The following is a 57,671-nucleotide window of genomic DNA, read 5'->3' as shown; positions in this document are numbered from 1 at the left end:
GGCGCTTGTAGAGAGGTCATTCAAGGCACTGGCTCCAAAAATCAAGGTGATAGCCAATCCTAAAGCCACATAAATCACTACAATAGAAGCTCCATACGTCCACGCATCACGAATTCCTTTCCGTTTGTCCTTGGTACGTTTCAAGAAGAAGCTGACAGTCATCGGAATAATCGGCCATACACAAGGAGTGAACAATGCCAACAATCCGCCAACAAATCCTGCAAAAAAGATATAAAGCCATGAGCGTGATTCATTATTCACATTTCCGCCAAATGCTTTCAGCTCTTCGATAACAGGTTTCCAGTAATCGGAGGTTTCCACATTATTCGAGTCCGTACCTATTTGAAGCGGAGTCAGTGCCAATGAATCGGAATCTGCCGTATCAGACGTTTCGGCTTCAGCAGTAGCCGATGCTGCAGCCTGTCCACCAGCTGCCTCTCCCTTAAATGAGAAATCTACATTGGTAGGAGGCAAACAATTTTCATCATTACAAGCACCGTACTGCAAATAACCGCTCACTTCATATTTTCCACCTTTCAGTTTGAGTTTCTGCACAAAGGTTGCTGTTCCTTCAAAAAAGCGGACCTGCATACCAAATATCGGATCCATTTTGTCGATTTCTTTCCCCGCAGGTTTCAGTTTTCCAACCAATTCCGCACCCTCTAATTTATCGACATTAAAAGTAGCTGAGATAGGTCCTCCATCAGGTAAATCTGTAGAGTATACATGCCACCCCTTCTCTATTTTTCCGGTGAACACAACTTCTACTTCGTTAGCGGATACAGATTTCCACTCGGTTTTAAACTTCACCGGTTCTTGTATTTGGGCGAATACCGGCAAACTTAAAATGGCCATCAAAAGCCAGCTAAGAAAAATCTTCTTATTCATAAATATGCACTTGGTGATGTAATAAAACTATTTTCTGTAAAAAGTAGCGCAAAGATAATCATTTTTCCAAAGGGAATGCAGGACTGACTATGATTCAATCTTGTTTTTTATTTCAAATACGACAATTTTTACATTCGGAACAACCTTTTCCCTTCTTCTACACCATCACCCTAAGAATTTTTCTCAGAAGATATTTGCTAAATAAAAAATATTACCTACCTTTGCACCGCCTTTGAAAAACAAGGCACTCCTAAAAAGAGTTTTGGAGAGGTGGCAGAGTGGTCGATTGCGGCGGTCTTGAAAACCGTTGTACTGCGAGGTACCCGGGGTTCGAATCCCTGTCTCTCCGCTGAAACCTAAGACATTAGGTAGTCAAATTAAGACAAGTCCCGTAAAATCAACGTTTTACGGGACTTTTTCTATTTATCCGGTGGACAACCGAAAGACATTAAAATGCCCACTTCTGACAAAGTTCCGTTACAAAATCATGACAGAATTGACATAAAAAAAGAGGCTGTTCTACCGAACGCCTCTTTTTCTTTTACTTTCATCAACAACGGATTACCATCCAGGATTCTGTTTCCATAATCCATCCATCAAATTCAACATTCTCTCCTGTATAGGCTGCAGATAATCTCTGTTAGACTTAAACTGCCATCCGTCCGGCATTGAAGAAGGAGGTACTGGCAAAATATAACGAAGAGCATCTCCCGGATTTCCTGTCAGGAACAGGTTATTGTCACTTGCCAAATCGTATTTCAATTCTGAACCATAATGCTGTGGTAAATTACTACCAATAAACAATGCTCCCATAGGAACCTTACCTATAATAAGTTCTTCAGCTGCAGCCCAGCGCAAGATATCTTTCAACCGTTTTCCTTCCAAGGCAGTTTCAACTCTTCTTTCACGACGGACAGCCTGCACATATTTGTTCAGATTCTTGAACGGATAACTTGCATCCGTATTATATTCCCTATCAAAATCCACAGCAGGCATACCGGCACGATCACGCAACGGTTGCAGTACATTCTTAATCGTAGTGGCATTAGCCTCACCGTTCTGCTCAGCCAAAGCCTCCGCATGATTCAACAGGATGTCTGCATAACGGAACTGGATAGCCGGAGTCGTTCCTTTGTATTCACTGATATAGTCTCCTGCACAGTCTATTTCTACATGTTTGAGCATCACATAACCTGTAAGGTTTGTTCCGAACGCCGTACCATCTCCGGCCAAAGAAGGCCATTGAAGTATGTATGGATTACCATCTCTTTCCGGCTTCATGCGTTGACCGGGAAATGCTACTGTTTGAGCCAAGCGTGGATCACGATTCGCAGGATCCAACTCATTCGGATAGTTTTTCTTTAACTCCAGCAACTCATTACCAAATAAGGGTCTGCCATCTCTCGACAAATAATCGTCTACCAGCGAAGCACATATACCAATATTTCCACCTCCTGTATTCAAATAACGGGTCACACTGTTTCCTACCTTATCGCCATCGTACATTTTAAACCACAAGATTTCCGGATTAGTCGTAAGATCCGGGGTATCAAAAAGCTTACGATAATCACTACTGATATCTCCCGTATTATAGATTCTCCAAACACCCCGTGCTTCCACTTCCTGACAAGCTTTGATTGCTGTTTCAAGATAGCTTTCAATCTTCGCATTCAAATCAGCTTCACTCAAGGTATAATCATAGAATTTTTCAGATTTATCCTTTTCTTTTGCATAATGATAGCGTTCCCACGTAGCCTCAAACAATGCTACTTCACTGATCAATGCACGAGCCACATCCCGATGGAGTCTCATGGAAGATGAATTATTCTGTTCACCCATCAAATCCCTGGCATTACCCAAATCCTCAAGAATTTTGTCGACAATGAACGTACGGCTTTCCCGGGGCAACATCATCACCTCCATGTCGGGATCCAAAGGTTTGTCTACCCATGCCAGTTCTCCATAATCAATAAACATTCTATAATAATACCATGCACGGAAGTACAACGCTTCTCCCTTGAGTTGGTTATATTCCACACTACCTTTCTCGGGGCAATTTTCGATATTATTAAGCAGATAGTTTATATTTCTAATATAGGTATAGTTTGACAATTCAACAGCATTACTCAATGCAGTCTGCCCCATCAGTCGTGTATTAGCTGCCATACTACTCATGTTGTCACTGTCATAATCCTGACCTGCGATACCACCACCGCCACCGGCCATAAATCCTTGCCCTATCAAGCCACTTTCATAATAACGGTCTATATAATTTCTCATTTCGCCCACACTCTGAAACGGGTCTGCCGTAGAAAGTACCCCTTCCGGCATCTTATCCAAATCATAACATCCGGCTAATCCAAAGGAAAAAGCCACTGCTAAAAGTATATTTATTTTTTTCATATTTCAATGCATTATAAGTTAACAATCAGCCCTACAGACAAGACCTTGTTCATAGGATAGTTCTTACCACCTTCTGCAGTATAGGTATTGGAAGTAAATATAGCTTCCGGGTCAAACATACCTTTCAGTTTGGTGAAAGTCAACAAATTTTCGCCAGAGAAGAATACCTGTACTTTCTGCAAAGCCAATTTCTTCACCCATACGTCAGGCAATGTATAACTCAATGTAAGATTCTTCAATCTGCAATATGCTGCATTCTGCAAATAACGGTCGGTAGGCTGTGTATTTTTATTCTGGAAAGGCGCTACTCCACCCGCACTATTAATATAAGGTTTCGGATAATAAGCACCCGGATTATCCGGACGCCAATAGTCCATGTGTTCCTTGAATACTGTAACCTGTGCAAAAGAGCTGGAACCCCAGAAATAAACACCGCTTGGATTCCAATCACGTTTGCCTACTCCCTGGAACATCAAACTCAAACTCAATCCTTTCCAGCTGATTGACCCATTCACGGTATATTGGTAACGAGGGGTAGTGTTACCGATGACGGTCATATCACCCATATTACCCAAGATGTTACTTCCACGGTCTATAATTTTTCTTCCATCTTCCCCCACTTTTCCATCAAGATCTACATATTTCACGTCTCCTGGCTCCCAAAGTTTTCCACTAAAGTAGGTCATGTCATACGCTTTATTATATGCATCGGCTTCTTCTTGCGTCTGTATCAATCCATCCGTACGATACCCCCATATTTCTCCGTAGGTTTTACCTGCATACCAAGTGTTTGCGGGATCATTTTCTTCTTTTGACGAATATTGCATAACTTTAGTCACTGCATCCGAAATAGATCCACCAATACTATAATCAATATCACTACCAATCTTACCTCTATAGTTTAACGATAGTTCCCATCCTCTGTCACGCAAATTGGCGTTGTTTTCCTGAGGAGCATCCGCACCAAACATATCGGGAAACTCATGTCCACGTCCCAACATATCTTTCGTATCTCGCTGGAAAATATCCAGAGTTCCCGTCAAGGCATTGCCAAAGAAGCCAAAGTCAAGACCAATGTTCTTACTTTCCACCTTCTCCCATGTAGTATTGGGATTTACTACGGCCGGAGGATTCGTGTACATGTGACGCCCGTCACTAAATATATAGTTGCCCAGACTGTTATTGATACTCATTGTAGAAGCAAATGTATACAATGCCGCATTGGCTTGATTACCCAACAATCCATAAGAAACTCTTAGTTTCAGATTTGACAAGAATCCTTCGGCCTTCTGCATGAATTTTTCACGATGAATATTCCATCCCAATGATACGGAAGGGAAAAATCCCCATCTGCTGTGACTGGCAAAACGTGAAGAACCGTCATAACGTCCGTTCACTTCCACAAGGTATTTTCCGTCGAAATCATAATTGATACGACCGAAGAATCCTCGTGTAGCCCATCCGTTACGCGTATCCACCACAATCTTATCACCCGTACCCATACTGACATTTGGATTAGCTGTAGAATACAGCCCGGTAATCGAATTCTTCATCCAGCTAAAATCATTGTTTTCTTCCTGGTAACCAGCCATAACTGTAAAGTTATGCTTTTCAGCCAATGAAAACATGTAGTTGGTATAAAGATTGATACTCTGATATCTTGTATTGGCATACGCACGCGTAAACTGACCGTCAGCTGATACCCCCAATTCAGAACGCGCCACCTTAGTCAACGTCACACCATCTTGTTCATAAATGTATGGAGCTACATTTAAAGCCTCATACTCCATATTCTCTTGTTTATAAGTATAATCAAAGAAAATAAACCAATTCTTGACTGGCTGGAACTCCAGTCCTGTAGTAAAGTTGAAACGGTCATTCTGTGTATCCGTATATGTTCCACTTTGCAAATAAGGCACCATTGACAATTCTGTGAAATGTCCATTTGGATCTATAGGAGATACTGTAGGACGGAAACGCGCCAAGCTATGATAAAAACCTTCCGACAGACCTCCATCAAGAGATACTCCATTTACTGTTCCCTGATTGAATGGCGTTTTATTGCCCGAATGCATGAATTTGGTATTGAATTTCACCTTCATCCATTTGGTCAGTTCAGAAGTGATATTTGCATTCACCGTATAGCGGGCATAATCCATATCCGCATACCTCAATATACCATCTTCGTTATAATAACCTGCAGAAACATAATACTGGGCCTTCTTATTGCCACCACTGAAACTTAAATTGTGACTTTGCTTGAAACTGAAGTTTTTGTAATGCAAATCAAAATAATCCGTGTTACCCAAACCAAGTTCTGAGTTCTCAAAAGCCGCATTCAATGATTGTCCGGGTTTCAAATCAGCCCAAGGATTCATACTTGAAGGATCTCTCATATACTGTTCAAGCTGGGCTATTTTCTCTGCTGAATAGGCACGACCACCCGCTCCCGCATTATTGACTCCATCATTCCAAAATTTCACAAAGTCAAGTGAGTTTACCATATCAGGTAATACAGTAGGTGTACTCCACCCTACGGTTCCCTGATAATTGGCGCGCATTTTTCCTTCCTTACCTTTTTTGGTAGTAACCAAAATCACACCGTAAGCAGCACGTGCTCCATAAATAGAACAAGCTGCAGCATCCTTCAATACTGAAATATTTTCTATATCGTTGGGATTAATGTCAGAAAGAGACATTTCCACTCCATCCACCAACACATAAGGTGAAGCATTTCCCGACAAATTTCCTTGACCGCGTATAGTCAATGTTCCCGTAGCTCCAGGTCTGCCTGAGCTATTGTTACTTACATTCAATCCCGGAACCATTCCCTGCAAACCTTGTGTGGCATCCACAACCGGACGAGTTTCAAAAGCATCTCCTTTTACAGAAGAAACAGCACCGGTAAGATTTACCTTCTTTTGTACACCATAACCTACCACTACAATTTCGTCAAGCTCTTCCGTATTACTTTTTAGTGTAATTCTAAGATCTGTACCATTCCATACAGTTTCCACATTCTTATAGCCGACAAAAGAAATAACAATCACATCTCCCTTTTTCACATTGGGAATAGAAAAATTACCATCCAGGTCAGTAATAGTTCCATTGGAAGTTCCCTTTACCAAAACCGAGGCTCCAATTACACTTTCACCAGTCTCATCTAAAACCACTCCTTTACATTGGCTTTCTTGTTGAGGTGCGTACATCCTCACTGCTTCCGAGTGAGTTTCGGCATGAACGTAGCCCACCGAAAATCCTGACAACAGCATCGTTATTGCCAAGAGTTTAAACTCTGTTCTTTTCATAATCTGATTTTAGGTTAATACAATATAAATTATTAGATAGCCCAAAGATATTTATTTTATATTAATATTACAACAAATAATTAAATATATTCCAAATTGATTGCTTATTTAATGTTTATTCTTTATTTATACAGTGCTTGTAATAAAGGAATATAACAATATTCTATATACTATTTGCACGATTCAGGAACAAACCGTATCTTTGAATAAAAATATTAATCAGACAAACACCTTGTCATTACCTAAAAACATCCATTGTTATGAAAATGAATCATTATGCAAAATGCATGGCTGCCGGATTATTGTGCACTTTCATGTACGGAACCTTATCAGCGCAAGAAACAGACTTTGATCTTTCGTCCCAGCGTTCTGAAAAACAGGACGTGCGGGCTGTACCGGGGAAAAAGATAGACCACCAGGGACTTATCATTAACCCTACGCCTCATCAATTAAAAGTAAACAAAGAGAATACCTGTCCCATTTTACAAGGTATTAACCTGAAAGACAAGCAGCATAAATTTTCAGCTTATCTGGATTTCCTGCCTACGAATAAAAAGGGTGTCAAGCTTGCCATTGATTTCGGTCCCAAAGCTGCCCGTAAGGCACAGGTAAAAGAAGTCTCCGGAGCTTACTCCTTAATTATCAACCCAAAAGAAATTATCCTCACTGGATACGATGCACGAGGAGCTTTCTATGGCATCCAGACCTTGAAACAACTGACCGAAAGTCCGGTCGCTTTCCAAGGTACGCTGCCCTGCATGGAAATCAACGATTATCCGGACTTGCCCAACCGCGGTGTGGTGGAAGGTTTCTACGGTACGCCCTGGTCACACGAAGTTCGCCTGTCGCTGATTGACTTCTACGGAAAGTTCAAAATGAATACCTATTTATATGGTCCTAAAGACGACCCTTACCACAGCTGTCCGAACTGGCGTCTGCCCTATCCGGAAAAAGAAGCACAGCACATCAAGGAACTGGTGGAAGCCAGCAACCGGAACTACGTGGATTTCGTGTGGGCCATCCATCCGGGACAGGACATCAAATGGAATGAAGAGGATTATCAGAACCTGATTAACAAGTTCAACTGGATGTATGACTTGGGAGTCCGTCATTTTGCCATCTTCTTCGACGATATTTCGGGCGAGGGTACCAACCCGCTGAAACAAACGGAATTGCTGAACCGTCTGACTGAAGAGTTCGTGAAGGTAAAAGGAGACGTGTCTCCGCTGACCGTCTGCCCGACCGACTACTCCAAACTTTGGGCCAATCCGACCGAAAAAGGCAGCCTGGCCATTTACGGAAAAACCCTGAATCCTGAAATCAAGGTGTTCTGGACAGGTGACGTGGTATGTAGTGACCTGACACCCGAAACCCTCGACTTCATCAACTCCCGTATCAAACGTCCGGCTTACTATTGGTGGAACTATCCGGTGACCGACTACATCCGTAACTTCCTGCTCCAGGGACCGGTCTATGGACTGGATACCAGCCTGACAGCCCAGGAGACTTGCGGCGTGATCAGCAATCCGATGGAACACGGTGAAGCCTCCAAGCTGGCCTTATATGGAGTGGCCGACTACGCTTGGAACATCGCCGACTACAACGCCATTGACAACTGGGAACGGGGACTGGCCGAACTGGTACCCGATGCCACTGATGCATATCGCACCTTCGCCATCCACTCCAGCGATACCGAAAACGGATACCGACGGGATGAATCGTGGGAAACTCAGACTTTCCGCATTGCCGACTGGAACGATGCGGCAGCCAATACCCTGGAAGAAGAATTCAAGAAAGTAGAGAGTGTTCCTGCACGCATGGAAAACGGTTGCCAGAACAAAGCGTTGCTCAATGAACTCCAGCCTTGGCTGACAGAGTTCGGCAAACTGGGTACACGCGGCAAGCAAGCCATCGAGTTGGCCCGTATATACCGCTCCGGTCAAGACGATGCGCTTTTCTGGACAAAATACATACAAAACATCATGACGCCGGAAGACCGGAAAAACTATGAAGCTCACAAATCGGGCACCCTGAAACTTCAGCCATTCTATGAGTATGCGATGGACGACATGGCACACGGATACCTGAAGAAACTGTCGGGCAAGGTGCCGAACGATTACAAAGGTATCGGCTCTTTCAGCAGTGCGCATACCGTACAGACCAAACTGATGTTCGACAATGATTCTACGACTTTCTATACTTCCGGAATCGCCCAGAAACCAAACGACTGGATTGGAGTGGACCTGCGCGACGTACGCGATGTGACGGAAATCTCCATCCTTCAGGGAAGAAATTCCAAAGACGATGTGGACTATTTTGACCATGCCGTAGTGGAATGTTCTGCCGATGGACAAAACTGGAAAGCGCTTACCAGCGAACTGAACCAGCAATACATTATCCACTGGCAGGGAGCTCCGGAAAAGGCACGCTACGTCCGTCTGAAACGACTGGATTCCAAACGCACCAATTATGCATCTGTCCGCTCGTTCGATGTAAACCCACTCCGTCCAGACAATCTTGGCTTTACACTCGAAGCGGATACCCTGAGCAAGGCGGTTTATGCTTTCGACAACAACTTGGGCACTTCTTACCAGAGCACAAAAGCGATTGCTTTCGGAGTCAACAAGGATGTCAAGGCCTACACCTTACTGACGAACCAGTTGCCTGCTCCAATCAAATGTGTACAGCTGGACAAAAAAGGCAAAGTGTTATCTGAAACCATGATTGAAACTCCTTACGCAAGAATCGAATTGGCCGACAAGAATGTCAATCAGATTCGTCTGGAAGGAAAAGCAGAAATCTTTGAAATTGTGCCGATTAACTGATAAAAAACGAGTCATAAAAAAACGTAAGGGCGTTTCTACCCAAACGCAAGGACGTTTCAAGTAAAACGTAAGGGCGTTTAAGGGAAAACGCAAAGGCGTTTTGAATCAAACGCAAGGACATTTTGACCAAAACGCCCTTGCGCTTTTTTATGCCTTATTTTATCACCCGGAAATAGTCCGGTTTACGCAGTTTTGCCGGAGCAGGTTCTCCTTCGGGATAACCCAAAGCAAGAGCACCGATTCCCATCAAGCCTTCGGGAAGCCCCCATTCTTCCATCAGCTGCTTGCCTTCTTCCGTGGCAAACATCTCGCGTTCCCGGTGAATCCAGCAGCTGCCCAATCCTAAGGCATGCGCGGCCAGCATCATGTTTTCCAACACACAACTGCCGTCTTGTACCGGATTGTTGGCCAGTGAAGGTGCAAAAACCAGCACGTAGGTAGGCGCATCATAATAAGGATTGGAAGTAACTCCCATGATTTCCGCATTCATCTTAGCCAGTTTAGCCAGCACTTCTTTTTTCTGTACAGCCACAATATAAGGCGACTGCATACCGCGTGAAGTCGGAGCATAAGTACCTGCTTCGAGCACAGCCTTCAACTCTTCATCCGTAATCTGTTCCGGTTTATACTTGCGGCAACTGCGCCGTGTTTCAATGACCTTCAAAAAATCTTTTTCCATATTGATACATTTATTGATGGTTACTTAATTCTTTTCTTTATACTGAATCAGCGTTTTTTCTTGGATAAGAGCGTGGTCACAACAGTCTGCATCAAGTGATTGCGTACGTCGGTGTTTTCCACACATTCCAAGGGGAAACCCAATACAAAGGTACGGTAATCTTCTCCACGATATACGGTTCCTACCCCATAATTTCCCTTGGTATATACAAAAGATGAATAGGCCCCAGCAGCAGGCAGTACACATTCCATGGAGGGAACGGCATAAACCGTTTCATTGGCACCTCCTTCAATCTGGAACTGTACCCCTGCTCCCTGCAAAGAAGAGGAAGTCTGGTTACTGAAACGACCGCCATACATGCACTTCAGCACATCCTTGCCAAAGTCTCCCTTTTGCAGATTTGCTCCCCACGCAGAACCGCTCACCAGCAAACGTCCACCCTGTCGGCAGTAACGGGTAAGAGCTTCCTGCATGGCCGAAGAGAAGGATTTGGCATCAGCTCCACAAATCAAATCTACCATGTCATACTGACTCAGGTCTGTACTTCCACTCTCCAAAGTTTCGTCACTACAGGAAACGAACGAATAGCGTCCGGCTCGTTGAATGGCCTTGCCATGCACAAACACATAATCATAGGTATTTCCCGCAATCAATTTTCCTTCTAAGGCATTGTCGCTGACACCCAGCCCGTCACCAGTCTCCAGTCCCGCTTTGTCGCGATTGAATCCTTGCTGGTAACCGCAATAAGCAGGAGTCTGTCCATAAGGTATGCCCGGGTCCGACTTCAGGTCAAAGCCTTGCAGCAAAGCCGAATTGACTTCCGCCGGACCAGAGGTGGCATCGAATCCGTTCACAATCAGCAACGTGCCTTTACTTCGTTTGGCTTTATAGGCCGACAAAATTTCCGAGGGGAAACTCTCTCCTCCCTTGTTGACGGCCGTTACCTTGAAGCTGTACACCAGTCCCGGCTCTACTTTCACCGTGTATTCCGGTTTGCGTACATATACTCCATTATCAAATCCACCATAACCGATACGGGTATAGACGATATAACCCTGCGGTTTGGCCGTAGGCTCCATCACATCCTCTACCGGATTCCAGTTCAGAGTAAAAGTATTTTTCTTCTTTCCTTCCCGGATGGCAAAATGATTCACCGGAAGCGGCTGCACCACATAGTCGGTGCCGTGCATGGTAGAAAGATATTTCAAAATGGATTTATAGACTGAACGTCCCACCGTAAACTTGAAATCGGGATTGTGTCCCCACTGCATATCGGCAAAGTTCTGATGGGAGAGCAATTCCAGAATCATGGAAGGCACTGCCGGCAGACGGGTCTCGCTGTAGTTCCGGTTCCACATGCTCCGCCGGGCCCACTGCACTCCAAAACGGGAAGCAATGTCCCGCTGCAATCCCGACAGCACCATGTCTGTCAGGTCGCGCGACGCATAGCGGGAGATACCACAATTCAGTTTTCCGTCGTTGAAGTCGGTCGTATAGATGCCCAAGGAACCCACCAGTTCATCATCCGTTTTGAAGCCTGCATCGCTGTGCAGTCCCAGTGTCATTTCAAACGGCACTTTCAGTCCCGCTTCCGAAGGGTTGTACACCGACCCGCCACTCAGGTAGTTCACCATCAGCGAACGAGCATTGATATCGTCATTGTAATCATTTTCTCCCTGGCTCTTGCTGTACACCGAATAAGGCATGCCGGCCCATTGTGCCCAATAGCGCGCCCCCTCCAGGTAACGAGGCACTCCACTCACCTGTCCGCCACGGACTATATTTCCCATGCCGCCACCAAAACGAACCGCATCGGCACAGACCACTCCTTTTTGGGAGCTCTCATTGCTCAGCACCACCATGCCGTAATCGTTCCGTCCCTTGTCGAACTCAAAGGTACCCAAATACACCCAGGTACCTCCTCCCATTTGCTGGTTCACCTTGAATTCGGTCACACCTCCGTTGTGGAAGACCAAGTATTTAGCATCCGACACGCTTTCCGGCAGTGTCTGATAACTGACATACACCGCATATTTTCCTTTTTCCGGGATATTGGGAATCCATTCGGCAAAAGCCTTTTCCGGCTGGTTTTGGGTCGCAATGTACCTCGCCGTACCATCCTTGAAAGGATTGTAGTTATCCGGATACTGCTGATACTTTTGAGCAAATCCCGGCTGACCCGTATCCTTCCACGTATACTTCTTATATTCCACTTCCAAATAATGACTGCCTGGCGTACAAGTGTTGTTGTCTACAATCACCTCGTGGCGCTGCCAGTCGCGTTCACGCGGAGTGAAAACCACAGCTCCGGCATTTTCCAGCATCGGAATCAGATACGGCACCACAAACGATTGGGTAAACAAATCTTCCGTAGTGCAGTACAAGCGCGGACGCTGCCAACGCCATTCATTCCGGTCGTTCCGATACACTTTTCCATGACTTTGCCACACGGCCACATGCCGTCCTTCCAGTCCCCGGCTGATTTCAAACGGATGCGACACATTGGTCACCCACGGGTTTCCCTTCGCTTCCAGTTTACCGTACAAGCGAGTCTTGTCTTGTTTCTTCCGGAACGCATTAGGCACCAGGTCCTCAATCAACTTTCCGTCTGCATACACTTGCAGGGTATAATAATTTACCGGCCCCGGAAGCGACTGCTTCAACAAACGATAGATGGCCGATACATTTTCTTCCGTAAACGGCTGGTAACCAAAAGTCGGATTGGCATACACGCGCAATACCTTCTTTTCATGTTCCAGCTCCATGCGTTCCAGCTTACACTTGCCGATATTCGCATACGAAGTCTCATAATTGGCAAAAAAATCCTTCAGACGCTGCTCCGTGGTCTGCTCCAGACTTTGTCCAAACACTGTCCCTGCCATACAAAGACAGCCCAGCAGAAAAATAGCAATTTTTTTCATCTCTATTCTATAGAACCGGCACAAAGGTAACAAAATCTCACAGATTCTTTTCATCCTTACCTTACGAAAAAAGCCGTCCGGCATCTTCCGACACCGAACGGCTTTCTTATAATTTTCACCTACCGTGATTAGTTGTTTTCCGGACGAAGTTTACGTACAGTCACAGCAGTCTGCCACATTTCGCTTTCACGCAATGCTTTCAATTCTGCATTCAGTTTTTCACGATAATCCGGCTGAGAGTTGCTGTCGATAGAAATCTGAGCTTCATGACCGCATTTTACACTCTGATACAGTTTCTGCATTACCGGTTTGATGGCATCGTGGAACGGACCCATCCAGTCGAGGGCACCACGCTGTGCAGTAGTAGAGCAGTTTGCATACATCCAGTCCATACCGTTCTTTGCAAACAACGGCATCAGTGACTGAGTCAACTCTTCTACAGTTTCGTTGAATGCTTCAGACGGAGTATGTCCGTTTTCACGGAGCACTTCATACTGTGCCAGCAGCAATCCCTGGATAGCTCCCATCAAAGAACCACGTTCACCAGTCAAGTCAGAAGTAGCTTCACGCTGGAAAGTAGTTTCGAACAGATAACCTGAACCGATACCGATACCCAATGCAATGGTACGGTCGTATGCCTTACCAGTAGCATCCTGGTAAATCGCATAAGAAGAGTTCAAGCCACGTCCTTCCAGGAACATGGTACGCAAAGAAGTACCAGAACCTTTCGGAGCCACCATGATGACATCGATGTCTTTAGGAGGAACTACGCCGGTACGGTCATTCCAAGTGATGGCGAAACCATGAGAGAAATACAAAGCCTTTCCTGCAGTCAGACAAGGTTTGATAGTCGGCCATACAGAGATCACTGCGGCATCTGACAACAGACACATGATGATAGTGGCTCTCTTGCAAGCTTCTTCAATGCTGAACAAAGTTTCTCCCGGAACCCATCCATCAGCGATTGCTTTTTCAAAAGTCTTGCCCTGACGCTGTCCGACAATGACGTTAAAACCGTTATCGCGCAAGTTCAATGACTGTCCCGGTCCCTGTACACCGTAACCGATTACAGCAATGGTTTCATCTTTCAATACTTCACGTGCTTTTTCCAATGGAAATTCTTCGCGAGTGATTACATTTTCAATCACACCGCCAAAATTCATTTTTGCCATAGTTTTTACAATCTTTTTACGCAGCCTTTCGGCTGCAAGTTGATATACTAATTTAATCTCTAAAAATCACTTTACTTCGAACAACCACTTCCGTGCCGTTCTTTTTCACTTCCACATCATATTCATTTTCTCCGGTCTGCTCCTGGAAGAAGCTCAACGTATCGCCGTAATAACTTTCGGCCACATAAGCCATCTCAAACCGGTGGACCTGTTTCTTTCGGAACATTTCCATAGGGAACAAATCCAGAATATGTTCAATGTATTTGATGCTGTTCACATGCCCGTTCAGGTCAATGTCACTGTATTTTACCCGATACTCTCCCATCGCCTGCGGATGTGTCACCTTGATACGTCCTGGCTTGTCAATCGGACAGTCTTTCTGACACACATAGTCCACAATCGAACCTCCGTGCAATGTCAGCAAATCAGCCGGCTTACGGGTCTCCATGCTGATCATTGCCCAAATGGAACGGGCGTATCCAATAGGCTTCCCATCCTTGTTCAGAATGGCAAAGTTACGGTCTGTAAACAAACGGTACACATTCTCCACCCATGTCTGTATGGTAAAGTGTTCGTAGGCATGCGGCATTTCTTCCATCTCAATTGCCAGACGTGAAAGCACCCACGTGTAATGATTCTCATTCAGCGTAGCGATACCAAATCCTCTGTCGGCCGCATGGAAGCCGGCGCAGTTCAGCAAATGATTGCCCAACACCCCCATCGTCAGCCGCTCCATAAAGTCCACATGAAACGGTTCGGCCACAAACGGATAACTACCTACTTTACTTTCTTCTGCCATACATTCACTTTTTTTGGTTGCGATATCTTTCTTCACGATGTGCCAGGTATTCGTTCACCCGTTCAAAACAGCTGGTAGAAACGGCAATACGACCGGAGCGCACAAACTGGAGCACACAATTCAACTGTTTCAGTTCCTGATAGAGCGAAGTGATATCTGCACTCATTCCCACCATTTCCACAATCGAGAAAGTCGGATTGACTTCCACGATATGGGCACTGTAACGGCGAATCACCTTGGATGCTTCCGGATTTGACTGGAATTCAGGAGTAGATACCTTATACATTGCCACTTCACGCTGGAAGATTTCCTTGTCCGTGAAATAATGTGCCTGAATCACATCCATTTTCTTTTCTATCTGTGTCACCACCTTGCCAATCACATCTGGAGTGGTCCAGCAGGTAATGGTGTATTTATGTACTCCCTTGATGGAAGAAGCCGACACATTCAGACTCTCGATGTTGATCTGGCGACGGGTAAACACTGCGGTAATCTGATTCAAAATACCGGCAATATTCTCTGAATGAACAATGATTGTATATAATGTTTTATTATCCATATTCTTCCTCCTTCTCCTCTCAACATTCCATTAACATATAGTTGACCGAACTTCCCGGAGGTGTCATCGGCAACACATTTCCTTCTTCTATTACACATACCTCCAGCAAGAAAGCGCCGTCGGTCGACAACATTTCCTGAATACCGTCGTTCAATTCCTCACGATTCATCACACGGCGTGAGGCGATTCCGTAAGCCGATGCAATCTGCATGTAGTCAGGATTCATCATCGGGGTGAAAGAATAACGACGGTTGAAGAACATGGCCTGCCACTGACGCACATTGCCCAGGTAATTATTGTTCAGCAGGATAATCTTGACCGGCGACTTCTGTTCCATAATCGTACCCAGCTCCTGCATGGTCATCTGCAAACCGCCATCCCCCATAAAGGCACATACTGTACGGTCGGGACGTCCAAATGTGGCTCCAATAGCGGCCGGCAAACAGAATCCCATGGTTCCCATACCGCCGGAAGTGACAATGCTACGAGGCTTGCTAAATTTAAAGTAACGGCACGCCATCATCTGATTCTGACCGACATCAGTTACCAGGATAGCTTCGTTGTGAGTGGCTTCACTAACCGCATTCACGACTTCACCCATATTGATAGGTCCCTCTTTCGGGAACACTTCCTTTTCGATGACCTGTGTGTATTCTTTCTCTTCATACGGCTTGAAGCTGGCAATCCACTCTTCGTGCTTATGCGGCTGAATCAGTTCGGTGAGCAGTGCAAGTGTCCGTTTGCAGTTACCCAAAATCGGCACATCTACCGGTACATTCTTCCCGATTTCCGACGGGTCTACATCCAGATGAATCACCTTAGCTTGTTTGGCATAGGTTTCCAACTTACCGGTTACACGGTCATCAAAACGCATACCCACTGCAATCAACACATCGCATTCGTTGGTCTTCACATTCGGTCCCAGGTTTCCGTGCATACCCAACATTCCTTTGTTCAAAGGATGATTGCTTGGCAATGCCGACAACCCCAGTAATGTACATCCGCAAGGGATATCTGCCTTTTCCACGAATTCTTTCAGTTCCTGCTGCGCATTGCCCAGTTCCACCCCCTGGCCTACCAATACCAGCGGACGCTTAGCTTCATTGATTAAAGCCACAGCCTCAGCCACAGCCGTTGAATCGGTTTCCGGGTCTGGATCATAACTACGGATGAGATCCAAATCCACCGGTTCATAGTCCGTCATTTCTACTTGTGCATTCTTGGCAAAGTCCAGCACTACCGGTCCCGGTCGTCCACTCCGTGCGATGTAAAACGCCCGAGCAACCGCCCAAGCCACATCCTCTGCACGGCGTATCTGATAACTCCATTTGGAAATAGGCTGTGTAATGCCCACCAAGTCGACTTCCTGAAACGCATCCGTACCCAGCAGAGAAGCTCCTACCTGACCGGCAATCACCACAATCGGCGTACTGTCAATCATGGCATCAGCCACACCTGTAATCGTATTGGTAGCGCCCGGTCCACTTGTTACCAGACAAACTCCGACTTCTCCCGATACACGGGCAAAACCCTGGGCCGCATGTGCAGCTCCCTGTTCATGACGAACCAAAATGTGGTTCAATTTGTCGCGATGGTCATACAACGCATCGAACACCGGCATGATAGCGCCTCCCGGATAGCCGAAGAGGGTCTTTACCCCTTCATGCTCCAAAGAACGCATCAACGCTTCTGAACCTGATATCTTTTCTTTACTCATAAGCTTCTCCTTATTCTACAATTCTCACTCCACCTTTATCTGCCGAACTTACCATGCTGGCGTATGCCTTCAATGCCTTTGAAACCTTGCGGTCACGGGTTACCGGCGCCATCGGACGCTGGGCCAGTTCCTCGTCGGAAAGTTTCACATTGATAGAACGGTTGGGAATGTCTATTTCAATGATGTCACCATCTACAATCTTACCTATGTTGCCTCCGGCTGCGGCTTCCGGAGAAATATGCCCGATGCTCAAACCGGAAGTTCCTCCACTGAAACGTCCGTCGGTAATCAAGGCACATTCTTTACCCAAATGCTTGGATTTAATATAAGAGGTAGGATACAGCATTTCCTGCATACCCGGACCTCCTTTCGGACCTTCGTGGGTAATGACTACCACGTCACCACTGACTACTTTTCCGCCCAGGATACCTTCACAAGCAGCTTCCTGCGAATCGAACACCTTGGCCGGGCCTGAGAATTTACAGATACTTTCATCCACTCCGGCAGTTTTCACTACGCAACCGTCTTGAGCGATATTTCCTTTCAATACGGCCAGTCCGCCATCCTTGCTGTACGCGTGCTGCAAGTCGCGGATACACCCGTTGGCACGGTCGGTATCCAACTCCTTGTAAGTAGCGTTCTGTGCCCCCAACTGGATACAGAATTTACCGCCCGGCGCACTTGAATAAATGCGCTGTGCTTCTGCATCTACATCCGGACGACAGATATTGTATTTGGTAATGGCTTCTGCCAATGTGGAACCGTCCACCCGATGTACGGTAGTATCCAACAGCCCCCCCTTGGCCAGTTCGCCCAAAATATTCAGAATACCTCCGGCACGGTTCACATCCTGAATGTGATATTTCTGTGTATTGGGAGCCACCTTGCAAAGACAAGGTACACGACGTGACAGCATGTCAATGTCGTCCATCTTGAAATCCACTTCTGCTTCGTAAGCCACCGCCAACAAGTGAAGCACCGTATTGGTAGAACCACCCATGGCAATGTCGAGGGTCATGGCATTCAGAAATGCCTCACGAGTTGCAATGCTGCGCGGCAACACGCTGTCGTCTCCTTCTTCATAATATTTATACGCGTTCTTCACAATCAGGGCCGCTGCATCCTTGAACAACTGCTTGCGATTGGCATGAGTAGCCAGAATCGTACCGTTGCCCGGCAAAGCCAGTCCGATAGCTTCATTCAAACAGTTCATTGAATTGGCGGTAAACATACCTGAGCAACTTCCGCAACCCGGACACGCATGGCGTTCAATTTCGGCTACATCCTCATCACTTACGGTCGTATCGGCCGACTTGATCATGGCATCAATCAAATCCAGATGCTGTCCGCCCCACTCTCCGGCTTCCATCGGTCCGCCTGACACGAACACCGTCGGAATATTCAATCGCATGGAAGCCATCAGCATTCCCGGTGTAATCTTGTCACAGTTGGAAATACACACCATGGCATCTGCCTTATGTGCATTCACCATATATTCTATGCTGTCGGCGATGATATCACGCGAAGGCAAAGAATACAGCATCCCGTCATGCCCCATCGCGATTCCGTCGTCGATGGCAATGGTATTGAACTCAGCCGCAAAGCATCCCAGCTTTTCAATCTCTGCCTTCACCTGCTGACCAATCTCATGCAAGTGTGTATGACCGGGTACAAACTGCGTAAAAGAGTTCACTATTGCGATGATTGGTTTCCCCATCATCTCCTTTTTCATTCCATTGGCCACCCACAGTGCTCTGGCACCTGCCATACGGCGGCCTTCGGTACTCATCGAACTACGTAACTGATGTTTCATTTTCATCTCTCTTTTCAATTAAAAAGCCTCTCTCAACACTTGGTGAGAAAGGCTTTCTACAATATCATTTTCATATCATTACATACACGAACCTTTCTCACCTCTTGGTGCCACGACCAGGACGCGAATAATATGCAGGACTGCCAGGTTCACGGATGTGTGTAATGTAATCATATTTGTTATCTCTTGTTTTATTACAGCTGCAAAGGTAAAGGCTTTTTTGTAACATGCAAATAAAATGACACTTTTTTTTCAAATAAATTATTATTCGTAAGAAACAATACGTTTTTCTTGTCAGTTTATCATCCAATATAAAATTTTCCCCTTCTAATCAGACCACCCTTAACTTTCAGATAAACACACAGTTCCACCTTGCTACATTATACTATAATGTATAATAGGATATATTATATTAATAAGGTATATTAAACCCGTTTTTGTTTATTAATTACTTTTCACATAATTCATTTTATTTCTTTTATAAGCATTAATCATTATTCTTTTTAATATGTACAGGTTTTATATAAAAAACTTTTGTGTAATAATGTTTTTTTATATCTTTGCCCCCAGTAAAATTCAACATCAAAACAACTAAAGCTATGAAACATTTTGGAAAATTGCTTTTAGGTGCTTGCACCGTATTAACTTTAACCTGTACACCGGCTCAAATGCTTGCACAGAGCCTTTCTCCTTCCACTCAATGGGAATGGAACAAAGGTACCATCGTCATCAAAACTCCTGAACGTCCGGCCGGACAAGAATGTGCACTCGGACTGACTGTTCCTAAAATGAATGTAGTCCGCGTAGGTTTCGTGGGACTGGGTATGCGTGGTCCGGGAGCCGTAGAACGCTTCACCTACATTGCCGGTACCAAAATCGTAGCTTTGTGTGATTACGAAAAAGACCGTGCTGAAAGATGCCAGAAACTCCTTCAGAAAGCTTGTCTGCCCGAAGCTGCCATCTATTCAGGTGCAGAAGGCTACAAAGCACTCTGCGAACGCGATGACATCGACTTGGTATACATTGCAGCCGACTGGGACCATCACTTCCCTATTGCCAAATATGCCATGGAACATGGTAAGAACGTAGCTATTGAAGTACCGTCTGCCATGAACCTAGAACAGTGCTGGGAGCTCATCAACTTGTCTGAAACTACGCGCAAACACTGTATGATTCTGGAAAACTGCTGCTATGACTGGTTTGAAATGAATACCCTGAACATGGCACAACACGGTGTGTTCGGTGAAGTAATTCGCGCACAAGGAGCTTACATCCACAACCTGGATGATTTCTGGCCTTATTACTGGAAAAATGGGAAAGAAGACAAATTGGGCTGGCGTCTGCGTTACAACAAGGAAAACCGCGGCGACGTATACGCTACTCACGGCCTTGGCCCTGTAGCTCAAGCACTCGACATTCACCGTGGCGACCGTATGACTACCTTGGTAGCTATGGATACGAAATCTGTACACGGTAAGGCATTGGTAGAAAAAGCAACCGGTGAACCTTGCGAAGAATTCCGCAACGGTGACCACACCACTACCCTGATCCGCACCGCCAACGGAAAAGTCATCGAAATCCAGCACGATGTCATGAACCCGCAACCTTATAACCGTTTGTATCAGTTGACTGGAACAAAAGGTTTCGCGAATAAGTATCCGATTGAAGGTTATGCAGTAGATGCCAACCAGATGAAGGCTTCTGGCGTACAGCCGAAGGTAGACAATCTGAGTTCTCACTCATTCCTTCCGGAAAAAGAGATGCAGGCATTGGTCGACAAATATCAGCACCCGATTCTGAAGAAATACGGTGAAATGGCCAAAGAAGTAGGTGGACACGGTGGTATGGACTTCATCATGGACAGCCGTCTGGTATACTGTCTGCAGAATGGACTGCCATTGGATATGGATGTATACGACTTGGCTGAATGGTGCTCACTGGCAGAACTGGGAGCCATTTCTATGGACAACGGTTGTGCAGCTGTTGCATTCCCGGACTTTACTCGCGGACACTGGAACGATGTAAAAGGATTCCACCATGCATTTGCCACTCCGGAAGAAGAAGCAGCTACTGAACTGACTGCCGAAACCGCTACTCTTGCTCTCAAAGCTCAGGGCATGAAAGAATGGTTGGCTAAGTCAAAGAAAGCCGATGTAAAGAAAGAAGAAGTAGAATCACACATCCAGCAGCTTTCAGAGCAACTGGACAAGACTCAGAAAAAAGCCAATGGTGCTGAAAGCAAGGAACTGAAAGAAGCCGTAAAACAAGCTGAAAAGATGTTGAAACAGGCTCAGAAATTGCTGAAATAACTAAAGGTATTAGTCTTCCATACAATTCACAAAGAAAGGCTGTCTTCCCCCCGAAGGCAGCCTTTTATCTTTTATGGCCATGGGTCATTTTCTCTTTCATCGCATGGTTTTTCAAATCACCTCCAAAGACTACTACTCTGTTCGCCAGTCTGCTATCGTACCTGTTTCAGATTAGGTGTTTCCATTCGAAAAATAGTTGGAAGCAACTATTGTAAGAAAGCTACGTTTCACTTCCTTATTCTTATGCGGGAACTGTCATTTTGCTCATTTTTTCTTCTTCAGAAAAGGAAATTCAGCCCTCAGGTCAATCCTCATGCACAAACTGTGCAGGAAAAGAAGTTCCGCAAATTCAAGGAGAAACAGAAAGCTCCCCAGAATAGAAGATAAAGAAAACAAGAAAGCTGTTTCAGCAACAAAAAGAACACCATGAAGTGAAATAAACTTTCATTCAGTCACGCCAGGAAATTCCAAATTCACGCTTGAAATAGAAAATAAAGTCCTCAAAAATCTTCATTTTAAGGCCTGCAAAAAAGACACAAGTGCGTTTGTCCGGAAGCTCCTAAGCGTTTGCCGGAAAACGCAAGGACGTTTGGAGTGAAACGCCTTTGCGTTTGCCTCCGAACGCCAAAGCGATTTTTCCGGATTTTCATTTTTCATTCTCCCGGGACGACCGTTCCACTCCCCTTCTACCCCCTCTACAGACCCCTGTGAGGCCGATGAGGTTTTCGGAGTCCCAAAGGCGGTTGCACAAAAGAGGCTTTTTACCGCCAAACACGGTTAGCAGCATCGGCCCATTCCGTCCTTTTTGACAGGGATTTCTCAAAACAGCAAACATTCTGACAAAAAAAAGAATGTCATTCCCGAAGCAAGAAAGACTCCTGAAAGTCTTTGCGGGAATGACATTCCTTATTTTAAATCATCCTGGCGGCGCACTCACACGCCCCGCATCTTAAATGCCCAAAGATTTCTTTACTGCATCTACTTTTTCTTTGGCATCGGCTACGGCACCTGCATAGCACTTCGGACAATGCATTTCGCCCTTGATTTCCATGTAGAACTTAATCTTAGGTTCTGTGCCGGAAGGACGTACAGAAACTTTTGTACCGTCGGCTGTAAAGAACTGAAGCACGTTGGAAGGTTCCGGCATATCCAGGTCTGTGGATTTTCCGGTGTTGTCGGTAGCCTTCAAGGTCTTGTAGTCTTTTACTAAAACCACTTCCGAACCACCCAGTTCTTTCGGCGGACATGCACGGAAGTTGTCCATCATGGCCTTGATTTCGTCGGCACCTGTCTTACCCGGTTTCACTACGTTGACAGTCACTTCCAGTGAGAAGCCGTATTCTACGTAGATTTCCATCAGTATGTCATACAAGGTCTTGCCCTGGTCTTTGGCCCATGCGCAGATTTCAGCCAGCAGTGAGCAGGCAGAAACGGCATCTTTATCACGTACGAAGTCTTCAGCCAGGAATCCGTAGCTTTCTTCACCGCCACCGATGTATTGTTCCTTGCCTTCACGCAGACGGATTTCACGGGCAATCCATTTGAAACCAGTGTAGCAGTCGAGCATCTTGATGTGATTCTTGTCGGCCACCTTCTTGATCAGCTCCGTGGTCACGATGGTCTTTACGATGAACTCGTTGCCTTTCATCTTGCCCATGGCGATACGGTTCTTGATGATGTAGTACAGGAAAATCAAGCAGGTCTGGTTACCGTTGATCAAGACCCATTCGCCCTTGCTGTCCTTGCAAGCCATACCCACACGGTCGGCATCCGGATCGGAAGCCATCACGATGTCGGCATCGATTTCCTTGGCCAGCTTGATGGCCAATGTCAGTGCTTCTGCATTTTCCGGGTTCGGTGATACCACTGTAGGGAAGTCGCCGCTCTTCACCATCTGTTCGGCCACGCAATGTACGTTCTCAAAGCCCCACAATTTGAGTGACTGCGGAATCAGTTTCATACCGGTACCGTGAATCGGCGTGTAGACAATCTTCAGGTCCTTCTGACGTTTGATCACTTCCGGGTCGATAGACAAGGTGTGTACCTGACGCAGGTATTCGTCGTCAATTTCCTTACCGATAATCTGAATCAGTTCCTTGTTGCCCTGGAACTTGATTTCGCTCACGCTGGAAATCTTGTTCACTTCGTCGATGATACCCTTGTCGTGCGGAGCCAGTACCTGTGCACCGTCGTCCCAGTAAGCCTTGTAACCGTTGTATTCTTTCGGGTTGTGAGAAGCTGTGATGTTGATACCGCTCTGGCAACCCAGGTGACGGATGGCAAATGACATTTCCGGTGTAGGGCGCATGTCATCGAACAGATATACCTTGATACCGTTGGCCGTGAAGATGTCGGCAGAAATTTCCGCAAACTTGCGGCTGTTGTTGCGGCAGTCGTGACCTACCACTACCGAGATGTCTTTCTTTCCGGCAAAGCATTTGTTCAGGTAGTTGGCCAAGCCCTGTGTAGCGGCACCTACCGTGTAGATATTCATTCTGTTGGAACCGGCTCCCATGATGCCGCGCAAACCACCTGTACCAAATTCAAGGTCTTTATAAAAAGCATCAATCAATTCCGACTTATCGGGATTTTCAAGCATGCGTTTCACTTCAGCCTGTGTTTCGGCATCGTAGGCAGGCGTCAGCCATGTCTGAGCTTTCTCAGTACACTGTTGAATCAATTCATTGTTTTCCATGATTATACTGTTTTATAAATAATAAATTGCATATCAATACACTGACAAAAATAGACCATTCGGATAAATTATCCTAATAAAAAACGACGTATTTTTTAGAGTCATTCCAAAAAGATTGCAGCTTCAGGATTTCTTAATATCTTTGTAACCGCTTAACAAATACGAAAAAATGAGACAAAAAATGATACTGGCACTGGCCTTGGCGGGGGTACTCTCCGGACAGGCCCAGAATGCCACCGACAACTACTTCCGTTCTCCGTTCGACTTCCCGATTCTGCTCAGTGCCAACTTTGGCGAACTGCGTCCCAATCATTTCCACAACGGGCTGGACATCAAGACACAAGGGGTAACCGGCAAACCCATTTACTGCATTGCCGACGGCTACGTATCGCGTGTGGCGGTATTGCACGGAGGATACGGACAGGCCCTCTACATCACTCACCCCAACGGACTGACTTCGGTGTACGGACACGTGGTTTCATTTGCCAAGAACATACAGGCTTACGTGCGCCAATACCAGTATGCGCACGAAACATTTACCTGCGACCTGAAATTCCAACCCGGACAGTTCCCGGTGAAGAAGGGGGATATCATTGCCCTGAGCGGCAACGAGGGGGCTTCGGCTGGACCTCACCTGCACCTGGAGCTGCGGCAGACGGAAACGGGGGAATACATTGACCCCATGCCTTATTTCAAGCGTTTCCTGAAAGACAGCAAGGCGCCCGTGGCCAGCCTCATCGGCATTTATCCCATCCAGGGAGAGGGCGTGGTGAACGGCAGCACGAAAAAGAAGCTGCTCAACGTAAATGCCCTGAGACAGCCCATCCACGCATGGGGGAAAATCTATACGGGCATCAGCGCCAAGGATTACATGGATGGTACCTCGAACTTCTATGGCGTACACTCGGTCACGCTTTATGTGGACTCGGTACAGGTGTTCAACAGTACAACCGACCGGGTACTGCCCGACGAGAACCGCATGATCAACGGGTTTACGGACTACGACGAACTGACTCGCACACGACGGCTGATTATGCGTTCCTATAAGTTGCCCGGCAACCGGCTCCGGCTGCTCCGCACGGATGAGAACCGAGGTGCCGTGGACATCAACGAGGAACGGGACTATCATTTCCGCTACGTGCTGGAAGACAATTTCGGCAACCGCAGAACATATAAGTTTACCGTCAAGGGCAAACGACAGGACATTCCTGCCTACAAGCCGGAGGCCGATGAAATGCTCTACTGGAACCGAACCAATGTCATCCAGCAACCGGGCATGGAACTGGTGGTGCCCCGCTACTACGTATATGACAACGTGCCGCTCCACACCCGTGTCAAAGGGGACAGCTCGCACATTGCCTTCGACTATGTGCTGGATGCGGGACGGACACCAATCCACAGCTACTGCGACTTGTCCATCGGCCTGCGCCACAAACCAGTGGCTGACACCACGAAATACTACATCGTGCAGAAGGCCGGCAAATGGCGGAGTTCCATGGGCGGGAAATATGAGAACGGATGGGTCAAGACCCGGATACGTTCTCTCGGCACCTTCTCTGTCGACGTGGATACCGTGGCGCCGAGAATCACTCCTGTCGGACAGGGCGGATGGCGCAGCAACCGGCAAATCCGGTTCCGCATCAGTGACGCCGAATCGGGTATCGGCACCTACAAGGTGTACATTGACGGGAAGTTTGTCCTCTTCGGCTTGAAGAAAGGCATCCTGGTGATACAAGACCCGGAAAAGGTGAAAAAGGGAGTTCCTCACAAGGCCGAGGTGACCGTGACCGACCAATGCGGAAACACGGCCCGCAAGGAATACAAGTTCTGAAAGAATCAATAACTCAAATCATAAACAATCTACCTACATGAAAATGAAAAAAATAATGCTGGCTGTCTTTCTGCTGACAGCATGTATTGCCAACGGATGGGCATGTACCAACTTCATTGTCGGAAAGAAGGCTTCGGCCGACGGTTCCATCATCGTTTCTTACTCGGCCGACTCTTACGGCATGTTCGGCTACCTGTGCCACTACCCGGCTGCCCAGCATGCACCGGGCGAAATGCGCGACATCTACGACTGGGATTCGGGCAAATACCTGGGCAAAATCAAGGAAGCCAAACAGACCTACAACGTCATCGGCAACACGAACGAGTTTCAGGTGACCATCGGAGAAACCACTTTCGGCGGACGTCATGAACTGGTGGACAGCACCGGTATCATGGACTACGGAAGCCTGATTTACGTGGCCCTGCAACGTTCGCGTACGGCCAAGGAAGCCATCAAAATCATGACCGACCTGGTGAAAGAATACGGTTATTACAGCAGCGGTGAATCGTTCTCGATTGCCGACCCGAACGAAGCCTGGATCATGGAAATGATTGGAAAAGGACCGGGCGTGAAAGGGGCTGTATGGGTGGCTGTCCGTATTCCGGACGACTGCATTGCCGCTCATGCCAACCAGAGCCGCATCCACAAGTTCGACATGAACGATAAGGAAAACTGCCTGTATGCACCCGACGTGATTTCCTTTGCCCGCGAAAAAGGCTATTTCAGCGGCAACAACAAGGACTTCAGCTTTGCCGATGCTTACTGCCCGCTCGATTTCAGCGGCCTGCGTTTCTGCGAGGCACGTGTGTGGAGCTTCTACAACATGTTCAGCAAGGAAACTGGAAAATCTTACCTTTCTTATATCCAAGGCGAAAGCAAAGAGCCGATGCCACTTTACGTGAAACCGGACCAGAAGATTTCAGTACGCGACATCCAGCATGCCATGCGTGACCACTACGAAGGCACTCCGCTCGACATCACCAAGGACATGGGTGCCGGCTGTTTCGAGATGCCTTACCGCCTGTCGCCGCTGACCTTCAAGGTGGACGGACAGGAATATTTCAACGAACGCCCCATCTCTACCCAGCAGAGTGGTTTCGTATTCGTGTCACAGATGCGTTCCAACCTGCCCGACGCCATCGGCGGTGTGCTCTGGTTCGGTCTGGACGACGCCAACATGACGGTCTTCACTCCGGTGTACTGCAACACGGACAAAGTGCCTTATCCTTACCAGCAGGGACACGGTGACTGCGTGACCTTCTCATGGGATTCCGCTTTCTGGATTTACAACTGGGTGGCCGACATGATCCGTCCGCGCTACAACCTGATGGTGGAAGACATGCGCACCGTGCAGAACAGCCTGGAAGATACTTATGCGCAGGCACAGGAAGGCATTGAAAGCACCGCCTTGAAACTGTATCAGCAAGACCCGGCCAAAGCCAAGGAATTCCTGACCAACTACACGCAGATGACGGCACAGACTGCCGTAGACAGCTGGAAGAAACTGGGCGAATTCCTCATCGTACGCTACAACGACGGCGCCGTGAAACGCATGCAGAACGGACAGCTGCAACGTCCGACTACCGGCAACACGGCTCCGCTGGACCGCCCGGGATACAGCAAGGAATTCTTGCAGGAACTGGTGAAATCGACCGGCGAACGCTACAAAATGAAAGAACTGAAGTAAGCAGATTTTCTTCTGCTTTCTCGTTCTACAATCAAAAGTTATGATTATTTTTGCAAAAAATAAATACAAGCGAATCTGAAGAAACTCAATGATAGAGAAACATATCGTACTCGAAGATATTGACCCGGTGATCTTCTATGGCGTGAACAATGCCAACATGCAGATGATCAAGGCCCTGTTTCCCAAGCTGCGGATTGTGGCGCGCGGAAACGTCATCAAAATCATGGGAGACGAGGAGGAAATGTGCGCTTTCGAAGAGGCCGTCCTGGCTCTGGAAAAACATTGCGTGCAGTACAACTCGCTCAATGAAGAAGTCATCCTGGACATCGTGAAGGGCAATGCCCCGAAAATTGAAAAGACGGGCGATGCCATCGTGTTCAGCGTGACGGGCAAGCCGATTACTCCGAGAAGTGAAAACCAGTTGAAGCTGGTGCGCGAATTCGAAAAGAATGACATGATTTTTGCCATCGGTCCGGCGGGTTCAGGAAAGACCTACACGGCCATCGCCCTGGCGGTACGGGCTCTGAAGAACAAGGAAATCAAGAAAATCATCCTCAGCCGTCCGGCCGTAGAAGCGGGCGAGAAACTGGGATTCCTGCCCGGCGACATGAAGGACAAGATTGACCCTTACCTGCAACCGCTATACGATGCGCTTCAGGACATGATTCCGGCGGCCAAGCTGAAGGAATACATGGAACTGAACGTCATCCAGATTGCACCGCTGGCCTTCATGCGCGGACGTACGCTGAACGACGCAGTGGTCATCCTGGACGAAGCGCAGAACACCACCACCCAGCAGATCAAGATGTTTCTCACCCGAATGGGTATGAACACCAAGATGATTGTGACGGGCGACATGACGCAGATTGACCTTCCCGCCTCGCAGACTTCGGGACTCGTGCAGGCCATGAAAATCCTGAAAGACGTGAAAGGCATCAGCTTCATCGAACTGAACAAGAAAGACATTGTCCGCCACAAACTGGTGACCCGCATCGTGGAAGCCTACGAGAAATTCGAGGAGAAAGAGAAAGCGGAAAGAAAACAACTACGTGCTGCCAGAGAAGCCGAAAAGACTCCACAGGCATAAACACACATAACAGAATCTATTCATTACTAAACATAACAAGACAATGAGTAAAGCTTTAACAAAAACAGACTTCCACTTTCCTGGACAGAAAAGTGTGTATCACGGAAAAGTACGTGATGTGTACAACATCAACGATGAAAAGTTAGTAATGGTTGCTACCGACCGTATCTCGGCATTCGATGTCGTGCTGCCGGAAGGTATCCCTTATAAAGGACAGATGCTGAACCAGATTGCGGCTAAATTCTTGGACGCTACCACAGACATCTGCCCGAACTGGAAACTGGCCACTCCCGATCCGATGGTTACCGTGGGCGTGATGTGCAAAGGTTTCCCTGTAGAAATGATTGTACGCGGCTACCTTTGCGGAAGCGCATGGCGTGCCTACAAGGGCGGTGTGCGTGAAATCTGCGGCGTGCGTCTGCCGGAAGGCATGAGAGAAAACGAGAAATTCCCTCACCCGATCATCACTCCGACTACCAAGGCTGAAATGGGTATGCACGACGAAGACATCTCCAAAGAAGAAATCCTGACCAGAGGACTGGCTACTCCGGAAGAATATGCCATCCTGGAGAAATATACCCTGGCGTTGTTCGAACGCGGTACGCAGATGGCGGCTGAACGCGGCTTGATTCTGGTAGACACGAAATATGAATTCGGAAAGCACAACGGCGAAATCTACCTGATGGACGAAATCCATACACCGGACTCCAGCCGTTACTTCTACTCAGAAGGTTATCAGGAACGCTTCGAAAAAGAAGAACCGCAGAAACAGCTTTCAAAGGAATTCGTACGCGAATGGCTGATGGCCAACGGCTTCCAGGGCAAGGAAGGCCAGCAGGTGCCTGAAATGACTCCGGCCATCGTGGAATCTATCAGCGACCGCTACATCGAGTTGTTTGAGCACATCACAGGCGAAAGCTTCGTAAAAGGTGACACAGACAACCTGGCCAAACGTATCGAAAAGAACGTAACTGACTATTTGTTGCTTTAATTTAAAAGCATCTGACCTTAATCTCCCTTTGTGGAATGAAAACGGCTTTCATTCCCAGAGGGAGATTCACCATTACATTGTCCCATCTTAACTTTCCACGCATGTCTCATTATCCACAAGAAAATATCAAGCCATACAACGAAAAAGAGGGCAAGGCTGCCCAGGTAGAGAAAATGTTCGACCACATCGCACCGGCATACGACAACTTGAACCACCTGATGTCATGGGGCATCGACAAAAGCTGGCGACGGAAGGCTATCCGCCTGCTGGAACCTTATCATCCCCAACACATCATGGACGTGGCTACCGGTACGGGCGATTTCGCTATCCAGGCCTGCCAGATGCTGCAACCGGCCGAACTGATTGGTACGGATATTTCAGAAGGCATGATGAACGTGGGACGCGAGAAAGTGAAACAACTGGGACTCGACAAACAGATTTCGTTTGCCAAAGAAGATTGTACGGCACTGTCCTTCCCCGAAAACCGGTTTGATGCCATCACGGTGGCATTCGGAATCCGTAACTTTGAGCATCTGGACAAAGGCCTGAAAGAAATGTACAGAGTACTGGTACCCGGCGGACATCTTGTCATTCTGGAACTGTCGGAACCGGCACATTTCCCCATGAAACAAGGCTATGCACTTTATTCCAAATTCGTGATTCCGGCCATGGGCTGGCTGCTCTCGAAAGACCGCAGCGCCTATACCTATCTGCCCGAATCGATCAAGGCTTTCCCGCAAGGAGAAGTCATGCAGGGAATTATCCGGAAAGCGGGGTTCAGCGAAGTGAAATTCAAACGTCTGACCATGGGTACGTGTACACTCTATTTCGCGACAAAATAACTAATATCTTTGAACCTTATGAAAAAATTTGGCTTAATCGGTTATCCGCTTGGACATTCTTTTTCCAAGAACTTTTTCAATGAAAAATTCCATTCAGAAAATATTGATGCCGAATATGTGAATTTTGAGATTCCAAGCATCGAAGAATTTCCGCAAATCATCAAAACCAATCCGAACCTGGCAGGACTGAACGTCACGATTCCTTACAAGGAAAAGGTCATCTCTTATCTGGATGAACTGGACAAAGACGCACAGGAAATCGGAGCTGTCAATGTCATCAAGGTGGAGCATACCAAAGGAGGCGTCAAGTTAAAAGGATACAACTCTGACCTCATCGGCTTTGTCCAATCCATTGAAGCGCTATTGGAGCCCTATCACAAGAAGGCGTTGATTTTAGGCACAGGGGGAGCATCGAAAGCCATACACCAGGGATTGAAACAACTGGGACTGGAAACGCTGTTCGTTTCACGCAGCAAACACAATGATGAAGTCATCACGTACGAAGAGATTACACCTGAAATCATGCAGGACTACAAGGTCATCGTGAACTGTACGCCGGTAGGCATGTATCCGAAAGCGGATGAGTGTCCGAATATCCCCTACGAACTGCTGACTCCACAGCACCTGCTGTACGACTTGCTTTACAACCCGAACACTACGCTTTTCATGAAGAAAGGTAGCGACCAGGGAGCCATTGTCAAGAACGGGCTGGAAATGCTCTTGTTGCAGGCTTTCGGAGCATGGGATATCTGGAACAGCTAACCACCGACTCAACATCCATTTTCAATGACTATCAAAAAGAAGATTCTCTGGTCGGCAGTCGTTCTGCTACTGCTGGCCATGGGAATTATTACAGGCGGAAGCTTCTATCTGATTGATTTCGCCCTCCGCCCGGATAACCGGGGGAAAGACATGGAAGGTTCGGAAACTTTCATGCGAAAGGAATATCCTCAGATTGTCCAATGGCTGGACAGCCTGAAAAGCACACAGGCGCTGCGGGATACGTTTATTCTTGCGCCCGACGGCATTCGGATGCACGCGTTTTATGTCCGTGCCTCCCGCCCTACAACTCACACGGCGATTATCGTACACGGCTATACGGACAATGCCATCCGCATGTTTCATATCGGCTATCTCTACAATCATTCACTAGACTATAATATTTTGTTGCCGGACCTGCGCTATGCGGGACTGACGGAAGGGGATGCCATCCAAATGGGATGGCTGGACCGGAAGGACGTCAGGCAATGGATAGACGTGGCACCAGCCTTGTTCGGGGATTCCTTGCAGACGGTGGTGCACGGCATCTCCATGGGGGCGGCCACCACTATGATGCTGTCGGGGGATACGACGCCCGACTACGTGACTTGCTTTGTGGAAGACTGCGGCTATACCAGCGTGTGGGACCAGTTCAGCAAAGAACTGAAAGATTTGTTCGGCTTGCCTCCTTTTCCATTACTCAACACGGCCAGCAGGATTTGCCAACTACAGAACGGATGGAATTTTCAGGAAGCTTCGGCGCTGTCACAAGTAGCGAAATGCCGCAAGCCCATGCTGTTCATCCACGGCGACAACGACGACTTTGTACCGACGTGGATGGTGTACAAGCTTTATGAGGCCAAACCAGCTCCCAAGGAACTATGGATTACGGAGGGTGTGGACCATGCCCATTCCTACAAACTGTATCCGGAAGAATATACAGAACGGGTAAAGGCATTCACTGAAAAGTACTTGCACTAACTCTCAGAAGAAGGTGGTCTTAATATAGAAGCACTAAACAGGCCGACTTACAATCCCTACATGATACAAAAAAATCTCCTGCTTCGTCCTCATTTATCTTCAATGAAAGAACGAAAGCAGGAGATTTTTTATATTGAAATTCCAATTAATCAAATATTGACTTTCACGATTTTATTTCTTTGAGAGAGACGCTTTCTGCATCGGTCTGCCTCTCTCCGAATCAAGCCTGAAGTTCCTCACATTCTTTCAGCCACAGTGCTGCACTGGCATCGCTCGGCATACGCCAGTCGCCTCGCGGACTCAAAGACACGGAACCGACTTTCGGACCATCGGGCAGACAAGAACGCTTGAACTGCTGGGCAAAGAAACGACGATAGAAGTTCGTCAGCCATTTCTTGATGGTCGTGCTGTCGTACGTACCACGGAAGGCAATCTCGGCCAGATAGAAAATTTTAGCCGGACGGAAGCCGAAACGCAGGAAGTGGAACAAGAAGAAATCGTGCAGCTCATAAGGGCCTACCAAGTCTTCGGTCTTCTGCTTGATGTTGCCGTTCTCGTCGGCCGGTATCAGTTCCGGACTGATTGGGGTATCGATGATGTCGAGCAGGGTATTGCGGGACAAGGTATCCACTCCCGTCTGTGCCACCCAGTTGACCAGATAGCGGACCAAAGTCTTGGGGATGCTGGCATTCACACCATACATCGACATGTGGTCACCGTTGTAAGTGGCCCATCCCAAGGCAAGTTCCGACAAATCGCCGGTACCGATGACCAATCCGCCCAGCTTGTTGGCGTAATCCATCAGAATCTGCGTCCGCTCGCGGGCCTGTCCGTTCTCGTAAGTCACATCGTGTACCGACATGTCCTGACCGATATCCTGGAAATGCTGGATGCAGGCATCCTTGATGCTGATTTCCTTCGTCGTCACTTGCAGAGAGGCCATCAAAGAGAGGGCATTGTGATACGTGCGGTCGGTGGTTCCGAAACCCGGCATGGTTACGCCCACGATTCCCTTACGCGACAAGCCCAACTTGTCGAAAGTCTTGACACAAACCAACAGAGCTAACGTAGAATCCAGTCCTCCGGAAATACCTAATACGACCGTATTGCAATGGGTATGTACCAGACGCTTGGCCAGACCCGCCACCTGAATGGAGAAAATTTCTTCGCAACGTTCGTCCAACTGACGGGTACCGGAGGGCACAAACGGATGAGGTTCTACCGGACGGGTCAGACTCAGTCCGCGCATCGGAACCAAGTCCGTGCTGATATGCTGCACAGGTATTTCCTGGTGCATCCGTATGCTGGCTGAAAAAGTGGTGTTCACCAGACGCTCCCCTCTCAGACGCTCCACATCAATCTCGCTGATGACCAGCTGTTCTTCGAAAGAGAAACGGTCGGAAGCGGCAAGCAGGCTGCCATTTTCATAAATCAGGGCATTCCCTGCGAAAACCACGTCGGTAGTCGATTCTCCAAAGCCACAGGAAGAGAACACATAGCCCGCCAGGCACCGTGCCGACTGCTGCGCCAGCAAAGAACGGAGGTACTGGTGCTTGCAGATATTTTCCGTATCCGCCGACAGATTAAAAATGATTTCTGCTCCCTTTAAGGCTAAAGTGGAACTGGGAGGAACCGGAGCCCATACATCTTCACAAAGTTCCACGCCAAAACAAACTTCCAACGTATCGAACAGCAGATGCGCACTCATGGGAACAAGCTGTCCGCAAAGGCGGACGGTAGTCGAATCGGGATGAGCCGCCGAAGAAGTAAACCAGCGCTGCTCGTAGAATTCTTTATAATTAGGAAGATAAGTCTTCGGTACAAGTCCTAAAATCTTGCCTTTTTGAAAAACAACCGCACAATTCATCAAAGTGGAATTTACCATCACCGGCATACCGACAATAGAAATAATATCCAACTGACGGGTGTTATTGACAATCTGCATCAAAGCGAACTCTGCCTGCTCCAGCAACAAACTCTGGGCAAACAAGTCTCCGCAAGAATATCCCGTCAAGTTCAATTCCGGAAAAACAATAATCTGTACGCCCTTTCCATCGGCTATGACAATCTGTTTCTCAGTCTGTTGTGCATTAAACTTGCAATCGGCTACCTTCACTGCAGGAATGGCAGCGGCCACTTTTACAAAACCAAATCTCATATAAAGTTGTTATATATTATATAGTGGTGCAAAAATAAACAATATTTACACACCCCCCTATGCGAAAACGAGAGTTTTTTAACATAGGAACATAAAGTAAAAAAAACAAAAAACATCGCATTCTATTTGTTAGAATAGAAAATATTTGTATATTTGCCCTCGAATTAGAATTGTAATAATTACAGAATTGAAAAATATGACAGCATACGAATATTTGCTCGACCATGAGATTAAGCCCTCAGTACAACGCATTGCCATCATGGACTATTTGCTTAAACACAAAACCCATCCATGCATTGACGAAATTTATACCGCGCTGTGCAAGGAAATCCCTACGCTCTCAAAGACTACAGTGTATAACACACTCAAGTTATTCGTAGAGCATGGTGCCGCAAAGATGCTGACCATTGACGAAAAAAATGCCTGCTTTGACGGCGACATGCAACCGCATGCACATTTTCAATGCAAGGTTTGCAACAAGATATTTGATGTACCTGCCAAAATAGACCCAAGTGAAGCCGAAATGTTCCAAAGAGACGGTTTTATCGTGGAAGAAGTACACCAATATTACAAAGGTATCTGCCCGGAGTGCACAGGCAAAGACATTACAAAGAATTAAAGGACATAACTTATTAATATATAACTAACTACTTAAAATTTATTTGACGTATGAAGAAATTTATCTGTACAGTTTGTGGTTACATCTATGAAGGTGAAGCAGCTCCTGAAAAATGCCCGATGTGTAAAGCTCCTGCTTCTAAGTTCAAAGAACTGGAAGAAACTGTAGATGGTTTGCAGTTTGTAGACGAACACGTAATCGGCGTAGCTAAAGGTTGCGACGACGAAATGATCAAAGACCTGAACAACCACTTCATGGGTGAATGTACTGAAGTTGGTATGTACTTGGCCATGAGCCGTCAGGCTGACCGCGAAGGTTATCCAGAAGTAGCTGAAGCTTTCAAACGCTATGCTTGGGAAGAAGCTGAACACGCTGCTAAATTCGCTGAACTGCTGGGTGACTGCGTATGGGATACTAAGACAAACTTGGAAAAACGTATGAACGCTGAATGCGGTGCTTGCGAAGACAAGAAACGTATCGCTACTCGCGCTAAACAGCTGAACTTGGATGCTATCCATGACACAGTTCATGAAATGGCTAAAGACGAAGCTCGTCACGGAAAAGGTTTCGAAGGTCTGTACAACAGATACTTCAAGAAATAATTGAAAGCACCGACTTTCACTACAAAAAAGAGAGAGACCGCCTCAATCCGAGGACGGTCTCTCTTTTTTTATATCTGCAACTCCATTTCAGTACTTTCTGGGGAGTACCAGAGTACTTCCAAGAAAGTACCGTAGTACTTCTTCGGCAGTACTGGAATACTCCCTTGGAAGTACTGGAATATTTTTTGAGAAAGTACGGAGAGAAGGCAACTGATTAACTGACTGTTTTTCCCAGCCAAGTCAGTTTATGCCAAAGGGTCTCCAGCGGACCGCGCTTGAAATGCCGGAACCACCAATGGGCAAAGGCCAGCTGCAACAGGAAAAAGACAATTCCCACGCACAGGCTGACCGTCGTACCGCAATACTGGTGCAAGGCCAATCCGTAACCGAAATACAGGAAACTTCCGATGACTGACTGCATGATGTAATCGGTCAGACTCATTCTTCCATAAGGCACCAGAATCTTCTGTATCTTGCCCTTTCCCATCCAGAAAAGCAACAGGAACACCGACACCATGGTCAGCATGAAACAGAAATTATACCATGAATTCAGGATGGTTTTCAGACTGTCCAGCATCAAAGGCTGAGACACTAACGAGAAGACAAAGGTTTTGACAAAATAAAACACCACTGCCAGTGGAAGAGAAAAGCACAACACGTAAGTCCAGAAGTTGCGGGAACGTCCCAAGGCCGTTTCTGAAGATGAATCAAAATAACCCATCCGACCCATCCACAGGCCAAGCACAAACAAGGCACAGGTCTGGAACACCCTTCCGTAACACCACGCCCAGTTCAGACTGGCCAACTGACCGATGGTAAAGTTCATTTTCACCATCTCCCACCAGGAATCCCCTCCCAACTGCGGATACACATCGCCCAACGAGAAGATTATCTGGCGGGGTGCATAATCCGGACTGAGCCATCCACATACTACTTTGATCCATTCCACCGGCTGAAGCATCAGTATGACAGACAAAATCAACAAAGACCGGTTCTTCCAGTGACGGACGGGTACAAGGATGAAACCTAAGATGGCATAAAGCACCAATATCTCACCGGGGAAAAACAAGGAATTCACAAATCCGAATCCCAGCAAAAGCACCAGTCGCCACATGTAGCGTCCTTTGAAATCCTCTCCCCGCTTGGCGGCACTACGGCTCTGCAAATAGAAAGTGAACCCAAAGAGCAAAGCAAAAATGGCGTAAGCCTTTCCTGAAAACAGAAAGAACAACATATCCCACAACGTCTGGTCCAAATTCGCCAGTGTCGGAGAAGAGGTTTCGGGAAAAGAATAAAAATTGAAATGTTCGATATTGTGGAGCAGGATAATCCCCATCACTGCAAATCCTCTCAGCGCATCGATGGCCAGGATTCGCTCTTTTTTCTGTATGTTTTCCATAAAAGATTTAATTCACAAAAAAAGAAAACGGAAAGCCGTGGTAATTATCCTCCGGATTTCCGTTTTCTCGCCCAAAATGAATGAGCTAATCAGCCCTCATTTTGTCTACTATTTTTTTATTCTCACTTCTTGGTAGAATCAGTTGCAGCAGCCGGAGCAGTTGTAGCAGCTGCGTCTTTCTGAGGAGCAGCAAAACCTGCAGGAGCATTCAACGGATTAGTTTTCTGTTCTTTCACTGCCTGGTCCATGATGACTGAAGAACCTTCGGTCTGAGAAGGAACCACGTATGCAGTAGCTACGCTGACAATTACCATAAATGCAGCCAATCCCCAAGTCAGTTTTTCAATAAAATCAGTTGTCTTGCGAACTCCCATAATCTGATTGGAAGATGCAAAGCTGGAAGAAAGACCTCCTCCTTTAGAATTCTGTATCAATACCACGAAGCACATCAATACAGCTGCGAGTACCATTAATACGACAAATAATAAATACATTTTCTTTTATTTTGATTTAGCGTTAATAATCAACTTCTCTAAAAACCTAATTTGGTCTGCAAAGTAAGTATTTTTTTTCGGATATTTCAAATTTAATTTTTTAATAATTTCCAGCGCCTTATCATATCTCTGCTGTTTAACATAAATTTTAGCCAAGGTTTCGGTAAAATAATTTTCTTCGTCCTCCGGTTCAGGCTGTTCCGCGTCCGTATGCTCCTGTTCGTCTTCTTTTTCGGATGCTTCCTCGCCTGATTCCTCCAAAGCAAGCATTTCCTGAGACCACGCATCTGCCAGACGTTGTTCTTCTTTTTTCACTTCTTCCTTGGAGTCCTTTTCAATGAAGCTGTCAATCAGTTCCTGCCCCCTGAGAGGAGCTGATTCCGTTTTCTCAGTTGAAAGTCCTTCTGCCAGCACAGAAGTATAATCCACGGCTTCGGCCGGCAATGGAAGCAAATTATCCGTCGTAGCCCCACAGGTATCCGAAAGGAAACGGTCAATCAGGTCCAACGTCCGGTCTTCTGCGCCCACCACAGGCGTATTATCAGCTGTTTCCGCGTGCTGCTTAATCTTAAAATGCTCTCCTTCGATGGCATAAAACAACACGCTCAGATCGGCTACGAACAGAGCTCCCTTACGCAACTCATCTTGAAAAGACGGGTCGTGCAACAAAAACAAATTCTTCAGATACAAAATCCGGGCCGTCTGAAAATAAGGATAACGTTCCAAGAGGTTTTTCAGTTCATACAAACTCTCCGTATCCAACGACTCCGGATGCTCAATCCATTGCTGTAACCGCTGCTGTATCATCATTCTCTTACCAGTTGGCTACGGTTGCATTGAATATCTGCTCTACGATTTCGTCAATCATTTGCTGTACCAGCTCTTCCTGTACAGACGACAGCTGCTGACTGGCATTGTACTCACGACTGGCCGTGAACTGCTGGTCAGTGATATCTTCTGCATGGTTCGAATTGTTCACAAACCGTACGTTCACCGTCATTCTCAGCTCTGCCATGGTAGAATAACCATCCGAACCGACTCCTTTATTATAGGCATCGTAATTGGTAATCTCACCCGAGAGTTCCAGGTCTCCTCCCTGACGTACCTGTTTCAAACGGGTCTGCTGCATATATTTATCCTGCAAAGCCGTATTGAACATAGACTCCATCGGGCCCCAAACGAAGGCAGCCGAACGGTTCGGGAAGTTCTGGAAACTGATGGTCTTCACCTTATCATAATTAATGGAAGAACCATTAAACTTATACGACACGGTGCAGGCAGTCAAAATGCACAATACCACCGGAAGTACATATTTCATCACGCTGATATACTTCTTATTCAAGCCCATATTCTTTTATCTTTCTATAAAGTGTACGTTCTGATATTTTCAAATCATTCGCCGCATTTTTCCGTTTTCCATGGTGACGTTCCAGCGCTTTCCGAATCATCTCCTTCTCCACCTCATCCAGCGACAGATTTTCTTCCACATATTCTTCCGTGTCCTGCACATCCGATACTTCTGCCGGAGTGACTTTCATGCCGGAATTCACAGGTGAAACATTGCTTACCGAAGTCACATTGGAAACCTTTCCCACTTCAGTCACCGGATTCACCACCACCGAAGGGGTCTGCATCAAGCTGACGGGAGTTTGCGGAATGTAATGCACCGGAGTAGAAGAAGTGGAAGGCATAGGGGCCTCACCTGCCCGCTCCGCCATAATGTCGTGCACAAGTTTCTTCAACTCGGTCACATCCCGGCGCATATCGAACAGCACTTGGTAAAGAATTTCTCTCTCGCTTTGGAAACTTTTTTCACCTTCCGGCTTCAATCCTCCCAAGAGCGCAGGATATTTCGACACAGGCTGTGCCGGCAGATAGCCCTGCAAAATATCAGCTGTAATATCACGATTGGTTTCAATAATGGAAATTTGCTCCGTAATGTTTTTCAACTGACGGATGTTGCCTGGCCACGGATAAGAGACCAGCATCCGGCGCGCATCCTCCGATAACTGAATGGCCGGCATCCGGTATTTTTCGGCAAAATCGGAAGCAAACTTCCGGAACAAGAGCGGAATATCGTCCGGTCTTTCACGCAAAGCTGGCACCTTGATAGGTACCGTATTCAAACGATAATACAAGTCTTCCCGAAAACGTCCGTCGGCTATGGCTTCCGAGAAATCCACATTCGTGGCAGCCACAATACGTACATCCGTTTTCTGCACCTTGGAAGAACCTACCTTGATATACTCTCCTGTCTCCAGTACACGAAGCAAACGAGCCTGCGTAGAAAGCGGCAACTCTCCCACTTCATCCAGAAAGATGGTTCCTCCATTCGCCTCGGCAAAATATCCGTTACGGTCACTGATGGCCCCTGTAAAAGCCCCTTTCTCGTGTCCGAACAATTCCGAATCAATCGTACCTTCCGGTATGGCTCCACAGTTCACGGCAATATACGGACCGTGTTTCCGCCGACTAAACTGATGGATAATCTGCGGAAAACTTTCCTTTCCGACACCGCTTTCACCCGTCACCAACACAGACAAATCCGTAGGTGCTACCTGCATCGCCACGTCAATCGCCCGATTCAACCCCTCACAGTTCCCGATAATGCCGAACCGCAGTTTCACGCTTTGTATTTCTGATTTTACCATATATTCCTCGATTATATGACAAAATTACAAAAAGTTTGAAACCCGTCCATGCATTTAGTAAAAATTAGAAGACCGTTCGAATCATGAAGCGGATACCCCATTTGCTGGCAGTTGGCAGGTCGTTGTAGTTCAATCGGCGCACATATTCCACATGCAACAGTTTGAAGATGTTATGAATGCCCGCACTAATCTCTACATAGGGCTTCTTAGGATCCATCACATAACTTGAGGTATGGAAGTTGCCAGCCGCATCGTAATGTCCCGGGAAGAGCATCAGCTCTGTATCACTGGCATTCTGAGGAAGCAACGGATTATTCTTGTCCGTCAATTGTCCCCATAAACATTTTATGCCGATAAATTCACGCCATTTCAGTTTCTTCAGCAATGGAATACGGTTGAAAATCTTTCCCTGCAAATTCCATGACACATCCAAAGAGGCATAACGGTCGTTCAGGAACTCCATGTTATTAATCAAGTTGAACGTCTCCTCCTGAATAATATAAGACAAATTGGCAGCCGGCATAATCAACAGCGGGAAAGGTACCTTGTTCCATTGGATTCCTCCCTTCACACAGGTATCGATGTTTCCCCAGGAACTCAGCCACCAGCGCTTGTAAAGACTTACCTCCGTCATGTTGTACGTATAATCACTGCCCAATACTCCTTTCAGCCCCAATGTGTGCTGCAAGGTAAATACCGGCGCATCAAGATTAATCGGCAAACGGCGTTGCTTGGTATTGACAAACGTTTCGCCCGGAGCATAACGGAAAGCTAATGTAGCCTCCGCCACCGAGAAATCTTTGGTATTATAAGGAGAATGCACCCACTCCGTCCCCATCAGTTCACCCGAGGCCAAAGCCTGCTGCAACAGATTTTCCTGTGCCATGGTACGATAGAACAACTTTCCACAGGCCTCCAGGTTGGTATGTTTCAGCATCAACGTCGTTTTCAATCCACTCTCCTTTTCCAGCTCATATTTCACGCTGGCTGTCCGTTCGTAATTATACTGGTCGACAGTCGTCACCTTGAAAGAGGTAAACACATTATCCTTGTCTGTCCCCATAAACTTGTCGGACGGCAACATGTTATCGTATGAATACGAAACAGTCAACGAATTAATCGGATACTCACGCGGCAGGTATTCCTTCTTATTGAAAGAATATTCCACCTCAGCCTTGTATTTCGATTTTTCATCCTTAAAACCGTATGCATAATATCCTCTTAAAAAGAGGTGTGGATTCAGATTGGCTGTAGTCTGTGCGGAAGCTCTCAAACGAAGTCCGTCGATATAGTTGCTGGATATCATGGTATTGATCGGCCCGATATCCACCTTGCTGGGCCTTCCTTTCACTCCGGTTTCCACAAAGTTTTCAATGAAAGCCTTCGCCACAAACATGATGTACTTGAATCCTTTGATTTTGGCAAGATTGTCCACAAACGAGTCCATATTATCTTCCGACTTCGTCAGTTCCGTCGGACGATATTCTTTCCAAAACGAATCATCGCGCATCATCGCATTCACATCCTTTATCTCATCACCCTTCTTCTTGAATATCTTCTCAGGGATTTCATCAAATCCAAAATCGGAGTAACGCGTTGTACGCCTTACCTGAAACGAACCCAGCAGTTTCTTCAAATAAGAGAGCTCACACACCATGTCGTCTTCCATCAGTACCCATTCTCCAGTGTCCAACTGACCGAACTTCTGCTCGATAATCATGTTGTCCACAAAGTTGATGTCGGTTTTTTTAGGAAGATTCATGACACATTTATTCACCCGGAAAGTCGAATCAGCCAGGATATACAAATGTCCCGTAAAACCAAAGTCCTGCGAGTTATTGGGTACGAAAGTCAGGTGGAAACATTTCTCACGGTCCACCATCACCGTATCCATGATATAATACTTATAGAAATTGATACCGGCATTCGATATCGGACTGTCGAAAGGATACTGAAGGAAACGGAAACGGTCCTGATAGATATTAATATCCTGGAACACGTCTTTCAGCACGGTAGACAACATATCACCGGTATTGAACAGCTCGTTCACGCCCGTAGAATTAATACCCTTCACCAATGTCTTCTCGTCATGAGGATTTTTACGGTACAGCTTCTCTGTCACCGTTTCATCCACTGATATAGGCAATATGTTCTTTCCCGTTATCTCGCAAACCTCTACCTGGTCGCGAAAGAACGGATACTTCTTGAACAAATTAGACTCCCGAAGAGAATCAGTCGTGATGTTGTTCAACGAAAAAGTAATCTTCTGATACTTATTATAATGATAAAAGTCGTTGACACTCAAGTCATTCAACTTCTTGGCTGCAATGACTTTCTTCATCATTTCCACCGCCGGATTATTCTTCCGGGAATATTTCTCTTTCTTCGGCTTGACAATGACTTCATCCAACACCAAATCGGGCTTCATTTTCACATCCAGTTTCTTGGTATTGGCCGACACATTACGCACCTCCGTAGCATAACCTACCATTGAGAAAGTCAGTTTAGTCCATCCGGAGTGAAAAGCTATCGTATATTGTCCATCTATATCAGTAATAGTTCCTACCCCTTTTCCATCATAATATACATTCAAATAAGGAATAGGATCGCCTGTTTCAGAGTCCGTCACAACTCCAGTTATCTGCGCTGAAAGTTTCACAACTCCCATACACAAGACAAGTAAAAAAAACAATCTTTTTATCATACTTGAATTTAATACTTAAGTAATACGCACTTAACCATTTTGTAAAAGTACATAGTGTAAAGGTCTCTTACAAATTTCACTCCCTGAAAAACGATATTCTTACCTTTTTTTATGAATAATAGAATATAATTTCTTCCATCTGACAAAAAAGTCGGCGGTGAACAAGACATTCACCGCCGACCTAAAAAACATTTATCAAAGAAATTCTTGCGAATCAATCCATCTCTTCATCGGCTTCATATCCCCCCATCTCACGCAAGGCATTTTTCAGCATGACATACTGCTGGAACAAATGGTTGATTGGAATCTCTCCTTCCGTATAATCATGCATCGGGCTCTTCAGGAAGAAACTCAAGAAACGCTGGATGCCGTAACGGCCCGCACGCATTGCCAAATCGCTCAACAACACCAGGTCCAGACACAGCGGAGCAGCCAAAATGGAGTCACGGCACAGGAAATTAATCTTAATCTGCATTGGATAGCCCATCCAGCCGAAAATGTCAATGTTATCCCAGCCTTCCTTATTGTCGTTTCGGGGAGGATAATAATTAATACGTACCTTATGGTAATAATCAGCATACAAGTCCGGCTGATTTTCCGGCACCAGAATGGATTCCAAGGTAGAAAGCTTGCTCACTTCTTTCGTGTGGAAGTTAGCCGGTTCATCCAACACCAGTCCGTCACGATTACCCAGAATATTGGTCGAGAACCATCCAGACAATCCCAAACAACGTGTACCGATAATCGGAGCAAAGCCTGATTTCACCAAAGTCTGTCCGGTCTTGAAATCCTTGCCTGCAATCGGCATTTTAGTTTTTTCGGCCATTTCCCACATCGCCGGAATATCCACCGTCGTGTTCGGAGCTCCCATGATGAACGGGGCACCTTCGGCCAGCGCCGCATACGCATAACACATGGAAGGAGCCACATGCTCCCGGTCGTCCTGCTTCATCGCATTCTCCAAAGCCGACAAGGTACCATGCACCTCTTCGCAAACCGGCACATAAATTTCGGTGGAAGCTGCCCACAGCACCACCACGCGCGCGCAATCATTTTCCGCCTTAAACTTGCGGATATCTTCCCGCAGTTGTTCCACCATCTCCCAGCGGGTGGCACAATCTTTCACATTATCCCCATCCAGACGCTTCGCATAATTCCGATCGAAAGCGGCTTTCATCGGGACAATCTTTTCCAACTCCTCCTTTACCGGGAGGATGTCCTTTTCACGCAACACCTCGCAATTCATTGCCGATTCATACGCATTGGCGGGATACACATCCCATGCCCCAAATACAATGTCATCCAGCTGGGCCATCGGAACAATCTCTCCATAATGCAGGTATTTCTTGTCCTTTCCGCGTCCGACACGAATCTTGTCATACTGGGTCATCGCACCGACCGGCTTGGCCAGCCCTTTGCGGACCATTAACACGCCGGTCATAAATGTGGTAGCCACAGCTCCCAGACCGACACACAATACGCCCAACTTACCTTCAGCGGGCTTCACATTCATTTTTTCCATTTCTAAATTTCTTTTTTCTTTTCTATTTTTTTCTTCTCAGAAAGCCATCGCCATGTACCTTTCCGAAAAGAACAAACTGCTCAAAGTTAAAATTTTGTTTGATTAAACCCATACTTTACTGCCTCTTTTATTGAGATATACGTAAAAATAAGACACAAAATCAGAAGAAAAATCCACCAACTGTTTCCTCAGGCAGTAAAATTATCCGTATCTTTGCAAACGCATAAAAAGACAAACCAACCCATGAATGATATTTGTTGCATCGGACACATTACATTAGACAAAATTGTGACTCCAAAACAAACTACTTACATGCCGGGAGGCACTTCCTATTATTTCTCTCACGGTATCCGCCGGTTACATGACTTCAAAAACTACAAACTGGTCACAGCGGTTGCACCCAGTGAATACGGCATTGTGGAAGAAATGAGAAAAGAAGGGCTTCAGGTAGAAGTTCTTCCGAGCCGTCATACGGTATACTTCGAAAATACATACGAAGAAAACCAGGACAACCGTTCACAGCGTGTATTGGCCAAGGCTGATCCTTTCACAGCCGACGCCCTCAAGGATGAAAATGCTCGCATTTTCCATTTAGGAAGTCTGCTGGCAGACGATTTTCCATTGGAAGTGGTCAAAGAACTGGCCCAGAAAGGAACCTTGGCGGTAGATGCACAAGGATATTTGCGGGAAGTGAAAGGTGAACAAGTCTATCCTGTAGACTGGCATGAAAAGAAAAAAGCCTTGAAATACATTGACATTCTGAAAGTCAACGAACACGAAGCAGAAGTACTGACCGGATTTAAGGATCCAATGCAGGCCGCTCGCCAGCTGGCTCAATGGGGAGTAAAGGAAGTGTTGCTGACATTAGGAAGCTTAGGAAGTCTGATCTATGCTGAAGGCAAATTCTACAAGATTCCGGCCTACGCACCGAAAGAAGTGGTAGATGCCACGGGATGCGGAGATACTTATGTGCTCGGCTACTTGTACATGCGCAACAAAGGAGCTTCTTATGCAGAAGCCGGATGCTTTGCAGCGGCTATGTCGACCATCAAACTGGAAAAATCCGGTCCTTTCTCCGGCACGGAAGAAGAGGTTTGGCACATCCTGCAAACAGACAAGGCCAAACCGGAGGTACTGGCTGCCAAATAAAAATCAATTGACAAAACCATAAAAAGAAAGGGTGTGCAACCAAATGCAAACCCTTTTCTTTTTTACCTGTCATCGATTCCCGGATTATCCCATCTTACCGGTCAGATAAGCCCGGGTACGTTCGTCTACCGGATTCTTGAACATCTTTTCTGTATCGTCGTATTCAATCAATTCACCCATATACATGAACATGGAACGGTCGGAGATACGCATCGCCTGCGACATGTTGTGGGTCACAATCAAGATGGTCACCTCCTTCTTCAGCTGGTCCATCAGCCCCTCAATGTGCTTGGTGGCAATCGGGTCCAAGGCAGAAGTCGGTTCGTCCATCAGCAATACATCCGGCTGGAGCGCCAGCGAACGGGCAATACACAAACGCTGCTGCTGTCCTCCGGAAAGGAAAGTACCTCGTTTGGTCAAGGAATCTTTCACTTCATCCCACAGACAGACGTTCCGCAGGTTACGTTCTACAATCTCATCTTTCTGCGACTTGGACAGGTGGATACCGTTCAGAATATATCCTGCCAGCACATTGTCGTAAATGTTCATGGTCGGGAACGGGTTCGGACGCTGGAACACCATACCGATGCGGCGGCGTTCTTCCATCGGATGCATCTGCAACACATTTTCGCCGTTCAGCAGGATCTCACCCGTCACACGAATATTCTTGTATAACTCATGCATACGGTTCACCGCACGCAACAAGGTACTCTTACCACATCCCGAAGGCCCCATGATGGCCGTAATCGTATTCTTTTCAATGTCAGCCGAAACATGTTTCACGGCCATCACACTGCTGGTATAAGAGATACACACATCTTTTATCTGGAGAATCGGATTCTTTATATTTTCCATTTCTTTGCAATTCGTTTAGCTAATAAATTCAGACATAACACAAAAGTCAACAGGAACAGGGAAGCTCCCCATATCAGGCTCTGCAGGTTCGGGTCGTTGAAGAATTCCCAAATCAGCAACGGCACGGCCGACATCGGCTTGGTCATGTTCCAGCTGATGGCTGCACCACCCAATGCCGTAAACATCAGCGGGGCTGTTTCACCGACCACACGCGAGATGGCCAGCAGGATACCGGTAAAGATACTGCCCAATGCGGAGGGCAACATCACTTTCAGCATCACCCGCCAGTAGCTTCCCCCCAAAGCCAAACCAGCTTCTTTCAGGGTATCCGGAAGTACCTTCATAGTCTCTTCCGTAGAACGGATTATCAACGGCAGCATCATGATAAACAAAGCCACACTTCCCGCAATGGCCGAATAGCCTTTCATCGGCACTACCACCCAGATATAGGTAATGATACCAATAATGATGGACGGGGTTCCCTGCAGCAAGTCGGTCAGGTAACTGACAATCACCGCAAACCAGCTTTTTCGGTATTCTGAAAGACAAATACCACAGAGTATTCCCACCGGAATGGCGACCACGGCTGCCAGTATCAACATCAGGAAAGTACCGATAATACCATTGGCAATTCCTCCCGGAATAGCCTCTCCAGCTGAAGCGGCCATCATTGCCTTGTAGGCATTCGGCGTGGCTTCCGTAATGAACGACCACCCTAACTGTCTCCATCCTTTCACCAGCACTTCTCCCAGTATGGCCAGCAACGGAATGGCTGTCACACCCGACAGCACACATACAAGGATGTAAAGCAACCGGCTTTTCAGGATACGAAATTTTATATTATTTTCATACAACATACATTCTTCTTTTTAGAGAGTTAGACATGACGGGCACGGCGAATCAGAATCTTACCGATGATATTGATGACCGCTGTAATCAGGAACAACAGCAATCCGATGGCAATCAGGGAAGACAGTTTCAAGCCATCCGCTTCTCCAAACTGGTTGGCAATGATACTCGCCATCGTATTTCCCGTGGTACGCAACGTATCAGGCATCTGGTTCGTGTTTCCGATCAACATGGTCACGGTCATGGTTTCTCCCAATGCACGACCAATCGCCAGAATATAAGAAGAAAAGATACCGGAACCTGCCATCGGGAAAATTACTCGCCGGATGACTTCTGCCCGGGTGGCTCCCATGGCATACGCTCCTTCCTTCAAATCGGAAGGCACCATCTTGATGAACTCTGAACTCAATGAAGCCGCATAAGGCACAATCATGATGGCCAATACGAACGAAGCAGTCAGAATACCGGAACCTTGCGGCGACAAGTTCAAATGCATGAACACCGTACGAAGCACGTAGAATCCCCACAAACCATAGATAATAGAAGGAATACCTGCCAGCAAATCAATCACCGTTCCCAAAATGGCAGCGATTTTCTTTCCGCGGAAATACTCACCGGTAAACAGTGCAACAGGAAGAGAAAAAGGTATACACATCAGCAAGGCCAATATCGTGGTCAGCAGTGTACCTGTAATAAAAGGAAGAGCGCCATAACTTTCTTTACCGGCGGTGGTCACCCAGTCATCCGAGAAAATGAAGTGCCAGAAACCGAAGGTTTCAAAAGCCCCAGAAGCGTCAACGGTGAGGGAGTAAATAATTCCCCCACCAATGACTGGTATCACAATCGCCGATAAGATAAGTAAGACTTTAAAAATCTTGTCTTGCATAACTTATCCTTTTAGCTGTTTATTTAAGAATCGGCTGTCCGTCGTAAGTTACAGTTTTCAGATTCTGAAGACTCAACTCTACGGCCTTCTTAGGCAGCGGAGCGTAGTGTACGGTAGCGGTAGTCTGCTGTACGCTGTCGCTCAGCATATACTGCATCAAGTCTAATGTAGCTTTGGCCTGGTCCAAAGAACGTTCTGCATAGTGCTGTTCCTTGTAGATCAACAACCAAGTGAAGCAGCTGATAGGATAAGCGCCGGCTGCATCGGCATCCGTAATAGAGCAACGGGTATCCTGCGGAATGTCACCGGCAGCTGCTGAGATACTTTCTGTAGAAGGAGTTACCAGTTCACCGCGTTTGTTGTATACGCTGGCATACGCAATCTTCTGTGCGAAAGCATATTCAGAACCGATGTATCCTAATGAGTAAGGAGTCTGTGCAATGATTCCAGCCACACCCGGATTACCCTTGGCAGCCTGTCCTACCGGGAAGTCGACCGTCTTTCCAGCTCCGTAAGTGTTCTTCCAGTTTTCGCTGACTTTTGACAGATAATCGGTGAAGATAAAGGTAGTACCACTACCGTCTGAACGATAAGCCAGGATAATCTTCTTAGCCGGCAATGTCACGTCCGGATTCAGTTTCTGCAGACGCGCATCGTTCCAGTCGGTAATCTTACCGGCATAGATATCGGCAATCACGTCACCTGAAAGGTTCAGTTTCACGACATCCGGCAAGTTGTAAGCCATCACTACGGCTCCCATACAGGTCGGGATGTGTACCACCGGCTGCATTTCTTTCATTTCGTCATCGCTCAAGAAGGCATCACTACCCGCAAAGTCTACGATGCCGTCTTTCAAGTTGCGGACACCACCGCCACTACCGATACCTCCGTAAGACACCTTGTCGCCGGAAGCGGCATTGTAGTTTTCGAATGACATATTATAAAATGGCAAGGGGAAAGTGGCTCCTGCACCAGTCAGTTCCACGGATTCACGTCCATTAGCAGATTTCTGTCCACCACAAGCTGCGAGTGACAAAGCCATCGCTCCAGCAATTAAAGGCAAATAAAACTTTTTCATTGTGTTATACATTTTATAGAAGTTATGAATCTATTTGTTTTTCTACTCAGGTTTAAATGGCAAACGAAGCATTCAGGTACAGATAGCTGGCCAGTTTACCCCCATCGGCTTTCGGTGCCCACAGACGGAAGTTCGGTGCCAGTTTCACGTACTTGCCTAGTTTGAATTCGGCTCCTAACATACCGGCCATCCCATCGTCAGCCTTGTTCCAATCCGTTTTGGAAGAAAGGCGGTCCCAACGCCCGAACAAGCCAATCTTCTTGTTCAGTTGAGCCGAAGCGTAAACCGAGATACCATCCTGGTCGTGATTGTCCACATACTTGGCATTGGTCTGGTAGTTATATTCAGCTGCTACCGAGAAGGCCTCATTTTTATAACCCACAAAGGCCGCCAGATTGGTAATGCCTTTCAGGTTATCTTCCGAAGCTTCATTGAAAGAACCGTAAGCACGAATCACCAGTCCTTTTACCGGAGTCACCGTCACACCGGCTCCATACTGAAGTCCGTCTTTCACCTGAACTTTCTTATACCCTTCACCATTGGCTACAATCACATCGGCTGCCACCACCTTGTTGAACTGATAAGCTGCTGAAAAAGCCAAATCGGCACTGCTTCCGAATTTGTATTCATCCTGGAAAGATTTCATCACATAGCGTTTGCCCCAGAAATCTTCCTGCAGCTTGAACTGCGTGGTACTGATCAATCCGGCATTCAGTGTCCAGCCTTTTTGCTTCCACGTGATTTGCGCATTCTTGATATAGCCGATGCGGTGATAATCACCTACATCCTGTGACTGACCGAAGTCTACCACTGCTTTCATCTGCAAACCGTGAGGCAAATTGTATTGATAACCCAGATACGCCCGATCCAATCCAAACCCTCTTTCGTCATTTACATGTCCAAAACCGGAATGTACATCAGAATAGATGGTAATAATAGCCGCACCTTTTTTCTCGGCCGATTCCGACTTGCCGGGATTACTCTCAGCAAAAGTTGGCATCGCCACACAAGCACATGCCATCAACAACCATGAAATTCGATTTCTCATTTTCGTTTGATTTGGAATTTTGTTTTTTGACACTGCAAAGGTCTTGAATTGGTATTACAAATAGATGTCATCCACTTAAAGAAAATGTAACACCCTGTTACAAAGAAGTTACAAAAACAAATACATTGCTTCCTGAATCCCCCATAGTAAAAACAGGAATTCAGGAAACGATATATTTTTGATTTTCAGCACTTAGACTTCAATCCGCATATCGGATTGAAGTCCTATATTAAGATTTTACTTGATTTCCAGCGTCACGATAGACTTGGCTGGCAGCTTGATTTCCAACCCGTTCTTGGTCAGCTTGGCACCCTTGAAGTCTGCCAGTTTCACTTTGTCAGGCTGTTCAAACGTGTTGTAGTCATCGATGTTCGCTGAAGTAAGAATGCGGCCGGTCACTGATTTGGCTTTCACGTCACCCAAAGTCAGCGTAATATCCTGCGATTCTTTCAGGTCGATGTTCGACAAGGATACATGAATCACACCGGCTTTGTCACGTGAAGCGGTGGCACTGACCATCGGCACAATGCGGTCGTCGCGTACAATTTTCCGCTCACACTGTAAGTCCAGCGGCAGATAAGTAGCATCCTGATGCACATTATACATCTGGAACACATAATAGGTCGGAGTCAGCACCATCTTGTCGTCTTTGGTCAGAATCATGGACTGAAGCACATTGACCACCTGCGCGATATTGGTCATCTTGATACGGTCGGTGTACTTATGGAAAATATCCAGACTCAAAGAAGCCACAAACGCATCGCGCAGGGTGTTCTGCTGGTAAAGGTGACCGCTAATGGTGCCCGGTTCTTCATCCCACCAGGTTCCCCATTCATCGACCATCAGTCCGATCTGTTTCTGCGGGTCGTATTTATCCATGATGGCGATATGACGCTTCAGCACATCTTCAATTTCACGGCACTTGCCCACTGTCCAGTAATAATCCTCGTCGTTGAACTTGGTAGCCGATCCCTTGCTGCCGTTCCATCCTAACACTGTATAATAATGTAAGGAGATACCGTCCATCCGATGTCCGATGTTCTGCATCAGTACCTCGGTCCAGTTGTAGTCATAATCGCTGGCTCCACTGGCAATCTTAAACAGGCGGTTGCCGTCGTAGTTGCGGCAATAAGTGGAATAACGGCGATACAAATCGGAATAATATTCCGGGCGCATGCTACCTCCGCAGCCCCAGCTTTCATTTCCGACGCCGAAATATTTCACCTTCCACGGCTTTTCGCGTCCGTTTTCCTTTCTCAGTTTTGCCATCGGGCTTCCCTGCTCAGAGGTCATGTATTCCACCCACTTGGCCATTTCTTCCACGCTTCCGCTACCTACATTTCCGCTGATGTAAGGTTCACATCCTAACATTTCGCACAGGTTCAGGAATTCGTGTGTACCGAAACTGTTGTCTTCCACAGTTCCACCCCAGTTGTTGTTGACCATACGCGGACGTTTTTCACGCGGACCGATGCCGTCCATCCAATGGTATTCATCGGCAAAACATCCTCCCGGCCAACGGAGCACCGGCACCTTCAAGGCTTTCAACGCCTCGAACACGTCCTTACGATACCCGTTGATGTTCGGAATCGGAGAATCTTCTCCCACCCAAAGGCCTCCATAAATACAGGTGCCCAAATGTTCGGCAAACTGGCCGTAGATTTCTTTATTAATAATTTGTTTTCCCTGTTCCGGGTGAACAGTCACGGTTGCCTTCTGTTGTGCAAACAAAGGCATTGCGGCAAAAAGAGCCAACCCAAGAATTGCATTTTTCATACTTATTGATTTTTTTGTCGTTGTTATTTTACAAAAGTAGAAAAATTTCATCCTCATCAGGTGTACAACAGACCACTTTATGGAGGAAATTTGAACATTCTTTCCCTCTCCTGATACCAGATACAAAGTTTTCTTACTACTTTTGCATCCAAATTTATTCAATATGCATTCTAAAAAACGGATTATCATTTGGGCTGTCATTGCGGCCATCCTTTTAGCAGGAATCATCAGCATCTGCTGCCTGCTGTTCAACCGACCGCTTCATCTCACACAGCCTACCTTTATTTATATAGACCGTGACGATACGGCCGACTCTGTCTATGTGAAACTGCAACGCGACCTGCACGGCAAAAACCTGGCTGGCTTCCGGATGTTGTCGCGCTTCAAGTCGTACGACCAATACATCCATACCGGGGCTTACCGCTTTGATGCGCATACCAACACCTTGACTTTGTTCCGCCGCCTCAGCAGCGGATATCAGACACCGGTCAAGGTAACCATCCCCAACGTCCGTACACTGGCCCGCCTGGCGCACTCACTGGACCGCCAGCTCATGGCCGACTCGACCGAAATTTTCACGCTGATGTGCGACAGCAGCTTCTGCGATTCTTTGGGATTCACTTACGAAACACTCCCGGCACTCTTCATTCCGAATACCTACGAAGTGTACTGGAACACGCAGGCCAAAGATTTCTTCCAGCGCATGAAGAAAGAATACAACCACTTCTGGAATGACGAACGGAAGGCAAAAGCAAAGGCTGCCGGACTGACTCCGGTAGAAGTAAGCACCCTGGCCTCCATCGTGGAGGAAGAAACGGCCAACCGGGCTGAAATGCCGATGGTAGCCGAACTCTATCTGAACCGCCTGCAAGCCGACATGCCGCTGCAAGCCGACCCTACCGTGAAATTCAGCCTACAGGAATTCGGTCTGCGACGCATCCTTCACAAACACCTGGAAGCCGACAGCCCATATAACACCTACAAGCACACCGGACTCCCTCCCGGCCCTATCCGCATAGCGTCCATTCAGGGAATAGAAAGCGTGTTGAACCATGCACAGCATGACTATCTCTACATGTGTGCAAAGGAAGATTTCTCAGGAACGCATAATTTTGCCGCCACCTTTGCAGAACATCAGGCCAACGCGCGACGTTACCAGCAGGCACTGAACAAGAGAAACATCCGCTAAGAATATTAACGGACGGATTTCCAGAATTGCATGAAGCGGGCATAGGGACCATAGCATACCAGTGCGTCGCCCTGCTGCAATTCATAGTCTTCGGGAAAGGTATTGGAAACTTCCCGCTCAAAGACGGAGATTCCTAAGAAATTCTGCACCTTCTTTCCACGTACCAGTGAAATAAGCTTCATCTCGAATTCCTGTTCCAGGTTCAGTTCGTTCAGATGATAACCCACCAATTTGGAAGGAACTACAAACTTGAACACATAGGTGTTCTCATCAATCTGAAACAGTTCGGCCCCTCCGTCCAGCTCCAGCTGCTGGGCCAGCAAACGGGCGGCATCCTGTTCCGGAGTCAGAATACGGTCGATAGAAAAAGCCTCCAGCACGGCCTTGTGTATCTCGTCGACCGCCTGGGCATAGATATGTTTCACTTTCAGTTTCTTCAGCAGCGACACGATGCGGACTGAAGCTCCGAAATTGTCGCCTATCGCCACAATGACTGCATCCACACTCTTCAAGGGAAGTACGGAAAGGGCTGTTTCGTCCGTGGCATCCAGCACAAATGAAGTCGCCATGCGGTCTTTCACACAATCTACATGCTGGCTGTTGATGTCCGCTCCGGCCACTTCATGTCCCATGGCCGTCAGCTCCATGGCCAGCATGCCTCCGTAATGTCCCAAACCAATAATCAGATATTTCATACGTCAGTTGATGATAATGTTGTCACTTGGATATTTGTAATTTCGTTTTCTTTCCTGCCGCACCAGTCCGGTGAGCAAGGTAAATGCTCCCACACGTCCCACGTACATCATCAGAATGACCAGCAACTTGCTGGAATCACCTAATGTAGGGGTCAGGTTCAGGCTGGAACCTACAGTGCTCAAGGCCGACACGCATTCAAATATGATGGCCAGCAGGCTGGCCTGAGGCTCTAACATACTCAATATGAAAATGGCCCCGAAAGCCAGGAAAAGATAGAGCATCATGGCCGCATTGGAACGCCGGATGGAATCGTGCGAAAGTTCTCTCCGCAAAATGGCTACCCGGTCGGAACCGCGTATCACCGCCCACAGGTTGAGCAATACCACGGCACACACGTTGACTTTCACTCCGCCAGCCGTAGACTGTGTGCCTCCTCCTATCACCATCAGTACCACCATGAGCAGCAACGTCTGCAACGACAGGGAAGTAAGACTCACACTGGCAAAGCCTGCCGTACGCGGACAGGAAGAATTGAAAAAAGCATGCACCCACTTATCAACCACCGGCATGCCCGTAAACGAATGATTCCACTCTAAGGCGGCAATGACCAATGTACCTCCTACCAGCAGAATGGCTGTAGCGACCAGCACAATCCTGGTATTCAGATTATACAAATGCACTTTCTTGCGGAACCTCGCCGAACGATGCACTACCCTCCATTTCAGGTACGCCAGATAATAGGCCACAGTTTCATAGAGGTTGACCAAAATAGGAAAGCCGATACCCCCCAGTGCAATCAGTACCCCCAACGTGATATAGAGCAGGTTGTGATGCTGCATGACGGCCGGGTTACTCATTCCGCCGGGCAAGGTAGAAAAACCGGCATTACAGAAAGCCGACACGGAATGGAAGGCCGAGAAAAAAAGTTCTTCCCGCAGATTCATATCCAATGTACCGTGAATGCTGAACCAGATGACCATCATCCCCACCCCTTCAATGGCCAGCGTAAACCCTAATATATATAATAAGGTAGAGAGAAGAGAATTCAATGAATTGGAACTGATCATGTCGCCCACCATCAGCTGATTGTAGAGCGAAGTGTTTCCCATGAAGAACATGGCAAAAAAGCTGGTCAGCGTCATCACTCCCAAACCGCCAATCTGAATCAGCAGAATAATCAATACCTGTCCTTCCAGCGTAAAGGTGGAAGGCACATCCACCGTGACCAATCCCGTCACGCAGGTGGCACTCGTGGCTGTGAACAGCGCATCAATGAAAGAAATACCTTGATAAGTGGCCCGAGGCAGCATCAGCAACCCGGTTCCTACGAAAATGAATACTAAAAAACTGCCGGCCAGAATCAGCGAGGGATTCGTTCGCTTGCCTAACAACCGGACCAATATGCCCGAGAGCTGCGAGAACGAAAGCAGCAGCAACACCGCTCCTTTATAATAATTGTGATGGAAGAATACCCACACCCAATATACTCCTGTGCCCTCCTCCGGTTTCTTGAAGACGACAGGCAACAGCGTGAGATAAAGTAAAATGGTCAGTATCCAGGTCCAAGGAGTAAACTTAAAGGGTGAATCTTCCTGACGGAACAAAATCTGCACCGTGGTGCTCAACAGGAAAATCACCCAAAGCACATGATACACCGTATGGATTGCCGCCTGTTCTCCTGCCGAGATACGGAAGCCATATTCATAGACGATGGCGAGCAGAAAAACCACTCCACACAGGAAATTCACTCCCATTACCCAGTTGAGCAACCGGTTGATGCGCGGCACCAGCAGCTTTTTCTTATATAAGTAAAGTCGTTCCCAATAGTCCATCGGTCATATCATTTTGAGCTACGGCTACAAATGTATGGAAAAATCCATATACTTGAACGGCACGATACCGGAAATCTGCCAGAATCCGGCATCGCGACAAAAAGTGATAAGAAAAAAGTAAAATGAGTTGTTTGTTATCATTTATTTCCATATTTTTGGCGAAACCTTAAAAAAAGTAAGTAATTATGAGTAACAGACAGAAAAGATTCATCTTACCTGAAGATGAAATACCAAAATATTGGTATAACATTCAAGCCGACATGGTCAACAAACCCATGCCGCCGCTGAACCCGGCTACCAAAGAGCCGTTGAAACCCGAAGACCTTTATCCCATTTTCGCCAAGGAACTCTGCCACCAGGAACTGAACCAGACCGATACGTGGATTGAGATTCCGGAAGAGGTGAGAGAAATGTACAAATACTACCGCAGTACCCCACTGGTACGTGCCTACGGACTGGAAAAGGCCATCGGTACACCTGCCCACATCTACTTCAAGAACGAAAGCGTCAGCCCCATCGGCTCACACAAGCTGAACTCAGCCTTGGCACAGGCTTACTACTGCAAGAAGGAAGGGGTGACGAACATCACGACCGAAACGGGAGCCGGACAATGGGGTGCCGCCTTGGCCTACGCCGCTAAGGTATTCGGACTGGAAGCCGCCGTTTATCAGGTAAAAATCAGCTATGAACAGAAACCTTACCGACGCAGCATCATGCAGACCTTCGGGGCACAAGTTACTCCTTCCCCGTCCATGTCTACCCGCGCCGGAAAAAATATCCTGACCAAATGCCCGAACCACCAAGGTTCACTGGGTACGGCCATCTCAGAAGCCATCGAACTGGCACGTACCACCCCGAACTGTAAATATACCCTTGGCTCGGTATTAAGCCACGTAACCCTGCATCAAACGATTATCGGACTGGAAGCTGAAAAGCAGATGGCCATGGCCGGAGAATATCCCGACATCATCATCGGATGCTTCGGCGGTGGTTCCAACTTCGGCGGCATCAGTTTCCCGTTCATGCGCCACACCATCCTGGAAGGAAAGAAAACACGTTATATTGCCGCTGAACCGGCTTCCTGCCCGAAGCTGACCCGCGGTAAATTTGAATATGACTTCGGTGACGAAGCCGGCTATACCCCGCTGTTGCCGATGTTCACCCTGGGACACAACTTTACCCCGGCCAACATTCACGCCGGAGGTCTCCGCTACCATGGAGCAGGTGTCATCGTTTCCCAGCTGATGAAAGACCACTTGATGGAAGCAGTCGACATCGAACAGCTCGACACCTTCAAGGCGGGTTGCCTGTTTGCCCAGGCCGAAGGTATCATTCCGGCTCCGGAATCTTGCCATGCCATTGCCGCCACCATTCAGGAGGCTGAAAAATGCAAGAAAACTGGCGAAGAAAAAGTCATCCTCTTCAACCTGTCCGGTCACGGGCTGATTGATATGAGCGCATACGACCAGTATCTGTCGGGCAACCTGACCAATTATTCCTTGACGGAAGAAGACATTGAAAAGAGCCTGAAAGATGTGCCACAAGTGGATATGAAGTGATTTTTTGAGGACCTGAAAAAACGCACTTGCGTTTGGAAGAAAACGCAAGGACGTTTTACTTAAAACGCAAGTACATTTTGATCAAAACGCAAGGGCGTTTGAGTTGAAACGCCCTTGCGTTTTTGACACGGTTTCTCAGACACCTGAAAATAACAAAAAAGAGGCCGTCTCAAAATTGAAATAAAATTTGAGATGGCCTTTTTTGTGTCTGCAAAAAAATCGGGCAAGCCCAAACTTCGCTCAGTCAGGACTTGCCCGTCTCCCTAATTTTTCGTATCTTAGGGAATCAAGCAATATATCCCAAAGATAATGTTTAAAAACTATACCTCCAACGATAAT

At 46.9% G+C, this 57,671-nt stretch carries 41 protein-coding genes and 1 tRNA gene (1 of these 42 running past the window's edge); 15 read left to right on the top strand and 27 right to left on the bottom strand.

Features of this window, described 5'->3' with window-relative positions:
* Positions 1-888: the 5' end (the start) of a protein-disulfide reductase DsbD family protein gene (locus tag H6A28_RS05255; RefSeq protein WP_204476347.1), read on the bottom strand. 1,119 nt of this gene lie to the left of the window's left edge; the window shows 888 of its 2,007 coding nt (coding positions 1-888); it begins with the start codon at positions 886-888; its stop codon lies off the left edge, out of view.
* A gap of 264 nt (positions 889-1,152) precedes the next feature.
* Here H6A28_RS05255 and H6A28_RS05250 point away from each other — a divergent pair.
* A tRNA-Ser gene (locus tag H6A28_RS05250) sits at positions 1,153-1,237 on the top strand.
* Positions 1,238-1,449: 212 nt separating this feature from the next.
* On the opposite strand, the gene H6A28_RS05245 is transcribed toward H6A28_RS05250, so the two are convergent.
* Both H6A28_RS05245 and H6A28_RS05240 read right to left on the bottom strand, forming a co-directional pair.
* A complete protein-coding gene (locus tag H6A28_RS05245; protein WP_204476348.1) occupies positions 1,450-3,291 on the bottom strand; it encodes a RagB/SusD family nutrient uptake outer membrane protein in 1,842 nt (613 codons plus the stop codon).
* A gap of 11 nt (positions 3,292-3,302) precedes the next feature.
* Positions 3,303-6,500 carry a SusC/RagA family TonB-linked outer membrane protein gene (locus H6A28_RS05240; protein WP_239465273.1) on the bottom strand — a complete coding sequence of 1,066 codons (3,198 nt, stop codon included), beginning with the start codon at positions 6,498-6,500 and terminating at the stop codon, positions 3,303-3,305.
* Between the two features lie 359 nt (positions 6,501-6,859).
* Here H6A28_RS05240 and H6A28_RS05235 point away from each other — a divergent pair, with 359 nt between their 5' ends.
* Entirely contained in the window at positions 6,860-9,424 is a 2,565-nt protein-coding gene (locus H6A28_RS05235) for a beta-N-acetylglucosaminidase domain-containing protein (protein WP_204476349.1), read from the top strand.
* Between the two features lie 154 nt (positions 9,425-9,578).
* Here the strand turns inward: H6A28_RS05235 and H6A28_RS05230 are convergent, their stop codons facing one another.
* From H6A28_RS05230 to ilvD, 7 genes are all read right to left on the bottom strand, one after another.
* Positions 9,579-10,103, bottom strand: a complete 525-nt coding sequence (locus tag H6A28_RS05230) for a nitroreductase family protein (protein WP_204476350.1) — start codon at positions 10,101-10,103, stop codon at positions 9,579-9,581.
* Between the two features lie 47 nt (positions 10,104-10,150).
* Entirely contained in the window at positions 10,151-13,024 is a 2,874-nt protein-coding gene (locus tag H6A28_RS05225) for a xanthan lyase (RefSeq protein WP_204479206.1), read from the bottom strand.
* A 128-nt stretch (positions 13,025-13,152) separates the two neighbouring features.
* Positions 13,153-14,196, bottom strand: coding sequence for a ketol-acid reductoisomerase (gene ilvC, locus H6A28_RS05220; protein WP_148330716.1), 1,044 nt, complete (start codon positions 14,194-14,196; stop codon positions 13,153-13,155).
* A 52-nt stretch (positions 14,197-14,248) separates the two neighbouring features.
* A complete protein-coding gene (locus tag H6A28_RS05215; RefSeq protein WP_204476352.1) occupies positions 14,249-14,995 on the bottom strand; it encodes an acyl-[acyl-carrier-protein] thioesterase in 747 nt (248 codons plus the stop codon).
* A gap of 4 nt (positions 14,996-14,999) precedes the next feature.
* The gene (ilvN, locus tag H6A28_RS05210) at positions 15,000-15,554 is read right to left on the bottom strand and encodes an acetolactate synthase small subunit (protein WP_204479205.1); all 555 of its coding nucleotides are present in this window, start codon (positions 15,552-15,554) and stop codon (positions 15,000-15,002) included.
* Between the two features lie 19 nt (positions 15,555-15,573).
* Positions 15,574-17,271, bottom strand: a complete 1,698-nt coding sequence (gene ilvB, locus H6A28_RS05205) for a biosynthetic-type acetolactate synthase large subunit (protein ID WP_204479204.1) — start codon at positions 17,269-17,271, stop codon at positions 15,574-15,576.
* Positions 17,272-17,281: 10 nt separating this feature from the next.
* The gene (ilvD, locus tag H6A28_RS05200) at positions 17,282-19,084 is read right to left on the bottom strand and encodes a dihydroxy-acid dehydratase (RefSeq protein ID WP_204476355.1); all 1,803 of its coding nucleotides are present in this window, start codon (positions 19,082-19,084) and stop codon (positions 17,282-17,284) included.
* 599 nt (positions 19,085-19,683) lie between these two features.
* Between ilvD and H6A28_RS05195 the strand changes: the two genes are divergently transcribed.
* A complete protein-coding gene (locus H6A28_RS05195) occupies positions 19,684-21,393 on the top strand; it encodes a Gfo/Idh/MocA family oxidoreductase (protein WP_204476356.1) in 1,710 nt (569 codons plus the stop codon).
* A gap of 949 nt (positions 21,394-22,342) precedes the next feature.
* Here H6A28_RS05195 and H6A28_RS05190 read toward each other — a convergent pair.
* A complete protein-coding gene (locus H6A28_RS05190; protein ID WP_204476357.1) occupies positions 22,343-24,088 on the bottom strand; it encodes a phospho-sugar mutase in 1,746 nt (581 codons plus the stop codon).
* Between the two features lie 169 nt (positions 24,089-24,257).
* Between H6A28_RS05190 and H6A28_RS05185 the strand changes: the two genes are divergently transcribed.
* From H6A28_RS05185 to H6A28_RS05155, 7 genes are all read left to right on the top strand, one after another.
* On the top strand, positions 24,258-25,919 hold the full coding sequence (locus tag H6A28_RS05185; RefSeq protein WP_204476358.1) for a M23 family metallopeptidase: 1,662 nt from the start codon (positions 24,258-24,260) through the stop codon (positions 25,917-25,919).
* Between the two features lie 37 nt (positions 25,920-25,956).
* Entirely contained in the window at positions 25,957-27,606 is a 1,650-nt protein-coding gene (locus tag H6A28_RS05180) for a C69 family dipeptidase (RefSeq protein ID WP_204479203.1), read from the top strand.
* Between the two features lie 88 nt (positions 27,607-27,694).
* Positions 27,695-28,693 (top strand): PhoH family protein, encoded by a 999-nt coding sequence (locus H6A28_RS05175; protein ID WP_022354741.1) that lies wholly within the window; start codon positions 27,695-27,697, stop codon positions 28,691-28,693.
* A gap of 43 nt (positions 28,694-28,736) precedes the next feature.
* Positions 28,737-29,684 carry a phosphoribosylaminoimidazolesuccinocarboxamide synthase gene (locus H6A28_RS05170; RefSeq protein ID WP_204476361.1) on the top strand — a complete coding sequence of 316 codons (948 nt, stop codon included), beginning with the start codon at positions 28,737-28,739 and terminating at the stop codon, positions 29,682-29,684.
* Positions 29,685-29,785: 101 nt separating this feature from the next.
* Positions 29,786-30,526: a bifunctional demethylmenaquinone methyltransferase/2-methoxy-6-polyprenyl-1,4-benzoquinol methylase UbiE gene (ubiE, locus tag H6A28_RS05165; RefSeq protein ID WP_204476362.1), complete on the top strand. Its 741-nt coding sequence runs from the start codon at positions 29,786-29,788 to the stop codon at positions 30,524-30,526.
* A gap of 18 nt (positions 30,527-30,544) precedes the next feature.
* On the top strand, positions 30,545-31,288 hold the full coding sequence (locus tag H6A28_RS05160) for a shikimate dehydrogenase family protein (protein WP_204476363.1): 744 nt from the start codon (positions 30,545-30,547) through the stop codon (positions 31,286-31,288).
* Between the two features lie 24 nt (positions 31,289-31,312).
* Complete coding sequence (locus H6A28_RS05155) at positions 31,313-32,266, top strand: alpha/beta hydrolase (RefSeq protein ID WP_204476364.1); 954 nt, start codon at positions 31,313-31,315, stop codon at positions 32,264-32,266.
* Positions 32,267-32,486: 220 nt separating this feature from the next.
* Here the strand turns inward: H6A28_RS05155 and H6A28_RS05150 are convergent, their stop codons facing one another.
* Positions 32,487-34,424 (bottom strand): NAD(+) synthase, encoded by a 1,938-nt coding sequence (locus tag H6A28_RS05150; protein ID WP_204476365.1) that lies wholly within the window; start codon positions 34,422-34,424, stop codon positions 32,487-32,489.
* Between the two features lie 196 nt (positions 34,425-34,620).
* Between H6A28_RS05150 and H6A28_RS05145 the strand changes: the two genes are divergently transcribed.
* Entirely contained in the window at positions 34,621-35,043 is a 423-nt protein-coding gene (locus H6A28_RS05145; protein WP_204476366.1) for a Fur family transcriptional regulator, read from the top strand.
* A 50-nt stretch (positions 35,044-35,093) separates the two neighbouring features.
* A complete protein-coding gene (locus tag H6A28_RS05140; protein WP_204476367.1) occupies positions 35,094-35,645 on the top strand; it encodes an NADH peroxidase in 552 nt (183 codons plus the stop codon).
* 214 nt (positions 35,646-35,859) lie between these two features.
* Here the strand turns inward: H6A28_RS05140 and H6A28_RS05135 are convergent, their stop codons facing one another.
* The 7 genes from H6A28_RS05135 to H6A28_RS05105 form a co-directional block, all read right to left on the bottom strand.
* A complete protein-coding gene (locus H6A28_RS05135; protein WP_204476769.1) occupies positions 35,860-37,044 on the bottom strand; it encodes a DUF418 domain-containing protein in 1,185 nt (394 codons plus the stop codon).
* 122 nt (positions 37,045-37,166) lie between these two features.
* On the bottom strand, positions 37,167-37,538 hold the full coding sequence (gene secG / locus H6A28_RS05130) for a preprotein translocase subunit SecG (RefSeq protein WP_204476768.1): 372 nt from the start codon (positions 37,536-37,538) through the stop codon (positions 37,167-37,169).
* A 6-nt stretch (positions 37,539-37,544) separates the two neighbouring features.
* Positions 37,545-38,345 (bottom strand): tetratricopeptide repeat protein, encoded by an 801-nt coding sequence (locus H6A28_RS05125; RefSeq protein ID WP_204476772.1) that lies wholly within the window; start codon positions 38,343-38,345, stop codon positions 37,545-37,547.
* 7 nt (positions 38,346-38,352) lie between these two features.
* Positions 38,353-38,886 carry an LptE family protein gene (gene lptE, locus H6A28_RS05120; protein WP_204476766.1) on the bottom strand — a complete coding sequence of 178 codons (534 nt, stop codon included), beginning with the start codon at positions 38,884-38,886 and terminating at the stop codon, positions 38,353-38,355.
* Positions 38,873-40,189, bottom strand: a complete 1,317-nt coding sequence (locus tag H6A28_RS05115) for a sigma-54 interaction domain-containing protein (RefSeq protein WP_204479201.1) — start codon at positions 40,187-40,189, stop codon at positions 38,873-38,875. The genes lptE and H6A28_RS05115 overlap by 14 nt, the downstream gene beginning before the upstream one ends.
* A 64-nt stretch (positions 40,190-40,253) precedes the next feature.
* Positions 40,254-42,857, bottom strand: coding sequence for a DUF5686 family protein (locus H6A28_RS05110; protein ID WP_430641264.1), 2,604 nt, complete (start codon positions 42,855-42,857; stop codon positions 40,254-40,256).
* 250 nt (positions 42,858-43,107) lie between these two features.
* Complete coding sequence (locus tag H6A28_RS05105; protein ID WP_204479198.1) at positions 43,108-44,415, bottom strand: inositol-3-phosphate synthase; 1,308 nt, start codon at positions 44,413-44,415, stop codon at positions 43,108-43,110.
* 243 nt (positions 44,416-44,658) lie between these two features.
* Here H6A28_RS05105 and H6A28_RS05100 point away from each other — a divergent pair, with 243 nt between their 5' ends.
* Positions 44,659-45,564 (top strand): PfkB family carbohydrate kinase, encoded by a 906-nt coding sequence (locus H6A28_RS05100; RefSeq protein ID WP_204476759.1) that lies wholly within the window; start codon positions 44,659-44,661, stop codon positions 45,562-45,564.
* A gap of 84 nt (positions 45,565-45,648) precedes the next feature.
* On the opposite strand, the gene pstB is transcribed toward H6A28_RS05100, so the two are convergent.
* The 6 genes from pstB to H6A28_RS05070 all read right to left on the bottom strand — a co-directional run bounded on the left by pstB (position 45,649) and on the right by H6A28_RS05070 (position 52,056).
* The gene (gene pstB, locus H6A28_RS05095; protein ID WP_204476757.1) at positions 45,649-46,419 is read right to left on the bottom strand and encodes a phosphate ABC transporter ATP-binding protein PstB; all 771 of its coding nucleotides are present in this window, start codon (positions 46,417-46,419) and stop codon (positions 45,649-45,651) included.
* On the bottom strand, positions 46,407-47,276 hold the full coding sequence (gene pstA, locus H6A28_RS05090; protein ID WP_204476756.1) for a phosphate ABC transporter permease PstA: 870 nt from the start codon (positions 47,274-47,276) through the stop codon (positions 46,407-46,409). Before pstA ends, pstB begins: the two co-directional genes overlap by 13 nt.
* A 20-nt stretch (positions 47,277-47,296) precedes the next feature.
* Positions 47,297-48,154, bottom strand: coding sequence for a phosphate ABC transporter permease subunit PstC (gene pstC / locus H6A28_RS05085; RefSeq protein ID WP_204479197.1), 858 nt, complete (start codon positions 48,152-48,154; stop codon positions 47,297-47,299).
* A gap of 19 nt (positions 48,155-48,173) precedes the next feature.
* Positions 48,174-49,232, bottom strand: coding sequence for a phosphate ABC transporter substrate-binding protein PstS (gene pstS / locus H6A28_RS05080; protein WP_204479195.1), 1,059 nt, complete (start codon positions 49,230-49,232; stop codon positions 48,174-48,176).
* 52 nt (positions 49,233-49,284) lie between these two features.
* Positions 49,285-50,280 carry a hypothetical protein gene (locus H6A28_RS05075; RefSeq protein WP_204476750.1) on the bottom strand — a complete coding sequence of 332 codons (996 nt, stop codon included), beginning with the start codon at positions 50,278-50,280 and terminating at the stop codon, positions 49,285-49,287.
* A gap of 237 nt (positions 50,281-50,517) precedes the next feature.
* Positions 50,518-52,056 carry an alpha-N-arabinofuranosidase gene (locus H6A28_RS05070; protein WP_204476749.1) on the bottom strand — a complete coding sequence of 513 codons (1,539 nt, stop codon included), beginning with the start codon at positions 52,054-52,056 and terminating at the stop codon, positions 50,518-50,520.
* 163 nt (positions 52,057-52,219) lie between these two features.
* Between H6A28_RS05070 and mltG the strand changes: the two genes are divergently transcribed.
* Complete coding sequence (gene mltG / locus H6A28_RS05065; protein ID WP_204479193.1) at positions 52,220-53,245, top strand: endolytic transglycosylase MltG; 1,026 nt, start codon at positions 52,220-52,222, stop codon at positions 53,243-53,245.
* A gap of 5 nt (positions 53,246-53,250) precedes the next feature.
* On the opposite strand, the gene H6A28_RS05060 is transcribed toward mltG, so the two are convergent.
* Both H6A28_RS05060 and H6A28_RS05055 read right to left on the bottom strand, forming a co-directional pair.
* Entirely contained in the window at positions 53,251-53,940 is a 690-nt protein-coding gene (locus H6A28_RS05060) for a potassium channel family protein (protein WP_204476745.1), read from the bottom strand.
* Positions 53,941-53,943: 3 nt separating this feature from the next.
* Complete coding sequence (locus tag H6A28_RS05055) at positions 53,944-55,773, bottom strand: TrkH family potassium uptake protein (protein WP_204479191.1); 1,830 nt, start codon at positions 55,771-55,773, stop codon at positions 53,944-53,946.
* Between the two features lie 185 nt (positions 55,774-55,958).
* Between H6A28_RS05055 and H6A28_RS05050 the strand changes: the two genes are divergently transcribed.
* The gene (locus tag H6A28_RS05050) at positions 55,959-57,332 is read left to right on the top strand and encodes a TrpB-like pyridoxal phosphate-dependent enzyme (protein ID WP_204479189.1); all 1,374 of its coding nucleotides are present in this window, start codon (positions 55,959-55,961) and stop codon (positions 57,330-57,332) included.
* The last annotated feature ends 339 nt before the right edge of the window (positions 57,333-57,671 follow it).

The sequence above is a fragment of the Bacteroides mediterraneensis genome (assembly GCF_016900355.1).
GTDB lineage: Bacteria > Bacteroidota > Bacteroidia > Bacteroidales > Bacteroidaceae > Phocaeicola.
The sequence above is the reverse complement of the archived record's forward strand: the minus strand, read 5'-3'. Positions and strand labels throughout refer to the sequence as shown.

Excerpts from the sequence above, each read along its gene's own strand:
- H6A28_RS05245 (WP_204476348.1), bottom strand. The coding sequence starts at position 3,291 with ATGAAAAAAATAAATATACTTTTAGCAGTGGCTTTTTCCTTTGGATTA.
- H6A28_RS05240 (WP_239465273.1), bottom strand. The coding sequence starts at position 6,500 with ATGTACGCACCTCAACAAGAAAGCCAATGTAAAGGAGTGGTTTTAGAT.
- H6A28_RS05235 (WP_204476349.1), top strand. The coding sequence starts at position 6,860 with ATGAAAATGAATCATTATGCAAAATGCATGGCTGCCGGATTATTGTGC.
- H6A28_RS05230 (WP_204476350.1), bottom strand. The coding sequence starts at position 10,103 with ATGGAAAAAGATTTTTTGAAGGTCATTGAAACACGGCGCAGTTGCCGC.
- H6A28_RS05225 (WP_204479206.1), bottom strand. The coding sequence starts at position 13,024 with ATGAAAAAAATTGCTATTTTTCTGCTGGGCTGTCTTTGTATGGCAGGG.
- ilvC (WP_148330716.1), bottom strand. The coding sequence starts at position 14,196 with ATGGCAAAAATGAATTTTGGCGGTGTGATTGAAAATGTAATCACTCGC.
- H6A28_RS05215 (WP_204476352.1), bottom strand. The coding sequence starts at position 14,995 with ATGGCAGAAGAAAGTAAAGTAGGTAGTTATCCGTTTGTGGCCGAACCG.
- ilvN (WP_204479205.1), bottom strand. The coding sequence starts at position 15,554 with ATGGATAATAAAACATTATATACAATCATTGTTCATTCAGAGAATATT.
- ilvB (WP_204479204.1), bottom strand. The coding sequence starts at position 17,271 with ATGAGTAAAGAAAAGATATCAGGTTCAGAAGCGTTGATGCGTTCTTTG.
- ilvD (WP_204476355.1), bottom strand. The coding sequence starts at position 19,084 with ATGAAACATCAGTTACGTAGTTCGATGAGTACCGAAGGCCGCCGTATG.
- H6A28_RS05195 (WP_204476356.1), top strand. The coding sequence starts at position 19,684 with ATGAAACATTTTGGAAAATTGCTTTTAGGTGCTTGCACCGTATTAACT.
- H6A28_RS05190 (WP_204476357.1), bottom strand. The coding sequence starts at position 24,088 with ATGGAAAACAATGAATTGATTCAACAGTGTACTGAGAAAGCTCAGACA.
- H6A28_RS05185 (WP_204476358.1), top strand. The coding sequence starts at position 24,258 with ATGAGACAAAAAATGATACTGGCACTGGCCTTGGCGGGGGTACTCTCC.
- H6A28_RS05180 (WP_204479203.1), top strand. The coding sequence starts at position 25,957 with ATGAAAATGAAAAAAATAATGCTGGCTGTCTTTCTGCTGACAGCATGT.
- H6A28_RS05175 (WP_022354741.1), top strand. The coding sequence starts at position 27,695 with ATGATAGAGAAACATATCGTACTCGAAGATATTGACCCGGTGATCTTC.
- H6A28_RS05170 (WP_204476361.1), top strand. The coding sequence starts at position 28,737 with ATGAGTAAAGCTTTAACAAAAACAGACTTCCACTTTCCTGGACAGAAA.
- ubiE (WP_204476362.1), top strand. The coding sequence starts at position 29,786 with ATGTCTCATTATCCACAAGAAAATATCAAGCCATACAACGAAAAAGAG.
- H6A28_RS05160 (WP_204476363.1), top strand. The coding sequence starts at position 30,545 with ATGAAAAAATTTGGCTTAATCGGTTATCCGCTTGGACATTCTTTTTCC.
- H6A28_RS05155 (WP_204476364.1), top strand. The coding sequence starts at position 31,313 with ATGACTATCAAAAAGAAGATTCTCTGGTCGGCAGTCGTTCTGCTACTG.
- H6A28_RS05150 (WP_204476365.1), bottom strand. The coding sequence starts at position 34,424 with ATGAGATTTGGTTTTGTAAAAGTGGCCGCTGCCATTCCTGCAGTGAAG.
- H6A28_RS05145 (WP_204476366.1), top strand. The coding sequence starts at position 34,621 with ATGACAGCATACGAATATTTGCTCGACCATGAGATTAAGCCCTCAGTA.
- H6A28_RS05140 (WP_204476367.1), top strand. The coding sequence starts at position 35,094 with ATGAAGAAATTTATCTGTACAGTTTGTGGTTACATCTATGAAGGTGAA.
- H6A28_RS05135 (WP_204476769.1), bottom strand. The coding sequence starts at position 37,044 with ATGGAAAACATACAGAAAAAAGAGCGAATCCTGGCCATCGATGCGCTG.
- secG (WP_204476768.1), bottom strand. The coding sequence starts at position 37,538 with ATGTATTTATTATTTGTCGTATTAATGGTACTCGCAGCTGTATTGATG.
- H6A28_RS05125 (WP_204476772.1), bottom strand. The coding sequence starts at position 38,345 with ATGATACAGCAGCGGTTACAGCAATGGATTGAGCATCCGGAGTCGTTG.
- lptE (WP_204476766.1), bottom strand. The coding sequence starts at position 38,886 with ATGGGCTTGAATAAGAAGTATATCAGCGTGATGAAATATGTACTTCCG.
- H6A28_RS05115 (WP_204479201.1), bottom strand. The coding sequence starts at position 40,189 with ATGGTAAAATCAGAAATACAAAGCGTGAAACTGCGGTTCGGCATTATC.
- H6A28_RS05110 (WP_430641264.1), bottom strand. The coding sequence starts at position 42,857 with ATGGGAGTTGTGAAACTTTCAGCGCAGATAACTGGAGTTGTGACGGAC.
- H6A28_RS05105 (WP_204479198.1), bottom strand. The coding sequence starts at position 44,415 with ATGGAAAAAATGAATGTGAAGCCCGCTGAAGGTAAGTTGGGCGTATTG.
- H6A28_RS05100 (WP_204476759.1), top strand. The coding sequence starts at position 44,659 with ATGAATGATATTTGTTGCATCGGACACATTACATTAGACAAAATTGTG.
- pstB (WP_204476757.1), bottom strand. The coding sequence starts at position 46,419 with ATGGAAAATATAAAGAATCCGATTCTCCAGATAAAAGATGTGTGTATC.
- pstA (WP_204476756.1), bottom strand. The coding sequence starts at position 47,276 with ATGTTGTATGAAAATAATATAAAATTTCGTATCCTGAAAAGCCGGTTG.
- pstC (WP_204479197.1), bottom strand. The coding sequence starts at position 48,154 with ATGCAAGACAAGATTTTTAAAGTCTTACTTATCTTATCGGCGATTGTG.
- pstS (WP_204479195.1), bottom strand. The coding sequence starts at position 49,232 with ATGAAAAAGTTTTATTTGCCTTTAATTGCTGGAGCGATGGCTTTGTCA.
- H6A28_RS05075 (WP_204476750.1), bottom strand. The coding sequence starts at position 50,280 with ATGAGAAATCGAATTTCATGGTTGTTGATGGCATGTGCTTGTGTGGCG.
- H6A28_RS05070 (WP_204476749.1), bottom strand. The coding sequence starts at position 52,056 with ATGAAAAATGCAATTCTTGGGTTGGCTCTTTTTGCCGCAATGCCTTTG.
- mltG (WP_204479193.1), top strand. The coding sequence starts at position 52,220 with ATGCATTCTAAAAAACGGATTATCATTTGGGCTGTCATTGCGGCCATC.
- H6A28_RS05060 (WP_204476745.1), bottom strand. The coding sequence starts at position 53,940 with ATGAAATATCTGATTATTGGTTTGGGACATTACGGAGGCATGCTGGCC.
- H6A28_RS05055 (WP_204479191.1), bottom strand. The coding sequence starts at position 55,773 with ATGGACTATTGGGAACGACTTTACTTATATAAGAAAAAGCTGCTGGTG.
- H6A28_RS05050 (WP_204479189.1), top strand. The coding sequence starts at position 55,959 with ATGAGTAACAGACAGAAAAGATTCATCTTACCTGAAGATGAAATACCA.